This is a genomic window from Archangium lipolyticum (assembly GCF_024623785.1).
Taxonomy (GTDB): domain Bacteria; phylum Myxococcota; class Myxococcia; order Myxococcales; family Myxococcaceae; genus Archangium; species Archangium lipolyticum.
Window position 1 is genome coordinate 1 of sequence record NZ_JANKBZ010000010.1, and the last position, 57,671, is coordinate 57,671.

A 57,671-nucleotide genomic window follows, 5' to 3' on the forward strand; every position below is an offset into this window, starting at 1 on the left:
TCGGCCGCCGCGCTGCTTCCAACCACTCAGGCTCCGTCTTCGTCGTCGCTGTGTTCGTCGTCATCGCGCCGCGCACTCTGCGGCTCCTCGAGTTCCTCCACTACCTGGGCTGGAGCGGAGGCTTACGAAGCGCGGCCCATGCCTGAAACGTTCAAGAGAATCGATTCGTACTACGCCGGTGCGTATTGGGGCCCCAGAAAGGAGACGCCGGAGGAGTGCGCCCGGCGCGCGGAAGCGTTCCTGGCCGCCATCGCGAAGATCGATCCGGCCTTCTCTCGGTGGTTCGAGCTGGGACGGTCGCGCAAGGACGCACTGAAGCGCCCTATCGAGCCCTCCGGCGAGGCCCTCGAGAAGCGGGTCCAGCGAGGCAGGGATCGGCAGTTCGAGGACATTGGCTACTCTGTCTGGGCGCGGAATGGCGAGCCCGACGCCTACGATTCGTGCGGCTTCAATTTCAACTGTGGTGGCTATAGCGAAGGGCTGTTCAATCGCTGTGTGGTCAATTTGCCAGCCCGGGGGCCGAATGCGGAGCGGGTGCTGAGCGTGCCCGTTCTCACCGGGCTGGTACGGAGCATGGCGCTGGCCTGGGAGCCCGACTCTGCCCTCGCCACCTCAACCATGCACCGTGATGCGGTGACACCTGATGGCAACGCGGGGACATTCGTAGGCTGGATTATGTACTTCCCGCATAGCCAGGGCAGGGTTCCGCCGTTACCCGCGCCTGTGCGTGTCGAGCCGGTGGAGGACAAGGGAACGCTCATCGTCCTCACGCCCGAGCGACTCACCGCCGAGAATCCTGAGCACGTCGAGCTCGGCCGGCGTGTACACGAGTTGCTGAACAGGGCCGGCCTCCTGTGACCCGAGGTTTCCTGAAGGGCCCCATCGACTGCATGGTGCGGTGCGGTTCAACTCGGCGAATGCAATGCGGTCGCCCCGCATCTCAGAGCTTGCCGCGCACGAGCACGGAGCGGTGTCCCAGCACCTTGGTCACCTCGCGCACGAAACTCGCGGACAGGGGTGGCCAGTTCCAAAAGGTAAGGCCCAGGTTGCCGAAGCCCCATGGGAACTCGCCGCCCCAATCGACGAGTCGCTCCGGCTGTCCACACTTGGGACAAGGAAAGGTGACGGTATCGTCACCCTCGTACCAGGCATCCACAGCATCACTCCACCCTTCTCCGGGCTCGAAGCGGTGCCCGCAGGCTCGACACGTCAGGTCCTCGAAGTTGGTCCAGAAGACGGTCCGCCCCACCTGGAACTGGACGCCGTTGGTCTCCGCGTCCCCTGCATTCGACGAGGGATTCTCCAGGACGGTGGTATGCGCGGGTCCCGGTCTATGTCCTGGCTCACTCAAGGCCGAATCGGAGAGCTCGGGCTCGATGATGAGGCGCGACACAAGCCACTCCCGAACCCGCTCCGCGAGCTGCGGAGCCTGGTCCTCGGAAACATCCGCGTCCACGATGGTTTGGAAGTAGTCGCCCATGGGACCACCGTACCGAATGCTCGCGCGAGTGGACAACGGCGCCGAGCGGTCAGTGCGGCTCAGGGGTGAGCCCCCTTGCACCCCCACGACGACGCGAGACGCAGCGCGGTCTTGCGGGGCCGTCCGGTTCAAGGCCGCTGACGCGCCGCTACCGCGGTGCCCTCCGGGCAGCCGTTGAGCCGTCAGCCTCCGGTCCAGCCCAGGCAGCGATAGGCTTGTCGACGCGCCGTCCATCACGCGCTCAGTAATCCCCCATGTACTCGGCCGCGATTTCGTGACGGCCGAACTGCGCGATGACGAGCCGGCGCCGGCGCCCGGACGTGTTGAGTGAGCCGGCGTGCCAGATGTGGGAGCTGAAGACGATGACGTCTCCCGCACTGGCCTCCAGCACGCGCTCTTCGGGGTGGACACTCTGGGGCTGTGCGTACGCTCCGCGCGGGACGCGTGCCCACCGGTGACTCCCGGGCACGATGCGTGTGGCTCCATTGTCCAGCGCCATGTCGTCGAGCACCCAGAATGCATTGACGAGGATCTGTCGCTCGGGAGGAGTCGGACCCTTCCAGTCGACATGGAGCCCCTGACGCCCGTGGCCTCGCGGAGGTGCGCGGCCTACGACCCGGAGCACGTGGACGTCGTCATCGAGGAACACGCTCACCGCGGCGAGGACGCGAGGATGCGCCTGGCAGATCGCGAAGGCCGGCTCCGCGCCGAGGTCCGGTCCCCAGTTGTTGCCCGCGCTGTCGTTCGGCGATGCAGCGGCGAGCCGATCCCAGGCCGCGTGCATCTCCGCGAGCTCCTTCCCGGACAGCACGCGCGGGAATCGCAGCCATCCCTCGGACTCGAGCTGCCGCAGCTCGGTGGGTGAGAGCGGGATGGAAATGTTCAGGGCCTGATTGTCCATGCCACGCAGGATGCACCCTCACGCGGCGTGAGGGTCAATCGGGTGCTTCCTGGATGAGAATTTCCGCCCGAGTGGCAACTCGTCCGGCGGTCGCCTGGCTGGATTACGATGGGCGCACCATGCTCTTCGGAAAGAAAGCACCGCCCACGCGCTCGGAGCTCATCACCGAAGCCGATCGTGCCCGGTCCAAGGGCAAGCTCAAGAAGGCCGTGGCCGGGTATCGCAAGGCGTTGGAGTTGGAGCCGAAGGATCCCGCCGTGCACGTGAAGCTCGCGCCGTTGCTGGCGCGGACGAACGAGCACGATGCGGCGCTTCAGAGCTTCCGGACCGCGGCCCAGAGCCACCTGGACAAGGGTTTCGCGGACAAGGCACTGGCCGTCTACACGCAGGCGGCGGAGACGTTCCCGGCCCAGGTGGCCCTCTGGCAGCAGGTGGCGCAGATGAACCTCTCCCGGGGGCGCCGTGCAGACGCGGTGAGGGTGTTCCTGCGCGGCCGGCTGTACCTGCGCCGGAAGGTCGAGCGGCCGGTCGCCATCATCCTCTTGAAGGAGGCGCTCGCGCTGGACTCCACGCTCTTCACTCCCAGGTTGGACCTGGCACGGCTGCTCGCCAGCCAGGGTCAGAAGGCCGAGGCGATGGCCCTGCTCGACCCGATGGAGAAGACATTGGAGGGCGTGCAACTCCGGCAGGTGCGCTGGGCGATGCTGTGTGTCACCCCGAGTCTGGGTGCCGGGTGGCGGTGGCTGCGCGCCGCGCTGACGGGGCGTTGAGGGCCGGGCGCGTTCCCGGTAGTAGCATGGGGTGTTCCCCATGCCGTCCGACGCCTTCTCCACGCTCTTCGCCGCACAGCCCGTCATGCTCGCTCCCATGGAGGACGTGAGCGATGCCGTCTTCCGGCGCATCTGCCGCCGGCTGGGCGCGGACGTGTGCTTCACCGAGTTCGTCAACGTGGACTCCCTGCTGCTGGGGTGTTCCCGCAACGAGCGCAAGCTGCGGCTGACGGAGGACGACCAGCCCACCGCCATCCAGATCTACGGAGCGGATCCGGCGAAGCTGGTGGAGGCGGCGCGCATCGCCGAGGCGGCGCGGCCCGCTTTCATCGACATCAACTGTGGTTGCTGGGTGCCTCGCATCGCCCGGCGGGGCGCGGGCGCGGGCTGGCTGAGGGATCCGGAGGCCATGGTGGCCATGGCGGAGCGGGTGGTGCGCGCGGTGTCATTGCCCGTGACGGTGAAGACACGCATCGGCCTGGGGCCGGAGGACCAGATGCCCATCGTGGAGCTGGCCAGCCGACTGGAGGCGGTGGGCGTGCGTGCCCTGACGGTGCACTGCCGTACCGCGAAGATGGGTTACACGGGCACCGCGGACTGGCGCTGGGCGGGCCTGGCCCAGGCGCAGGTGCGCATGCCCGTCGTCGTCAACGGGGACATCCGCACCGCGGCGGACGTGCGGCGCGCACTCGCGGAGACGGGCTGCGCGGGCGCGATGCTGGGGCGGGGCGCCATCGAGCACCCGTGGGTGTTCCGCGAGGTGAAGGCCCTGCGCGCGGGTCTCACTCCCGTTCCCCCGACACCCGCCGAGCGCCTGGGCCTGCTGCGCGAACACCTGCTCGCCAACGTGGCCGTGCGCGGCAAGGGCTGGGGCGTGCCGTACACGCGCCGCTACCTCGCGGGCTACCTGCGTGACGTGGAGGGCGGCGCGGAGTTGCGCGCGTACCTCAACACTTCCACGGATCTCGACGACTGGCTGGATCGCATCTCCTCACTGGAAGCTCGCGCGGTCGTCTCGCACGCCGTGCAGTGAGCGGCCCGGGTGGCTTCTCATCCGCACGGCGGTGGGACATGCTTCACGGACTTCCATGCCCCTGCCTCGTTCCGTCCCCGTCCTGTCCCTGCTCGTCCTCCTCTCGCTCGTCGCCTGCAGCAAGAGTGACACCCCGAGCCCCGCCCAACCGGGTCAGAAGAAGGCCGAGACCTTCGTGGAGCTGCGCAAGGGTTTCAAGACGCAGCTCAAGGACACGCCCTCGGAGCATGAGCCAGCCCCCCAGCCGCCGAAGGGAGTCTTCGAGAAGGTGACGTACCCCGCGCCACTCGGAAGCAACGTGGCCTACGTCACCCCGGTCCGCGAGGGCGCGCGGCGGCCCGCCGTGCTGTGGATCCAGGGTGGTTTCAACTGGGGCATCGACGAGAGCGCCTGGGAGGTGAGTCCGCGCGACAACGACCAGAGTGCTCGCGCGTTTCGTGAGGCGGGGCTGGTGCTGATGATGCCCGCGCTGCGCGGGTGCAACGAGAACCCCGGCTCCCGCGAGTACTTCCTCGGCGAGGTGGACGACGTGCTCGCGGCGCTCGACTTCCTGGCGCGCCGCCCCGATGTGGACCCCGAGCGCATCTATCTCGGCGGCCATAGCACCGGCGGGACGATGGCCCTGCTCGTCGCGGCCAGCGAGCCCCGCGTGCGCGGCGTCTTCGCCTTCGGCCCCGTCGCCGTCCCCAATTATGGGGAGACCGGTACCGCGCTGGACCGCGCCAAGGGAAAGGAGCTGGCGATTCGCAGCCCGGTCGTCTTCATGTCGCTCATCCGCGTGCCGACGCTGGTCATCGAGGGGGCGGACGAGGGCAACACCTTCGCCTTCGACTCGTTGCGCAAGGCCGCGAAGGACGCGCCCGTGCGGTTCGTCTCAGTGCCCGGTGGCACGCACTTCAACATCCTGGCGCCGCTCACCGAGCTGCTGGCCCAACGGATTCTCCGAGGCACTCCCGGGGAGCTTCCCACGGACCTGTCCGAGCAGGACGCGGTCCTGGCGATGCGGGCGGAGGCCTCCGCGCACTGATGTGGAATGTCAACGGGGGTGCGCCGTCAGCGTGACCTCCGGGTAGTCCCCCGAGCCGCCCTGGAGGAGGGGAGACTCGCCGCTGCCCTTCACCCGCTCCTCCGCGAAGGCGAGCACCCAGGCGCGGGTGATGGCCGCGGCTCGCTCCGCCGGCTCCAGCGTCCCCGTGTCGAGGCTCTCGGCCGTCACCTTCGAATCATGGGTCTTCACCAGCTCCAGGAGGAGCGGCAGGTCCGAGAAGGTGAGGTGCCCGGACTGGGAGACCGCGACCTCGTAGACCGTGGCGCGCCTGTCCTTGATGAAGGAGCGATGGGTGCCATCGTCGGATGCCTGGGTGTGCATCACGAGGAAGGGCTGGGAGACCCCCTTCTTCCAGGAGCCCTGGAAGGTGCCGTCGATGTTGGCGCAGGCTCGCACGCCGGGCTCCGTCTGGCAGACGATGGCCGACGCGGCGCCACCGATGGAGTGGCCGAAGACGCCCACGCGCTCCAGGTCGAGCCTCCCGGTGAAGCGCCCCTGGGTGTCCCCCGTGTCGAGCGCCCGCACCCGCGAAAGGACGAAGCGCAGATCCGCCACCGTCACGTCGAAGAAGGGCGTGCCGAAGAGTCCGCCGGGCTCCTCGGTGGTGGGGGCGTAGCGGCCGTCGGGGAAGATGACGGCCCCGGTGGTGTACGTGTGGGAGGTAGCGGCCACCACGTAGCCGTGGCTGGCGAGCTCCTCCAGCAGCGACGTGTAGAAGGTGGGTGGGACGCCAGCCCCGGGCGAGAAGAGGATGACGGGGAAGCGGGTGTCATCCGCCGGGAGCGGCGCCTCGGCCACCGCGTGCGCATGGACGAAATCCAGCAGGCGGGCGGGTGTGTCGAGTCCATCTTCCTTCAGCTGTGCGATGCCCTCGCGGCGCACGAGGAAGTAGGGCGCGGGCTGGGCCCGGGGAACTGGCGAGGCGGGGTACCACACGCGCACCCTCAGCTCGCGCTTGTCCTTCTTGGCGTCGGTGAACGTCTCGTCGCGCGAGGTGTCCACCCAGTCGAAGGTGGTGGTGCCCACGGCGTACGGACCGGTGGGGGCGGGCAGTCTGCGGAGGAGGTGGTCCGATGCATGTGCCCGGTCACAGCCGCTCACCTCCGTGCCGGAACGGGTCCTCGCGTCCAGCTTCAGGCGGCTCACCTCCGCATGGAGGACGCCCTGGCCCACCAGCGAGGGGAGCGGGAAGCGCAGCACGGCGTCCGGTTGGCCATCTTCGTTCACGTCCTCCTCGCGGAGCAGGGCTTCGGCGGAGACGCTCGGGGCGGAGCCGTCCGGGTCGGACAGCGAGGCGGTGGCGGGGTCCAGCGTGCGCGCGTCGAGCGTGGCGTCTCCGAGGACGGCCACCTCGAGAGCGCCGGTGCCCGACAGGTCCACGGCATTCGGGTACGTCCCCGGGAGCACGTCGAGCACGGTGGTGCCGGTGCAGACCTCGGTAGGTGGCGCTGGGGGCGACTTGTCGCCGCCGCATCCGGTGGCGAGCACCGTGACGGCGGCGAGCGATGTGAACAGCTGGGACGGCTTCGGGAGCACGGGGCATCTCCTGGCGTGGCGTCGGGAACGCGACGCCAGGAGAACACCGTTTGCCCGTACGGGTGTTACTTCTTCTCGCTCCAGATCTGCTTCATCCAGGCCTCGACGTCCTTCGTCTCGCGCGGGATGTCCTCGGACAGCACGCGGCAGCCCGTCTTCGTCACCAGGACGTCGTCCTCGATGCGCACGCCGATGCCCCGGTACTTCGCCGGTACCGTCAGGTCATCCTTCTGGAAGTACAGGCCCGGCTCCACCGTCAGCACCATGCCCGGCTTCAGCTTGCCGTACTTGTATGCCTCCTGCCGCGCCTGAGCGCAGTCGTGCACGTCCAGGCCCAGCATGTGGCTGACGTTGTGCAGCGAGTAGCGCTTGTAGAACTGGTTCTCGTCCTTCAGCGCCTCCTCCGGCTTCGTCTTCAGGATGCCCAGCGCGTACAGGCCCTCGGCCAGCACCCGCATCGCCACCCGGTTCGGCTCCATGAAGTCGTTGCCCGGCTTCACCGCGTCGATGGCCTGTTCCTGCGCCTTCAGCACCAGCTCGTAGATTTCGCGCTGCTCCTTGGAGAACTTGCCGGAGATGGGCAGCGTGCGCGTGATGTCCGCCGTGTAGAGGCTGTTACCCTCCACGCCCGCGTCCAGCAGCAGCAGCTCGCCCTTCTTGATGTCTCCGTCGTTGCGCATCCAGTGCAGCACGCACGCGTGGTGGCCCGCCGCGGCGATGGTGCCGTAGCCCACGTCATTGCCCTCCACCCGCGCGCGCAGGTTGAAGACGCCCTCCACCTCGCGCTCGCTCCGGGCCGCCTTCAGCCGGCGGATGACGTCCTCGAAGCCCCGGTGCGTGGAGTCGATGGCCGCCTCCAGCTCGCGCACCTCCTGCTTGTCCTTGATGAGGCGCATCTCGGACAGCGCCGTGGCCAGCTGCTTGTCGCGCTCGGCATGCTCGGGCACCACGCCATCCACCTTCGCCGAGTGGCCGCGCAGCACGCGCGAGGGCAGCGCCACCGCGCCCTTCAGGCCCTCCAGGAAGCCCGGGAGCTCCGGCAGGCCGCGCGCCTCGTGCACGCCGTAGCGCACCTGGCTCTCCTTCACGCCCAGCCGCGGGCCCACCCACAGCTCGCCCTTCACGCGGTCCGTGAAGAAGGTGGAGTCGGAGCGGCCCGGGTTCGGCTCCACGAAGAGGATGTCCGTGTGGCCGCCGCCCTCCTTGGGCTGGAGCACCAGCACGCAGTCGGGCTCCATGTTGCCCGTCAGGTAGTAGAAGTCCGTGCCCGGCCGGAAGCGGTAGTAGGTGTCGTTGGCGCGCACCTTCTCGTGGCCGGTGGGAATGACGAGCGTCTCGCCCGGGAAGAGCTTCGAGAGGGCCCGGCGGCGGGCCTCGAAGGCGTCCGCGTTCTTCAGCTTCGGAGGCGGCTTGCCGCTCTGGGGCTTCCACCCCTGCATCATGAAGTCGAGCAGCGCGGGCGGCGGCGCCGTGTCGTGGCTGGCGGGCTTCGCCTTCGCCTCCGATTCGGGCGTCACCAGGGGCTGCTGCTCTGGCGCCTCATCTTGCTGCGGCGCGTTCACTGCGACGGCTTGGGCTCGGGTTCGGGTCGTCTTCGCCATGGGACGACTCTTGAACATCCCAACGCGCTCCTTCAAGCCCGATGCACTACGTCGTGCGCGAGGTGTCCTCCCTCAGAAGTGCCAGTTGGCCGAGCAGGACGGGGACGGCCGTCTCCACCCGGAGGATGCGCGGCCCCAGGGAGAAGGGGTGGAAGCCGTGTGCTTCCAGCAATTCCGTCTCGAAGGGCACCCAACCTCCGTCCGGCCCCACGGCCAGCACCATCCGGGGGGCCGTCTGCACGCCTACCCGGGTGAGTGGCTGTTTCGCGGGGGGGTGGGGGAGGAGCCGGAGGGCCTCCGTGCCGAAGACGGCATCCAGCTCGTCCTCGACGAAGGGGCGGAAGCGCTCGCGGACGAGCACCTCGGGGAGCCGGGTATCCCGGGCCTGCTCCAGTCCCTGGAGGAGGAGCTCCTCGATGAACTCGGGGGCCAGCACCTTGGAGTCGAAGTAGCTCTTCTCCACCCGGGCGGCGTTGACGAGCACCACCCGGTCCACGCCGAGCTGGGCCACCGCGGGCAGCACCCGCTTGAGGGCCTTGGGGCGGGGAATGGCGAGCAGCAGGTCCACCCCGGCCCTTGGGGGAGGCGGGTCGGTGAGGGTGACGCGCAGGCGCAGCAGGCCGGGGGTGTTCTCCAGCACCTCGCCGGTGCCCACGAGCCCGCCGAGCTGCCCGACGCGCAGCGTCTCCCCGGGCTCGGCGCGCAGCACCTCGCGGGCGTGCTGGGCGCGGCGGCCGGTCATCTGGACGGTGCCGTCCGGGAGGAAATCGGAGTCCTGGAGGAGCAGGAGGTTCAAGGCTGGCGGCGGCGCGGAGGCGGAACCTCCGCGGGGACGGCTCTTCAGGTGCCCGCGGGCTCCCGCTGGGCGAGCGCCTCGACCTCCTCGGCGCCCAGCTCCAGCTTCGCCTCGGAACCGCTCCACACGAACGGGATGCCCGGCTGACGGTAGAGGTTGGCCGGGATGTTCCGCGCCAGCTTCGCGTGCAGCTCCGGCAGCTTCGACCAGTGCAGCCCTTGCTTGGAGTGGTGCGCGGTGTGGTAGCCCAGGTTCCCCGTCATCAGGTTATAGCCCCGGTGCAGGATGTTGTACGACGCCTCGTTGTGGTCCTTCGTCTCGAGGCCCACGTGGTGGAAGTAGGTGGCCCACGCCGTCAGGTAGAGCGACAGGCACATGGGCAGCAGGAAGACGAAGAGCGCGTTGTACCAGTTGTGCCAGAACAGCACGCCGAGCAGCGCCAGCTGCAGCAGGCCCATGCTCACGAAGATGCGCCGCGCCTGGGGGTACTTCTTCCCCACCTGGAAGGCCCTGGGATAGGCCGTGAGCGCCGTCTTGAGCGCGTACTCCATCTCACCCATGGTGCTGCCGTCGGGGCGCTTCCACCGCGACTCGTCCAGGTCCTGGTCCAGGTAGTTGAGGTGGTGGCCGACCACGTGGTGCAGGAACCACGCGTGCGAGGTCACCCCGGTCTGGAACCCGAAGATGATCTCCAGCAGGCGGTTGGGCAGGGGGTGGCGGAACATCGTCAGGTGCTGGTGGTGGTGGTTCCACGAGCTGATCCACCCCTTGGGAATCGCCCCCAGCCCCAGATACAGCACTGGCAGCCACCAGCTCTGCGCCGTGAAGTAGACGGTCAGGTCGAGCGCGAACACGCACACGAACATGAGGACGGGGATGCGATCTTCGGGGTGCCTGAACAAGGTCTCACTCTCTCCGCGACAGGGGCGGTGCAAGAGTACAGGACCAGGCCGGGTTCTGGTGAGTTCTGAACGAAGTTCCATCCTTCCGCGTGCTGGCGGGGGTGGGATTCTGGCGCCAGCTCCCCTGGGGCCGGGCAGGCGGCCGAGCCAGCGGGGCGACGCGGTGCGGCGGGGGCGACTACAGGCCCCGCGCGTCCCCCCCGGGCGCGCGGAGACCGGTGCTTCGACTTCCTACGTCGGGTCCGGCTTCGGGGTCTTCGGGCCGCTGGCCGGCAGCTTCGGCTTGGCGATGTAGCTCTTGGGCAGCTCACCGGTGAGCGAGTCCAGGAAGGTGACGATCGCCTTCGCGTCCTCGTCGGTGATCTGCTTGCCGAACTGGTGCTGGGCCATCAGCTTCACGGCCGTCTGGATCTCCGTGATGGAGCCGTCGTGGAACCACGGACCCGTCTTCGTCACGTTGCGCAGGGTGGGGACGCGGAAGATCATCCGGTCCGACTCCTGCTTGGTCAGGTCGAAGCGGCCCTGGTCCTTGGACTGGAAGGGCACCACGAGACCCAGCTTCTGCAGCGAGCCACCGATGGCCGGGCCGTTGTGGCAGGTCTGGCAGCCCTGCTCGAGGAACTTCTTCAGGCCGTGCTTCTCCGCCTCGGTGAGCGCCTTCTCGTCACCGGCCAGGTACTTGTCGAAGCGCGAGGGGGTGACGAGCTGGCGCTCGAAGGCGCCAATGGCCTTGGCCATGTTGTCGTAGGTGACGGCGTCGGCCTGGCCCGGGAAGGCCTTCTGGAAGGCGGTCACGTAGCCCGGGATGGACTTGAGCGTCTCGACGACGCGCGCCTCGCTGGGCATCGCCATCTCGACGGGGTTGAGGATGGGGCCCTTGGCCTGCTCCTCGAGGTTGGGGGCGCGGCCATCCCAGAACTGCAGGATGTGGCCACCGGCGTTGTACACGGTGGGCGAGTTGCGGCCGCCCAGCTGCTTCTTGTGGCCCGGCGAGGTGGGCTTGCCATCCACGCCGTACTTGTTCAGATCGTGGCAGCTGTTGCAGGACACGTCCTGGTTCTTCGACAGGCGGGTGTCGAAGTACAGCATGCGTCCCAGCTCCACCTTCTCCGGAGTGATGGGGTTCTTGGTGTCCTCGAAGCGGGCCGGCAGGGCCTTGAACACGCCAAGCAGGGCGCGGTCGATGACGACCTTCTGCTGGGCGGCGGTGGGGGCTGCCGGTGCGGCCGGTTTGGCCGCCTGAGCAAAGGCCGCGGTGCCAACGGTGGCGGCGGCCAGGATGAGGGGACGAACGAGGCTCTTGAGTTTCATGAGGTCTGCTCTTTCACTGAGCTCCACGGCCAGAAGACCCGTGAGGGTCGCTGAGTGGGGGGAGGCCGGAAGCCGTCAGGAAATTAGCAGTCTCTGGGGGCCAGGGGGAAACGACACGGGGCATCCTGCCCCTGCTTCCACCCCGGCATGTGCGTGAAACGCGGTGGCTAGTCGCCGTACACCACGACGCAGTACGTGGCGTACACGCCGATGATGTTGGTGAGCTTCTGGTCGATGTGGGTGACGCGGTTGATGCCCGCCTTCTTGGCCGTCTCGTTCACGCCGGCATCGCCCGTGGTGACGAGGCCGAGGATGGACGTGATGCAGCTCTCACCCGACTTCGAGCCCAGCTTGGTCTGCTCGTTGATGAAGCCCTTGCTGGTGGTCTGCGAGTAGAGCCCGGAGGAGCCGGGGGCGCCGGTGCCGATGAAGGCGAGACCCGCGCAACCCGACAGACCCATGGACAGGACTGCGATAACGGCCAGCTTGCGAAGCAGGTTCATGGTTCCTCGCTTGGACTGCCTGTGTGGAAGGAAGCGCCGCGCATCTAGCCTGCGCGGAGCGAGGATGTAAATGCTCTCGAATGTGGACTGCCTGTTACGTGCGCTGGCCGGAGCGCAGCGCCGCGCCGTCGACCGGCACGGGGCGGGCCCGCCACGTCGTGCCGTCCGAGGCGCCGCGGTTTCCGCGCACCATCCGTCCCAGGCGGGCAATGGCGAAGCACACCGCGAGCAGTCCGAGGCCCACGCCCAGGGCGGGCACCAGTCCCAGGGTGGGACCCACGCGCCCGGCCAGACCCGCGGTGCCGGCCCAGCCGTACACCACCGGCAGGTGCAGCACGTAGATCCACAAGGAGGAGCGTCCCAGTGGCGCGAGGGGCCGCGAGAACAGCTGGGGCAACAGGTTGATGGCGCCCAGCACGAGGAGTCCCTGGCCGACGCGGAAGGCCACGAGCCAGGCGCTGGTGGGGCTCCAGTCGGCGGGCAGCCGCTGGGTGAGGGCCAGCAGCCCCGCGCCGAGCGCCACCAGGGCGAGCCCCTGGGGCCAGCCGGGCCGCAGCAGCCGCAGCAGGTGGGCGGCGAGCGCTCCGGCGAAGAAGTAGCCCGCCCACGGGAAGAGCGGGAAGCGCGCGCCCGGCATGCCCACCGCCTGCTGCAGCTCCACGGGCCAGGCCGTGGCGGCGTTCCACAGGAAGGGACTGGCCAGGGGGATGCCCACGGCGAGCACGGCGAGCGCCACGGCGCGCGTCCAGGTGCCGCGCGCCAGCACCAGCACCGCGGCGCCCACCAGCAGGCTCACGCCGATGCTCTGTAGCGCATCGAAGGTGAAGACGAGGGTGCGCAGCTCCACGCCCCAGCCGAGCGCGTGGGCGGTGGCCCAGCCCGGCCAGTGCAGGAAGTAGCCGAGGAAGAGGAGCAGCAGGGCCCGCCGCGCCCGGCGGAAGAAGGACTCGCCCGCGCTCGCCGGGGAAGTCCCCAGCGCGGCCACCACCGCGAAGCCGGCCACCAGCAGGAAGAGGGGCGCGGTGATGCCGCGGAACTCCCAGTAGCGCTGCACCCACGGGTGGGCGCGCACCGCGGGCGCGAGCAGCGCGTCCAGCGTGTGCCCCAACACCATCGCCACCACGGCCAATCCTCGTGCCCCGTCGAGTCCGGGGTGACGGGTGGAGGGCTTGCCGAGGTCGAAGAGAGAGGTGCCGGGGCGTGTCACGGATTCCAAGCATACGTCCATGCGGGCCGCGAGTCTCGAAATCCGACGCGACAGGTTCCCAGGGTCACCCATGGAGTCCTCCATCGGGAGCTGACGTGAGGGCCGGAGGATGGTGTCATGTCGCATCATGACTGTCCGTGAAAGCCTCCTGGTCCTGTTGTGTCTGTCGTTGCTGTTGCCACTGTCCGCCCGGGGCGCGGAGCCCGGGACAACGCCCCGGGATGACTGGTTCGGCCGGGACAAGGCGCTGCACTACGGCGTCAGCGTGGGCCTGGCGGGCGCGGGGTATGCCGGCGGGGCGCTCCTCTTCGAGGAGCCGGGGGCGCGGTGGCTCACCGGCGCGGGGCTGGCGCTCGGCGCGGGCCTCGGCAAGGAGGTCTACGACGCGTGGCGTGGGAGCGTCTTCTCCTTCAAGGACCTGGTGTGGGACGTGTTGGGCACGGCCACCGGCCTCGCCCTGTCCTGGGCCATCGACCGGCTCTTCTTCCACCACCCACCGGCGGGGCCCGCCCGGGTGGCCGCTTTCCAGGAAGGCGGGTCAGGGCTCCCAGGAGGGATGACCCTCACCCTGGCCCCGTTCGGGACAGTGGGGGGGCATCCACAAAGGGCGCCGGGGGATGGTAGGAACTCCATCCCAGTACTGCTGCTGTTCTCGGGAGGTTGGTAGATGTCGCGGAATCGGCTCTTGCTTGGCGTCGGATTGGTGTCCCTGGGCGCCCTCTCTTCTTCTTGTAGCAAGGAGTCCCCTCCGCCCGCGCAGCCCGCTCCCACAGCGGCGGCCGCCGCTCCCACCCCCGCCGCGCCGCCGGAGCCGCCGAAGCCGAAGATGAGCCACGAGAAGCTCGTCTCCTTCTTCCGGCTGCCCGCCAAGACGGTCAAGGCGCCGGTGGACACCCCGGAGCAGGTGGCGCTCGGGCGCATGCTCTTCTTCGAGAAGCGCCTGTCGAAGAACCACGACATCTCGTGCAACAGCTGCCACGACCTGGCCACCTTCGGCGTGGATGGCAAGCCCACCTCCGAGGGGCACAGGGGCCAGAAGGGCAGCCGCAACGCGCCCACCGTCTTCCACGCCGCGGGCCATGTCGCCCAGTTCTGGGACGGCCGCGCCGCCACGCTGGAGGAGCAGGCCTCGGGCCCGATGATGAACCCGTTGGAGATGGCCATGCCGGGCGAGAAGCACGTGCTGGCGACGCTCAACTCCATACCGGAGTACGTGAAGCGCTTCCAGGCGTCCTTCCCTGGCAAGAAGCCGGTGAGCGTGGGCAACGCCGCGCGGGCCATCGCCGCCTTCGAGCGCAAGCTCCTCACCAGCTCGCGCTTCGACAAGTTCCTGGCCGGTGACGAGAACGCCCTCACCGAGCAGGAGCGGCGCGGGTTGGAGCTCTTCGCCAGCGCGGGCTGCACCACGTGTCACAACGGCCCGTCGGTGGGCGGTACCTCCTTCCAGAAGCTGGGCCTCATCGAGGACTTCCCCACCGAGGACAAGGGCCGCTTCGAGGTGACGCAGAACGAGGAGGACCTGCACAAGTTCCGCGTGCCCACGCTGCGCAACGTGGAGAAGACGGGCCCCTGGTTCCACGACGGCTCCGTCAAGGAGCTGCCCACGGCGGTGCGCCTCATGGCGAAGCACCAGCTGGGGATGAGCTTCACCGACGCCGAGGTGGATGACATCGTGGCCTTCCTCAAGAGCCTCACCGGCGAGCTGCCCGGTGACGACATCCTCTCGGCTCCCGAGCTGCCTCCGAGCACGCGCACCACGCCGAAACCGGATCCGACGTAAAGGCTCGCCTACCGGCCCGGGGGGCGTTAAAGGGCGCTGACATGAGAATGCTCTTCTACGCGCACTCCGGGTTGCGTTACCTCGTCCTCCTGATGGGGCTGGTCGCCGTCGCCTACTTCGCCTTCGGGCTCGCCACGAAGCGGCCCGTGGACAAGTCGGTCCGCATCATCGGCTCCAGCTTCGCGGGTCTGCTCGACACGCAGATCCTCCTCGGCATCCTCCTGCTGGGCGCGGGCTGGCCCTTCTACCCGGCCCTCTGGGGCCACCTGGTGATGATGCTGGCGGCGGCGGGCCTGGCCCACGCGCTGCTGGTGATCAACCGCAAGCGCCCCAACCCCGGCTACCTGCTGCCGCTCATCGGCGTGGGCGGGGCGCTCGTGCTCGTGCTCGGTGGCATCCTGGCCATCGGCCGGAGCGTGATGGGCACCACCTCCATCGGGGGTTGAGTCCTCCGGTCCCGAGGGGTGAAGCCTATCGGGCCCGCAGGATGGCGCCCTTCGGGACCAGGCCTGAGCATCTGCACCATGCCGCCGCGTGGGTTGTTCGGGTCGGCGCCGGTGGCCGCGGGAATGGGGGAGATGCCGAGCCGCTTCATGTTGTTGAGCGTCGTCAGCACGCAGTAGCCTCTGTTCCCTTTCTCCAGCAGGGAGGTGGCCAGCTTCTTGAGTGTCGGGTGGTTGGTGTCGATCCGGTAGCCATTGCCGAGATCCACCCCGCCGGAGGACGCCGGATTCCCGTTGAGCACCACCTTCCCGAGTTGAAGTTCGACCGTCACGGACCGCTGTGGACTTCGGGAGTGGAAGCATCTCCTCGAAACCAGACCTGATCGGCCTCGACAGATAGGGCGGGACGAGCACGGAGCGCGCGGATGGAACCCGCTTCACGGGCTAACGAAGGGGCGAGAGCCGCGCGGAATCGTCCCGGAGCCTGCCCGTTCCGTTCCCCTCCAGCACGGCCCGGGTCACCGGACGCCGCTCGACGAACACCCACAGGCCCGTCCGCCCGGCGGGCTCGGGCGAATAAGCGTGGAAGCCCTGGGGCATGGGGGGCGGCGCCCAGTCGAACAGCCACGCCGCGTCCTTCACCGACAGGTTGACGCAGCCATGGGTGACCGCGTTGCCGAAGGTGTCGTGCCAGAAGGCGCCGTGCAGGGCCTGGCCCCGGTGGAAGAAGAGCGAGTGGGGCACCTCCTCGACGACATAGGGGGCGCTCTCGGGGCCGTGCATGGTGTCGTGCACCACCTTGTGCCAGACGCGGAACAGCCCTTCGCGCGTCGGGGTGGCGGCCTTGCCCGTGGACACGAGCGTCGCCATCACCGGCGTGCCGCCCTCGTACGCGGTGAGGACCTGCTCCGACACCTCGACGTGCACCCAGCGCTCCCCCGGCTTCACCTGTGATGGGCGCTGGCGGGGGAGGACCAGCCGCACATCCTGGTGGGGCAGGGCGCCTCCCTCGACGAGCACCCGTCCACCCTTGTCCATTCCCTGCACGGCGAAGCGCTCGTGCTTGTGGGGGGCGAACGGTACTCCTCCATCCGGGATGCCCGCGTCACCGGCCATCACGGCCTTCGCGCTCCGGACCACGAAGGCCAGCGGCAGGGTGGGCGAGTGCTCTCCCTCCAAGGCACTGGGCGTGGCGAGCCGCACGTCGGACACGGAGACGTAGCCACCGGCCAGCCGCTCGAGCCAGCCGCCATCCTGGAGCTCCGGCTCCTCGTGGAAGGCCAACACGTGCGGCGCCTGCTCACGCTCCACCACCCTGGCGTCGGTCCGGGGCTCCTCGCGCACCACCGCCCCGTTCTTCTTCACCGTCCCATAGACGTAGGGCAGCGCCACACCCGGAGGCGGCGTGGCCCTCGAGGAGGGATTGAGCTTCAGGTTCGCCAACCGGATGGCGCCGTCCCCGCCCAGCAGGGCCCAGCCGTCTGGTGCGTCACAGGCGGGCACACAGCCCGTGACCCATAGCTCGTCCTCGCGCACCACCAGCCCCACCACGGGCGACTCGGGGGAGGGCTCCAGGCGGACATAGGCGGACTGCGCCAGCACCCAGGCACGGAAGGGCGCCGTGGGAATCGTCTCGCCATCGTCACAAGCCCCCAGTGCTCCCGCGAGCAGCGCGGCGAGCACGCGGAGCGTCCTCGTTCCACCGGCCATCCTCGCACCCTCCTTCCGGCACACGCTCGAAGGAGAAGCATGCCGTGTACCAGTCCGGATGGTGGTGGGGGGCACCCGCGTCACCGTGGGAGGAGCCGCAGGAGCACGCGCCCGTGGATGGCGCCGACGATGACGCCCGTGACGCCGCACACCAGGTACACCGCGAGCGTCACGAGCACGAAGGGGCCGCCCCAGGGCACCACATCCATCCCCATGAAGATGACGGGCATTCCGACGGCCCAGGCCAGTGCGTTGGCCCACAGCCAGCGGCCGGCGCCCGGCACGACACCGCGCAGCACCGTCCATTGAGCGAGGCCGAGGATGGGACCGGCGACCAACCCCAGCCCCATGGCCAGTCCATACTGGACCAGCGCACCCGGCTCCTCCGGGGCCGGGCCTGGCGACGCGGTGGAAACGAGCGCCATGACCGTGCTCGGCACCATCCCGAGGAGCCACGCCAGTCCGGCACCGGCGGCGGTGGCGAGGATCCACGCCCCACGGCGCAGGCCCTGGAGCCGCTGTCGAAGGACGCGCTCCTGTAGCACCCCCACGAGCACTCCCTCGAGCAGCGTGCCCAGGAGGATCGCGGCGAGTGCTCCCCCGAGGATGGCCGCCACTCCCGTCACCTGGTCGAGGTGCGGTGCGATCAGCCGTCCGGCGACGAAGGTCGTTCCCAACCCGGCCGCCTCGGCCTGTCCGTTCGCGACGATCCACCGTCGATAGAATCCGGTGTCATTGGAGTGCATGGTGGCTCTCCCTGGACGGATGAACCTGCACGCTGGGATCCAACGCCTCGCGGGCTCCCACGAGCCACGGAGGGAGGCGCGCGGCAAATGCTGCGCTCCGGGTGTGCGCGAGGCGCAAATGCTGCGCATCTGACACTTCGCGCGAAAGAGCCTTTCCACTCGGAGCGGGGCCCGCCCGGCCGCTGGCCTTCCAGTTGCAGACCGGCGCGTCGAGCCGGGCGAGGTGCCCGGACTTCACGAAGAGGGGCACGCCGTGATGGGTACATACGTCCCGAGCCGACGCCAGAGGCGAGCGCTGGCCGTCACTCCCGCCCTGCCGATGCTGGCGTTGCTCGCCGCCCTGCCCGCGGCGGCGCAGGGGATTCCCGAGGGGGCGAAGCTCTTCTCGGAGCGGTGCGCGAGCTGCCACACGGTGGGCCAGGGAGACCGGGTGGGCCCGGACCTGATGGGCGTGCTGACACGCCGCGAGGAGTCCTGGGTCACCACCTTCCTGAAGAGCCCGGGCGCGATGATCGACGGTGGCGATCCGGTGGCCGGCGAGCTCCTGAAGAAGTTCAACGGCATCCGGATGCCGGACCAGCAGCTGTCCGACGACGAGCGGAAGGGCCTGTTCGCGTTCTTTCGTGACTGCACCGAGAAGGGCAGCTGTCAGCCGGGAGCCACCGGGCCGAAGCTGGCGTCGGACGCCACGCCCGAGGAGATGGAGCACGGCCGTCAGCTCTTCGAGGGGGAGGTGGCGCTGGCCAATGGCGGCCCGGCCTGCATCGGCTGCCATGACGTGCGCGGCATCGGCGTGGTGGGTGGCGGGACGCTGGCGCGCGACCTGACCTTCTCCTTCGCGCGGCTGGGCGAGCGGAAGATGACGCCCGCCCTGAAGGAGATGTCCTTCCCCTTGATGAAGGAGCTCTACGGGAAGGCGCCGCTGACGGACGCGGAGCAATTCGAGCTCAAGGCATACCTGGCGAACGTCTCGCGAGACGGCACGCCGCCGCGCAAGGACCGGGACTTCTTCTACCTGGGCTTCGTGGGGCTGGGCGTCGCACTGGGTTTCATCGGCATCGTCCTGGGCGGCCGTGGCCGCGCGAAGGACTGAGAGAGCGAGGCGGTACGTGAGCGACACGTTCCTCTACGATTTTCTTCCATATGTGGTGCTGGCCCTCGCCCTCGGCGTGCCGGCGTGGCTGCGCAACCGCGCGCGTCTGTCCTCCTGGGTGATGGGGTGGGTGGAGCGCGAGGGCACGGGCTCGGCGGCCGTGTCCCTGGTGGTGGGCGCCATCATCATGCTGTTGTGGCACGCGGCCTGTTTCCTCCTGCCACACCCGGTGCAGCTCTTCATCCGCTCGCCCGCGCGCCTCTTCTTCCTGGAGGTGGTGGGCCTCATCGGCGGGATGATGCTGGCCTGGGGCCTGGTGGCGAGCATCGTCCGCAAGCTGTCGAGCCGCGAGCCCGGTGCGCGGGTGTGGCTGGCCTTCCAGGTGCTGCTGCTGGCCGAGGTGCTCAACGGCCTCTACATCGCGGTGGCGTACCGCTGGGCCTCCGCCTGGTACGTGAGCGTGGTGGTGCCGTACCTGCGCTCGCTGGTGACGCTCCAGCCGGACGCGACGCTCATCGCCCAGCTGCCGCTGACCGTGCGCATGCACCTCTTCGGCGTGCTCGCGCTGCTGCTCGCCTGGCCCCTCGCGCGCTGGCTGGCCTCGACGGGGGCCGCGCCCACTCTGGTGTCCACCCGGGAGGAGCCCGCCAGCCAGCGCGGGATTGTCACCCCATGATCGACCCGACCCGAGCCTCGCTGCTCTCCGGTGTGCTGGCCGCCCTCGCGTTGGGGGGCTGTGACACCACGCCGATCAACAACAACCAGAACTACATGCCCGCGCAGCCCATCGCGTTCTCCCACGCGGTGCATGCCGGTCACTACGAGATCGACTGTCAGTACTGCCACGTGGGCGCGGAGAAGAGCCGGCACGCCGGCATTCCCCACTCGGGCGTGTGCATGAACTGCCACACCCAGGTGAAGACGGACTCGCCGGAGATCCAGAAGCTCACCCAGGCGGTGAAGCTGAACAAGCCCATCGAGTGGGTGCGCGTGCACCGGCTGCCGGACCACGCGTACTTCAACCACGCGAGCCACGTCACCTCCGGGCTGGAGTGCCAGCAGTGCCACGGCCCGGTGCAGGAGATGGTGCGGCTGGAGCAGGTGGAGCCGATGACCATGGGGTGGTGTCTGGACTGCCACCGCAAGACGGAGGAGTCGAAGCTCCAGGCGCCGGTGCCGCCGTTGGCATCCGGTGTGCTGAGGACCTCCGCATCGGGAGTGCCCGTGGCCTCCGCGCCCGTCACCCCCGCGCCGCGCACCCTGAATCCCCCCACCGACTGCTCCGGCTGCCACCGCTGAGGAACGCGCACCATGTCCGAGACGACACCCAAGTACTGGCAGAGCCTGGCCGCGCGAGCCGGAGACCCGGCGCTGCTCGAGAAGGCCCGCGACGAGTTCGCCGAGGAGCTCCCCGTGGGCGTGGCGGCCCAGGCGCCGGATCAGAGCTCGCGCCGTGACTTCTTCAAGGTGATGGGCCTGAGCGCCGCGGCGGCCATGGTGGCCTGCCAGCGCGCCCCGGTGCAGAAGGCGGTGCCCTTCATCGCCAGGCCGGACGAGGTGACCCCGGGCCTCGCCCTCTGGTACGCGTCCACCTGCGGTGCGTGCAGCGCCAACTGCGGCGTCCTGCTGAAGACGCGCGATGGCCGCCCCATCAAGGTGGAGGGCAACGAGGATCATCCGGTGTCGCGCGGCGGTGTGTGCGCCACGGGCCAGGCCTCCGTGCTGTCCCTCTATGACGCCAACCGCTCGCGCTGGCCGTCGGTGGGCGGGACGAAGGCCTCCTGGGGCGACCTGGACAAGGCGGTGACGGAGGGGCTGCGAAAGCTGGTGGGGGAGGGGAAGCCCATCCGGCTCGTCCTCCCGTGGGTGCTGGGGCCCACCGCCGAGGCCGCCGTGGTGCGCTTCCTGGCCGCCTTCCCCACCGCGCGCACGGTGCGCTTCGACGCCACGGGGGAACTGGAGACCATCGCCGAGGCCCACCGCCTCACGCATGGCGTGCGCGCGGTGCCGGACTACCGCTTCGACCAGGCGAAGGTCATCGCCAGCTTCGGCGCGGACTTCCTGGGCACCTGGGTGTCCCCGGTGGCCTTCACCCGCCAGTACACCGAGGCCCGTGACGCGGCCGGCAAGAAGGAGATGTCGCGGCACTGGCAGCTCGAGCCGTTGATGACGCTGACGGGCGCGAGCGCCGACAAGCGCGTGCCGGTGGCGCCCTCGGACGTGGTGCCCGCGCTGGCGGGGCTGGTGAGGCGGCTGGCGGAGAAGGCCGGCCGGACCGTGGAGGGACTCGAGAGATTCCTCACGAAGCAGGTGGCCGCCGACGTGCTGGAGGTGCTGGCCGGCGAGCTGTGGGCCGCGAGGGCGAAGGCCCTGGTGGTGTGCGGGAGCGACGAGCTCGCGGCCCAGGTACTGGCCAACGTGGCCAACGAGCTGCTCGGCAACGAGGGCACCACCGTCTCCCTGACGGGGGGCCTCGCGCTGGACGCGGGGGCGATGACCTTCGGCGAGCTGTTCTCCGAGCTGGAGGCGAAGCAGGTGGGCGCCGTCCTCTTCCACGGCGTCAACCCCGCCTACGCCCACCCGAGGGGCGAGGCGCTGGCGGGCCTGCTGAAGGACGTGGCGCTGACGGTGGCCACGAGCGACCGGCTCGACGAGACGGCCTCGCTGGTGCGCTTCCACGCGCCGGACCACACCTCGCTGGAGTCCTGGGGGGATGCCGAGCCGCGGCGCGGCGTGCTGAGCCTGCGCCAGCCGGTGGTGGCTCCACTGCACGACACGCGCGGCGCGGTGGAGTCGCTGCTGAAGTGGGTGGGGGTGGAGCAGTCGCACTACGACTTCCTGCGGGCCCGCTGGGAGGCGGAGGTCTTCCCGCGCGCGAACGTGGCCACGGGCTTCCAGCCCTTCTGGGACGAGGCGGTGCGCCAGGGCGTGGTGGTGGTGCTGCCGCCCTCGGCCTCCGAGGCGCCCGCGTTCCGCGCCGAGAGCGTGGCGGCGGCGCTGGCCGGTGCCTCCTCGGCGGAGGGGGAGTACGAGCTGGTTCTGTATCAAAAGGTGGCCTTGAGGGACGGCGCGCTGGCCAACAATGGCTGGCTGCAGGAGATGCCGGATCCGATCTCCAAGGCGACCTGGGGCAACTACCTCTGTGTGGCGCCTTCCACCGCGACGAAGCTGGGTATCAGCGACGGGCAGGTGGTGAAGGTGAGCGCCGGGGGGAAGACGCTCGCGGTGCCGGCGCTGGTGCAGCCGGGCACGCATCCGCGGGCGCTGGGCCTCGCCATGGGTTACGGCCGGACGAAGGTGGGACGTATCGGGAACGAAGTGGGGGAGAACGCCTTCGGCCTGGCCTCTTTTACGAACGGGAAGGTGCGCCGCACGGCGCCCGGGGTGGGAGTGCAGGTGACGCCCGAGCACCAGCCGCTCGCCCAATCCCAGACACACGCCTCCATGGAGGGCCGCGCGCTGGTGCGCGAGGCCGAGCTGGCGGCGTTCCTCGCCAACCCGCGCGCGGGCAACGAGGAGGCGGGCGGGCACGGCGGTGGCCACCCGCTCTCCATCTGGTCCGGCCACGAGTACAAGGGCCACCGCTGGGCCATGGCGGTGGACCTGAGCGCCTGCACGGGCTGCTCGGCGTGCGTGGTGTCCTGCCAGGCGGAGAACAACATCCCCATCGTGGGCGAGGACGAGGCACGCCGGCAGCGCGAGATGCACTGGATGCGCATCGACCGGTACTACGAGGGCGAGCCGGACGCGCCGCGCGTGGTGCACCAGCCGATGATGTGCCAGCACTGCGAGAACGCCCCGTGCGAGACGGTGTGCCCGGTGCTCGCCACGGTGCACTCGACCGAGGGCCTCAACCAGCAGGTCTACAACCGCTGCGTGGGCACGCGCTACTGCGCCAACAACTGCCCCACGAAGGTCCGCCGGTTCAACTGGTTCGACTACAAGCACGACGAGCCCCTCGAGCGCATGGTGCTCAACCCGGACGTGGTGGTGCGCACCCGCGGCGTGATGGAGAAGTGCTCGCTGTGCGTGCAGCGCATCCAGGAGGGCAAGGCCTCGGCGAAGCGCGAGGGGCGCGAGGTGCGTGACGGGGAAATCCGCACCGCGTGCCAGCAGAGCTGCCCGGCGCGGGCCATCCACTTCGGCGACCTGAATGATCCGAACAGCGACGTGGCGAAGCTGGCGAAGAGCGGGCGCGCCTACCGGCTGCTGGAGGAACTCAACATCGGTCCGGCCGTGACGTACCTCACCAAGGTTCGCAACACCGGAGACGGGAGCGCGGAATGAGCAACCAGCACACATCCTCCCTGCGGGTGCCGCTCGTCGGCGAGGAGCGCACCCTCGGCCAGCTCACGGGGGAGATTTGCGCCCCCATGGAGCGCAAGCCCACCGGCAAGTGGTGGGTGGCCTTCGCGCTGGCGGTCGCCACGCTCGCGGTGGGCGTGGGCATGGTCTCCTACGAGGTGGCCACCGGTATCGGCGTGTGGGGCCTCAACAAGACGATCGGCTGGGCCTTCGACATCACCAACTTCGTGTTCTGGGTGGGGATCGGCCACGCCGGCACGCTCATCTCCGCCATCCTCTTCCTCTTCCGGCAGAAGTGGCGCACGAGCATCAACCGCGCGGCCGAGGCGATGACGCTCTTCGCGGTCATGTGCGCGGCCATCTTCCCGGTCATCCACATGGGCCGGCCGTGGAACGCCTTCTGGGTGCTGCCGTATCCGAACGACCGCGGCTCGCTCTGGGTGAACTTCCGCTCGCCGCTGCTGTGGGACGTGTTCGCGATCAGCACGTACTTCACCATCTCGGCGGTGTTCTGGTACTTCGGCCTCATCCCGGACCTGGCCACGGTGCGTGACAGGGCGAAGGGGCTGAAGAAGGCCATCTTCAAGGCGCTGTCGTTCGGGTGGAACGGCTCGTCGCGTACCTGGCACCGCTACGAGACGGTGTACCTGCTGCTGGCGGGCCTGGCGACGCCGCTGGTGCTCAGCGTGCACACCATCGTGTCGTTCGACTTCGCGACCTCGGTCATCCCCGGCTGGCACACCACCATCTTCCCGCCGTACTTCGTCGCGGGCGCGGTGTTCAGCGGCTTCGCCATGGTGCTGACGCTGATGATCATCACCCGCACGGTGCTGGGCTTCGAGCACCTCATCACCATCCGCCACCTGGAGAACATGACGAAGGTCATCATCGTCACGGGTGGCATCGTGTCGCTGGCGTACGGGACGGAGTTCTTCATTGCCTGGTACTCGGGCAACCCGTACGAGAAGTTCACGTTCATGAACCGGGCGTTCGGCCCGTACGCGTGGGCGTACTGGACGATGGTGACGTGCAACGTGGTGTCGCCGCACCTGTTCTGGTTCAAGAAGGTGCGCACGTCTCCGGCGGCCATCTTCGTGCTGTCGCTGGTCATCAACGTGGGCATGTGGTTCGAGCGCTTCGTCATCATCGTGACGTCGCTGCACCGGGACTTCCTGCCCTCGAGCTGGTCCATGTACACGCCCACGGTGGTGGAGGTGGGCACGTTCGTGGGCACCTTCGGCCTCTTCTTCACGCTGTTCCTGCTGTTCACCCGGGTGCTGCCCATCATCTCCATCGGCGAGGTGAAGAGTGTGGCGGCGTTCGCGCGTGGCACACATGCCCCGGCGCATGCCAGCCACCCGGCCCACGGCCCCGAGACGCCGCACGAGCATCCGGCCGAGGCGCCGGAGCCCCTGCCCACCCCGGCCCTGGCGGCGGTGGCGGTGAGAAAGGACATGCCGGTATGAGCCCGTCCCAATCCGTCCTGCTCAGCTACTTCGACAGCGAGGAGCACGTCCTCGACGCCACCCGGGCCGTCCGCGAGGCGGGCTACGCGGTGCATGACGTCTACACGCCCTACGCCATCCACGGAATGGACGAGGCGATGGGGCTGAAGTCCTCGCGCCTGACCTGGGTGTGCTTCGGGGCGGGGCTGTTGGGCACCACGTCGGCCCTGGCGCTCCAGTACTACACGTCGGTGGTGAGCTGGCCGCTCAACGTGGGAGGCAAGCCCTTCAACTCCTTCCCGGCCTTCATCCCGGTGGCCTTCGAGCTCACCGTGTTGTTCGCGGGCCTCATCACCGTGGCGGCCTTCCTGTTGCGCACGAAGACCTTCCCCGGGAGCAAGCGCGAGGCGCTGCCCCGGGTGACGGATGACCGCTTCGTGCTGGCGCTGCGCGCGGACGAGTCGGACGCGAAGCTGCGGCAGATGCTCGAGCGTCACGGTGCGCTCGAGGTGGAGCAGATGGAGGTGGCGTCGTGAAGCGGCTCCTCGCCGGAATCGGTGTGCTCGCCGCGGCCCTTCAGGTGGGCTGTGAGCGGGACGTATCCCAGCCCAACCTCGAGTACGCGCCGGACATGTATGGCTCCGTGCCGTATGACAGCTACGCGCCCAACCCCAACACGCGCGATGGCAAGACGCTGATGGCGCCCGCGCCAGGCAGCATTCCCCGGGGCTACTCGCCGCTGCACTACGGCCCGAGCCCCGAGGAGGCCACGCGCGCCTCCACGGAGCTGAAGAATCCCTTCGAGGCCTCGGAGCCGGTGCTGACGCGCGGCAAGGTGGCCTTCAACCGCTATTGCTCGCACTGCCACGGCACGGGCGGGCTCGGGGATGGCCTGGTGGCCGCGCGCTTCCCCCGGCCTCCGTCGCTGCTGGCCGAGCACGCCCTCGGCCTGGCCGACGGGCAGCTCTTCCACATCATCACCCACGGACAGGGATTGATGCCGGCCCACGGCTCGCAGGTGGCCCAGGAGGATCGCTGGAAGATCGTCCACTACATCCGGTCGCTGCAGACGCCGACGCGGACCGCGCGGAAGGACACGCCATGAGCTCCTCGGGAATCGTCGTCAGCCCCAACCTCCGGCGGGCCAGCATGGCGCTGGCGGTGCTCGGACTGCTCGGTCTGGCCGCGGGCCTGGCCCTGGAGCCGACCCGTGGCTTCTCCAGCCTGCTGCTCAACGGCTTCTTCTTCCTGACGCTCGCGCTGGGGGGGGCGGTGTTCCTGGCGCTCAACTCGGTGGCGAACGCGGGCTGGTACACCGTCTTCAAGCGCATCCCCGAGGCCTTCGCCTCCTACGTGCCGGTGGGCGCGGCGAGCCTGCTGGTGGTGCTCGCGGGCCTGCCCTCGCTGTACCTGTGGGCGCGTCCCGGGGTGATGGAGACGGACCACCTGCTGCACAAGAAGGTGGCCTTCCTCAACGCGCCGGGCTTCGCCATCCGCATGGCGGTGATGCTGGCGCTCTGGGCCTTCCTCACGTGGAGGCTGCGGAAGAACTCACTGGAGCAGGACGCGGAGCCCTCGGCCGAGCCGACGAAGCGCAACGTGGCCACCTCGGCCATCTTCCTGGTGCTGTTCGCGCTGTCGTTCTGCCTGGCGAGCTTCGACTGGCTGATGAGCCTGGAGCCGCACTGGTTCAGCACCATCTACGGGCTGTACAACGTGGCGGGGCTGCTGGAGTCGAGCCTGGCGGCGATCACCGTGGCGGTGGTGCTGATGAAGCGCTCGGGGCTGATGAAGGAGATCAACACCAGCCACCTGCACGACCTGGGGAAGCTGATGTTCGGCTTCGCCACGCTGTGGGCCTACCTGTGGTTCTCGCAATTCCTGCTCATCTGGTACGCGAACATCCCGGAGGAGACGGTCTACTTCATCAACAGGATGCACGGGGGCTGGGGGGGGCCGTTCTACCTGAACGTGGTGCTCAACTGGGCGCTGCCGTTCGTGCTGCTGCTGCCGAAGCCGGCCAAGCGCAACGCGACGCACCTGTGCCTGGTGGCGGGCATCATGCTGGCGGGGCGGTGGTTGGATCTGCACCTGATGATCGCGCCGTCGAACATGCCCGAGTACGGGGGCATCAACGTCTGGGATGTGGCGGGGCTGGTGGGGCTGGGTGCGCTGTTCGTGCTGGCGGTGACGCGGACGGTGGTGTCGGTGCCGCTGATTTCCCGAAACGATCCGTACCTGGTGGAGAGCCTGCATCACCATACGTGACCGTGAATGCGCCCCCTCTCCCTCCGGGAGAGGGCTGGGGTGAGGGCATTCAGTTCACCAGTCAACAATAGAAGTGCCCGAAAGAAGTGCCCCGCGCGCATCCTGGGCGCGAGGCCCATGGGCCAAGGCCACCGTCCTCCTCCGGTGGCCTTGGCCTGTTGTCTTTTGGAGGGAGTTCTTCGACTACCGGGGGAATGTGACGTGCCTCATAGCTGTAAGTAGCCCGCCTGCTTTAGCTTGAGCCCCAGGCATTCTGATGGGGGGGTTACCGAGTCATGGAACGCGAGTTGCTCGAGGGGACACAGAGCACGACCACCCTGACACGTGGTGGTGCCGAGTCCGAGCGGGTTCCCGCGTATCCGAGAGCTTCCAATGAGCGTGCGTTCTTCGCGGGGGATGTGGTCGCCAGGCGCTACCGGGTGGCGTGCTTCATCGCCAGTGGCGGTATGGGCGAGGTGTACGCGGCGGAGGACCTGACGTTGCACGAGCCCGTGGCGCTCAAGACCCTCAGGCCGGAGCTGGCCGCCAGTCCGGAGGCTCTCCCGCGTTTCAAGCGTGAGCTTCGCCTGGCTCGCCGTGTGACGCATCCCAATGTGTGCCGGGTCTTCGACCTCGGGGAGCACGAGGTCGAGCAGGCCGCGGCGGGGGACTCGCCGGAGAGGATCGTCTTCCTCTCCATGGAGCTGCTCGCGGGGTGGACGCTCCACGTCCACCTCCAGCGCAACGGGCGGATGCCACCGCGTCAGGTGTTGCTCCTGGCCGAACAGATGGCGGCGGCGCTCGACGCGGCGCACGCCGCGCGGATCATCCATCGGGACTTCAAGAGCAGCAATGTGATGTTGGTGCCCGTGCCCTCCGTGCCGGGTGGCCAGAGAGCGGTGGTGACCGACTTCGGCCTGGCCGGCGGTGGGATCCTCGAAGGAGAGGCGTCCTTCGGGGAGGGTCCCATCATGGGCAGTCCCGCGTACATGTCCCCGGAGCAGGTGGAGGGCAGACCGCTGTCTCCCGCCTCCGACATCTATTCCTTCGGGGTGGTGCTCTTCGAGATGGTGACGGGACGGCGGCCCTTCGTGGGGGACACGGCGACGTCCACCGCCCTGATGCGCCTGAGTACGCCACCCCCCTCGCCGCGCGAGCTGGTGCCGGAGCTGGAGCCCGTCTGGGAGGAGGTGCTCCTGCGCTGCCTGGCGCCACGTCCGTGTGCCCGTTTCGCCACCGCGACCGAGGTGGTGGCCACGCTGCGGGGGAGGGCGCCGGCTCCGAAGCGGAGGAGCCGTTCGGGGTTGCCCTCGATCTCCGCCGTGAGGCGGGTGGCGAGCGCCGCGCGCGTGGCGAGGGAGCGGTTGGAATCGGGGCCGAGGGTCCCCGAACAGCCCCAGGGGGGGCGTGGCGCGATGCCCGCCGAGGCGGAGGCGGCGCGGCTCTACGCCGAGGGGCTCGTCGCCCTGCGGCACCATGACGCGGCGACCGCCGCCGATCGTTTCGAGCGCGTGGTGGAGCGCGTCCCGGACTTCGCGCCCGCGCACTCGGCACTGGCCGCCGCTCGTCAGTCCCTCCAGCAAGAGGAGCCCGCCATGGAGGCCTCGCGCCGGGCGCTCGAGCTGGCCGGGCACCTGTCCCGGGAGGAGCGCCTCCTGGTGGCCGCCCGCAACCATGAGCTCCAGGCCGAGTGGGCACAGGCCATCGAGGCCTACCGGACCCTCTTCGAGTTCTTCCCCCACAACGTGGAGTACGGCACCTCGCTGGTGCACGTGCTGGTGAACGCGGGGCAGTCGCGAGAGGCCCGGGCCACCCTGGACACGTTGCGGCAGCTCCCTTCTTGCCTGGCAGAGGATGCACGCATCGACCTGGCCGCGGCGGTGACCGCGAGCGCCACCGCCGATTTCCTCGAGTCCCGGCGGCATGCCGCGGCCGCCGTGTCCCGGGCGATGAGGGAGGGCCAGGGGCAGCTCGCCGCCTCCGCGCTCATCATCGAGGCCTATGCCGCGCGCAACCTCGCCGAGCCCCGGCGGGCCATCGGGTTGCTGGAGGAGTCGGAGCAGCTGTTCCTGGAGGGAGGGGATTGGGGTGGCGTGGCGCGTGCGATGCACGTGCGTGCCATGACGCTCATCGACATGGCACGGCTGCGCGAGGCCGAGTACGTCCTCGTCTCCGCCATCCGCGTGGCCCAGCGGCTCCAGGGCGCCTCGCTCGAGGCGGAGCTGCTCCTGAGCGCCGGTGTGTTGAACCGCCATCTGGGCAATCTCACCGAGGCCCTGTTGCGGGGCCAGGGGGCCCTGGAGCTGTTCCAGGTGCGCGGCCGGCTGCACGACGCGAGCTCCTGCGTCGTCCTGTTGGGCTCGGTGCGGCGGTTGCTGGGAGAGCTGGACGAGTCCCGGCGCCTGCTGGAGGAGGGGATTCACGCGGCCCAGGTCACCTATGGGGACGACTACCTGGAGGCCTGGGCCCGCCACGAGCTGGGCTTGCTCCTGATGGACATGGGGGAGCTGGCGCGGGCGCGGCGGGAGTTGGAGCGTGCGCTGGCGCTGCGGCGCGCGCGGGGCCTGTGGGTCTTCGTGGCCGAGACGGAGCTCGCGCTGGCGTGCCTCGCCCTGGAGGAGGGGCACCCGGAGGAAGCGCTCGTGGTGGCGGAGTGGGCGCTGGCGAGCCACGCGGCGTTGCGGAGCCCGGACCGGGAAGGGCTCTCGTACATGGTGAAGGTGCGAGCACTGCTTGCCCTGGGGCATTCCCTGGGAGCACGTGAGGCGATGGCGCGGGCCCGGACACTCGCGGGTCACAGCGAGGACTTCTTCATCGAGGCGGAGCTCCTGTTCACGGAGGCTCTGCTGGTCCGGAGGTTGGGCGGGGGAGGCTCGGAGCGGGAGGGGGTCGCACGGCAACTCCAATCGCTCGCGGCGCGTGCGGCTCGCGCTGGCGCGCGCCGGGTGGCGCTCGAGGCGCGGCTCGTCATGGCGGAGTCGCGGGGGAGCGGGTGCGAGGGGGAGGTGGCCGGGGAGTTGTGGTCGATACGGCAGGAAGCGAGCCGGCTCGGCTATCGCGGGCTGCTCCAGAGGGCCCGTGCCTTGGAATCCGGGACGGATGCAATGGCTCCCTCATGAAGGGAAATGTCCGGGGGATGGCTCATCGGCTGCGTGGATGTGGTTTCTCCGGATTCTGATTCCTTGGAGATTCCGCCGGAAGAGAATGGATGACGCACGAAGCCATTCATTTCCGGGAGGATGTCTTTTTTCAATTAGATTACTCTATCGTCCTCTTTACACCCTTGGCGGGCCTTCCTGGCCCGCGTGGGCAAAGCAGGGCCGAGAGAGGGAGGGACACGCATGAAGACGAGAACCAGAGGCTGGAAGTGGGGGCGCACGGGCGTTCCAGGTGCCTTGAAGGGCTCGGCGGTGGTTGCGCTGACCGCGCTGTCTGCTTGCAGTGAGGTGCGGAACGAGGAGCAGTCGAGGCAGACGCCGCAGTCCGTGGCGGCCATCAACGGAGTTGCCGCGGAGCAGGGCCCGACGCCCATCGCCGCCAGCGAGCCCACCGTGGACGGCACGTCCCCCGTCGCCAGCGCGCCCGCGGCCCCCAGCGCGCCGCCCGCCGCCGCCAGCCTTCAGGTGGCGCAGCAGTGGGCGTGGACGGGCAGCGAGACGCTGTCCGCGTACAAGCAGGTGATGATGCAGCCGGTGGTGGTGGACGTGAACCGGGACGGCACGCCGGACATCGTCTTCTCCGCCTTCGATGGCGAGTTCTACAACGCGAAGGCCCGGGCGGGTGAGAACGCCAACGTCAATGGTGTGCTCCGCGCCATCAGCGGCAAGACCGGGACCGAGCTGTGGGCCGTGGCGAACGCGGAGTACCGGGTGAAGCCGGCCGCCAGCATCGCCGCCGGTGACATCGACGGCGACGGCGCGGTGGAGATCTGCGGCATTCCGGAGAACGGCCGCGGCATCATCTGCTTCGAGAACGATGGTGCCTTCAAGTTCCGCTCGGCCCCGGATGCGTACGACTACAACGAGTGGGGCGGCCCCTCGCTGGCGGATCTGGACGGCGATGGCAAGGTGGAGATCCTCGACGGCAACCGCGTCTATACGAACACGGGCGCGCTGAAGTGGGTGGGCTCGCAGGGCATGGACGGCGCCCTGTACACCGGCCCCGTCTCCTTCGCGGCGGACATCGACCAGGACGGCAAGCAGGAGGTCATCAACGGCCGCTCCGTCTACCGTCACGATGGCTCGCTCAAGTGCACCAACACGCAGATCCCGGGCGGCTTCTCCGGCGTGGCCAACTTCGATGCCGACGCGGCCGGTGAGATCGTCGTGGCGGGTCATGGCCAGGTGAGCCTGCTCGACGACGACTGCTCGCTGCTGTGGACCCGGGACGTGCACTACACGGATCCCGGCCAGTCGTTCCCCACCGGCCGTGGCCACGGTGGCGCGCCCAACATCGCGGACTTCGATGGCGACGGGCAGCTGGAGATCGGCCTGGCGGGTGACTGGAACTACACCGTCTACGGCACCGATGGCGCCGTGAAGTGGACCTTCCCCATCCAGGAGTACAGCTCGGGCAAGACGACCTCCACCACCTTCGACTTCGAGGGTGATGGCAGGACCGAGGTCATCTACGCCGACGAGCTGCGCGTGCGCATCTTCGACGGTGTGACGGGCGGGCTGCGTTGGGAGACCACGCACAGCTCCGGCACCACGCACGAGTACCCCATCGTCGCGGACGTGGATGGCGACGGTGCCGCGGAGATCGTCGTGACGGAGAACAACCACGCGGCGCCGGGCTTCAACGGCATCCGTGTGTTCGGCGATGACAGCTGGGTGGGCACGCGCCGCATCTGGAACCAGCACGCGTACGCGGTGACCAACGTCAACGACGACGGCACCATCCCCGCCCGCCCGGCGACCAACTGGCTCACCCCGGGCCTCAACAACTTCCGCTCCAATGCCCCGGGCACGCGCGCGGACGTCTGCCAGGTGAAGGGCACGTGGAAGGCCACGGGCAGCCTCGCGCTGCAGCGGATCCACCACACGACCACGCTGCTCAAGGACGGCCGCCAAGTGCTGACGGCGGGTGGCTTCAACACCACCTCCGAGCTGTATGACGTGGCCTCCGGTACCTGGAAGCAAACCGGTGACACGCTGGCCACGCACCGCTACCACACGATGACGCTGCTGCCGGATGGGCGGGTGCTGATCGCCGGCGGCGGGGCGTGCGACATCAGCGGCGCCTCCTCCGAGCTGTACTACCCGGAGCTCGGCCGCTGGAAGACCACGGGCAGCCTGGTGGTGTTCCGCTCGCACCACACGGCGACGCTGCTGCCCAATGGCAAGGTGCTGGTGACGGGTGGCGAGAACGCCTCGGGCAGCGCGCTGTCCTCGGTGGAGCTGTACGACCCGGCCACGGGCACCTGGTCGCTCGCCGGCAACATGGGCGCGGCCCGCCGTGACCACACGGCGACGCTGCTGCCCAATGGCAAGGTGCTGGTCGCGGGCGGCAGTGACAACGTGAGCGAGCTGCTGACCTCCGCGGAGCTGTACGATCCCGAGAGCGGCACCTGGACGCCGGTGGGCGCCATGGGCACGCCGCGCAGCTTCCACTCGGCCACGCTGCTGCCCAACGGCAAGGTGCTGGCGGCCGGTGGTGGCAGCTGGGACATCGCCAGCGGCTCCTCGGCCGAGCTGTTCGATCCGGCCACGGGCCGCTGGACGGCCACGGGCAGCATGGTCACGCCGCGCCGCTTCCACACGGCCACGCTGCTGCCCAATGGCAAGCTGCTGGCGGTGGGTGGCTACCACCAGGCCACCGGCATCCTGACCGCGGCGGAGTTCTACGATCCGTCGACCGGCACCTGGTGCTCGGCGGGCAGCTTGAACGTGGACCGCTACGGCCACACCGCCACGCTGCTGCCGGACGGCCGCGTGCTGGCGACCGCGGGTGTCAGCAGCAAGGATCAGCCCATCACCCAGGCCTCCGCCGAGCTGTTCGGCCTTGGCGGCATCAGCGGCAAGTAGTCGCGGTTCCAAGCAGTAGCGGCTCCGGGCCGGCGCATCGTGCGCCGCGCCCGGGGCGCAGTGCCCCCTTCGCATGACACGCGTTTCGAGCCCCGGCTGCTGGTGGCCCCGTGTCCCTGCGAGCGAAGTCGAAGGCCTGGAGACCCGGCGAGGGTCCGGCCCGAAGCGAAAAGCTTGAACCGCAAGCGGTTGGTTTGAGTTGATAGCGAAAAGCTTGAGCTTCAATCAAAGACAACCAGGCTCGATTCTTGAGAAATGCTTGATGCGCGCTTGAGAGGCGTGTGTTGGCATTGATTACCGGGCCGTGGTAAATCCTCAGGCTCAGCGGCGAGTGGTGGGTGGGCGGCTCCGATTTCCCGGAGGCGCACCGCACGCGTCGCTCACGAGGGCAAATACATGAAGGAATCGGCGTACCGGCTGGCCGGTATGCGCGCTCGCGGTCTGTCCGCGAGGGCGCTCGGTCTGGCAGGGCTCGTTGCGACGTTGGCGTGCGGGGGCTCGGGGAATGAGCCAGGGTCTTCGCGGTCCGAGGGCTCCCACTCGAAGCCTTCCCTGCACAAGGTCCAGCTCGGTGTGGAGAAGGCCGCCGAGCTCGAGAAGCAGGGCGCCAGGGTCCTGGGGGACTACGGTTCCTTCAAGCTGTTGCAGGTGGATGACGCCACGCTCGAGTCGCTGTCGGAGGCGCCGGGCGTGGAGGTGCGTGATGACTACAACCGCATCTTGTTGAACGCGGGGGAGATCGACACCGCCTCCACGAAGGTGATGTCCCTGCGCGGGATGAAGAAGACGGTGACCAGCAAGGGCCTGCACATCGTGCACTTCGCTGGCCCGGTGCGGCCCGAGTGGTACGAGGCGCTGAAGGCCACGGGCGTCAGGGTGGTGACGTACCTCCCCAACAACGCCTACCTCGTGTACGGCGGCCCCACCGCCATGGGGACCTTGCAGCGGCACATCACCGCGTCCCCGGTCATCCAATGGGATGGCGAGTACCTGGACGCGTACAAGCTGGCCCCGTCCATCCAGACGGTCGTGACGCCCACCTACGCCATCCAGCTCATCAAGGACGAGGAGACGAACGGCGCGACGCTGGAGCTCATCCGTTCGCTGCAGTCCCAGGAGGCCACCATCCGGGAGGCCCTGGGCTACGTGAACGTGGTGGCCTGGCTGGACCGGAAGGCGCTCGACGAGGTGGCGCGGCGCCCGGACGTCGTGTCCATCCAGCCGCGCCCCGAGCCGAGGAAGTTCGACGAGAGGCAGGACATGATCCTCGCCGGGCAGATCACCGGGACGGGTCCGACGGGGCCGGGTTACCTGACGTGGTTGGCCTCCAAGGGCTTCACCCAGGCGCAGTTCACCGCGTCCGGCTTCGGCGTGGACGTGAGCGACAGCGGCCTCGACAACGGCTCGGCGGCGCCCAACCACTTCGGCCTGTACGTCAACGGGGACGTCACCGGCACCAGCCGCGTCGTCTACAGCCGCCTGGAGGGAAAGGCGAACACCGGGAGCACCATCCAGGGCTGTGATGGCCACGGCACCCTGAACACGCACATCGTCGCGGGCTACGTCAACCAGACCGGGGCGCCCTATCGGGACGCGAGCGGCTTCTCCTATGGACTGGGTGTGGCGCCCTTCGTGAAGGTGGGCGCGTCGGTGGTGTTCGATCCGTCGAAATTCACCAACCCCAACTACGCGGACCTGCAGGCGCGTGCGTACCGCGACGGCATGCGCATCAGCTCCAACAGCTGGGGCGCCGACTTCAACGAGTACGACGAGGACGCGCAGATCTACGACGCGCTGGTGCGTGACGCGCAGCCCACGGGGTCCGCGGTGGCCAACGCGGGCAACCAGGAGATGGTCATCGTCTTCGCGGCGGGTAACGCGGGCCCGGACGTGAACACCGTGGGCTCTCCGGGTACGGCGAAGAACGTCATCACCGTGGGCGCCTCGGAGAACGTCCAGGCCTTCGGGGGTGAGGACAACTGCGAGACTCCCGACTCCGAGGCGAACAGCCTGTACGACGTGGCTTCCTTCTCCAGTCGGGGTCCCACCGCGGACGGCCGCAAGAAGCCGGACATCATGGCGCCCGGCACGCACGTGTCGGGTGGCGTGGCCCAGGTGGACGGCCAGCGCGCCGCCACGCCGGCCAACCCCGTGGGCCAGGCGCTCTCCTGCTTCGATGGCACTGGCGTCTGCGGCGGGGTCGCGCCCAGCAACTACTTCCCGGCGGGCCAGCAGTGGTACTCGGCCTCCTCGGGGACCAGCCATGCCACTCCCGCGGTGGCGGGGGCGGCGGCGCTGGTGCGCCAGTACTTCATCAACCAGGGCAGCACCCCGCCCAGCCCGGCGATGACGAAGGCCTTCCTGATGAGCTCGACCCGCTACATGACGGGCACGGGGGCCGGTGACTCGCTCTACTCCAACAACCAGGGCACGGGCCTGATGGACCTCGGCATGGCGTTCGACGGTGCCCCGCGCCTGCTGGAGGACCAGAACCCGGCCCACCTCTTCGTCTCCACGGGCGACACCCGGACCTTCCTGGGCAAGGTGGTGGATCCGGGCAAGCCCTTCCGCGTGACGCTCGCGTGGACGGACGCGCCGGGCTCCACCGTCGCCAGCGCCTGGAAGAACGATCTGGACCTCACCGTGACGGTGGGGGGCAACACGTACAAGGGCAACGTCTTCACGGGCGCCCACTCCGTGACCGGAGGCACCGCGGACAGCCGGAACAACGTGGAGAACGTCTTCCTGCCGGCCGGCACCAACGGCTTCGTCTCCGTGACGGTGAAGGCGAGCAACATCAACTCGGACGGCGTGCCGGACAACGCCACGTCGCTGGATCAGGACTTCGCGCTCGTCGCCTACAACATCTGCACGGACGCTCCCTCGGGTGCGCCCACCGGCGTGACGGCCACCGGAAGTGGTGACGGCCGCATCGACATCGGCTGGGTTCCCAACGGCGCGACCTCGTACAACATCTACCGGGCCACCCGCGCCGGAGGGCCGTACACCCTGGCGGGCACCGCGGCGGCGCCGCCGTTCGTGGACACCGGCGTGTCGGGCGGCACGACCTACTTCTACGTGGTGCGCGCGGCGGTGTGCGCGGAGTCCCCCGACTCCAACGAGGTCTCCGCGGTGACCACGGGCGTGTGCACACTGCCTCCCTCCTTCGCGGGTCTCGCCTCCGTCAACAACGGTGCCGCCAGCACCTGCTCCAACACCCTGACCTGGTCCGCGGCCACGCCCCTGTGCGGCGGCACCCTGGGCTACTCGGTGTACCGGAGCACCACGCCGGGTTTCACCCCCTCGGCGGCCAACCGGATCGCCACCGGGCTGACCGGCACCACGTTCTCGGATGACCTGAACCTGTCGTCCGGCGGCACGTACTACTACGTGGTTCGCGCCACCGAGACGAGCACGGCGATCCTCGAGGAGACGAACCTGGTCCAGAAGGCGGCCACGCCCACCGGCCCGGTTGCGCCGGGGGTCCGCTACTTCGATGACTTCGACGCCAACAGGCCGGCCAATGCCTCCGCGTATTGGATTCCAACGGCGCAGTCTGGCAACGCGAGCGCCATCAACATCGTCACCGGCTGCCGCTACCAGTCGGCCACGAATGCGTACCGGATTGGCGCGGCCAACAAGAGCTGTGGTGGCACCTACCCCGCGAGCCAGCAGCTCACGCTGGTGCTGGGAGGCGACGGCTCGGTGTCCGGCATCAATGGTTTCGCCCTCCCGGCCAATGCGACCAACCCCCAGATGACGTTCAACGTCTGGTACAACCTCGAGAGCAAGTTCGACGGCGTCTACCTCGTCTACAGCACCACGGGTGCGAGCGGGACGTGGACCCCGGTGTCCGATGCGGTGTCCTCGTCGCAGCCGTACATCTCGGCGGGTGGCTACGACAATGCGCTCAACAGCAACGCGAGCATCCGCATCTGGACCAACCAGGCCACCAACGCGAATGGTTCGCTCAAGCCGGTCACCGTCAACCTGGGGGCGCTGGCGGGCCAGACGGTGTGGTTCGGGTTCCGCTTCTACAGCGACTCGAGCAGTCACTACGAAGGCTTCTACGTGGACGATGTCCGCATCACGGCGGAGCAGGTGGTCGCCTGCTCCACCCGTACGCCGCCGCCAGGGCCCGTGACGGGCTTCAAGATGACCGGGCTTCCGGCCTCCGTGGCGGTGGGTACGCAGTCGTCCATCACCCTCACCGCGGTGGATGCGGCGGGCGTGGTGAATCCCAGCTACAACAGGAGCGTGTCCCTCACCAGCACGGACACCGCGGCGGTGCTGCCGTCCACCGTGGCCTTCTCCGGAGGCGCGGCGAACCTGCCCGTCACCTTCTTCACCCTGGGCACGCAGTCCGTCACCGCGACGGATCCGGCGAATCCGGGCATGAGCGTCGGTGCCAGCACCACCGTCACTCCCGCTCCCGCGACCCGGCTGGTCTTCTCCGTCCAGCCTTCCAACGCGGTGGCGGGTGCCTCCATCTCTCCGGCGGTGAAGGTGGGCCTGTTGGACGCCTACGGCAACGCGGTGACGACGGGCTCGAACAGCGTCACCCTCGCCATCGGCAACAACGCGGGCAGTGGCACGCTGTCCGGCACCGCGACGGTGAACATGACCAACGGTGTCGCCACCTTCAGCGGCCTGTCCATCAACAAGATAGGGATTGGCTACACGCTGACGGCCTCCTCCAACGGCCTCACCAGCGCCACCAGCCCGGCCTTCAACATCACCCCGGCCGCGGCATCGAAGCTGGCCTTCGTGACCCAGCCCTCCAACACCCCGGCGGGCTCGGCCATCACACCGGCGGTGCGGGTGGCCATCGTGGACACGTACGGGAACATGACCACCTCCTCGGCCAACGTCACCCTCGTGCTGGCCACCAACCCGGCGAGCGCCACGCTCAGCGGCACCACCACGGTAGCGGCCGTCAGTGGCGTGGCCACCTTCGGCAACCTGTCCCTCAGCAAGCTGGGGACGGGTTTCACGCTGAGGGCGACCTCGACGGGCCTCACCAGCATCGTCAGCAGTGCGTTCGATGTGACGCCGGGCGTGCCGTACCGGGCGATCATCACCCGGCAGCCCACCAACGTGGCGGCTGGCGCGCCCATCACCCCGGCCGTCCAGGTCTCCCTCCATGACCAGTTCGGCAACCTGTCGACGCAGGCCACCACTCCGGTGGTGCTGTCGCTGGGCAACAACCCGGCTGGCGCCACCCTCGGCGGCACCACCACCGTCAACGCGGTGAATGGCGTGGCCACCTTCGATTCCCTCTCGGTGGGACGCGTGGGTTCCAACTACACCCTGGTGGCCGGTGCGAGCGGTCTCCACTCGGACACCAGCGTCGGCTTCGACGTGCGCGCGGGTGCTCCGGCCCGGCTCGTCTTCGTCACCCCTCCCGCGTCCAGCGCGGCCGTGGGCGAGGCCTTCACGGTGAAGGTGGCGGTGTTGGATGCCCAGGGCAACACGATGACGTCCTCCAATGCGAGCATCACGCTGGCTCTGAAAGACAACCCCAGGGGCGGCGTGCTGAGTGGCACCGTGACGGTGGCGGCGGTCAATGGCGTGGCCACCTTCGCGGATCTGTCGCTCGACCGTGCCGCCCGGGGCTACACGCTCCAGGCGAGCGCGGACGCGCTGACGCCGGTGACGAGCGCGGCGTTCGACATCACCACCGGTTCCCCGGCGCGCCTGGTCTTCCGCGGTGCTCCGGGCCGTCTCGTGGCGGGCACGTCGTTCGCTCCGATCGAGGTGGAGGTGCAGGACGCGCAGGGCAACGTGCTTTCCGACAGCGCGGCCCTGGTGACGCTGAGCCTGGGCGCGAACCCGGAGGCCGGTACGCTGCTCGGCGCGGCTCCGGTGTCCGCGGTGAAGGGCGTGGCCCGGTTCGAGGGGCTCTCCCTTCGCGAGGCCGGCAAGGGTTACACGCTGGTGGCGAGCGCCCAGGGCTTCGCGAGCGCGACGAGCGCGGCGTTCGAAGTGACGCCGGGCCCGGCGGCCAGCTACGCGCTGGCGCTCCCCGCGAGCCTCACCGCGGGCCAGGAGGTCACCCTGTCCGCCACGGCGTATGACGCCTACGGCAACGTGGCCACCACCTACTCCGGCCCGGTCCAGGTGACGAGCTCGGATGCGGCGGCGGTCCTCCCGGCCAACGCGGCCTTCACGGAGGGCGTGCTCGCGAGCCTGAAGGTGACGTTCATGTCGACGGGCCTGATGACGCTCACCCTGACGGATGCCGCGCAGGCGCACCTGACCGGCGCGGCGCGGACCAACGTCACGCCGTTCGCACAGCCCACGGTGTCGGTGACGGAGCCGGCGGGCGGCACGCTGGTGTCCGGCGAGGTGCGGATCTCCGCCACGGGCGCGGTGGCCGCTGGTACCACGCTGAGCCAGCTCTCCATCCTGGTCGATGGTGTGGTGATCGCCACCGGCACGGACGCGACGCTGACCGCGACGTGGGACAGCTCCGAGGCGGTGGAAGGCTCGTCGCACACCATCACGGCCGTCATCTCCGACAGCGCGGGCAACGTGGCGAGCTCCGCCCCGGTCGGCTTCAGCGTGAAGAGCGGGAGCTGCGGTTGTGGTGCCACCTCGGGGACGGATGCGAGCATCTACCTGGGTCTGTTCGTGCTGGCCCGGCAGGTGCTCGCCCGGCGGCGCCAGGTGAAGGTGGCCTGACGCGGAGGCGAGCGGATGGATGAGAACGCGCTGGCGAGGGGCTCACCTCCCGCCAGCGCGTTTTCTTTTCGGACGGACAAGGAGGCACGGCATGAGGTTTCGGATGGGCTGGAGGAGTGCATGGGCGGTGGCTTTGCTGATGGCGGCGGGCGGAGCCTGGGCCGCGAGCGGCTCGAAGCTGAAACAGCGGGCCGACAAGCTCGCGAGCGAGGCGCGAGCCCTGGCGAACCCGCGGGGCTGCGAGCAGGTGGCGGAGTGCGCGGTGGCGGGGTTCGGCCACAAGGCCTGCGGCGGCCCGCGCGAGTACATCGGCTACTGCACGCGGACGACGGATGTGAAGGCGCTTCGGTCCAAGCTCGACGCGCTCGAGAAGGCCGAGCGGGCGTGGCAACGGGAGGCGGGTATCAAGTCCAACTGCGGTCTGACGCGCAAGCCAGTGCCCCGGTTGGAGGAGGGTGTGTGCCTCGCTCGGTGAATGAACGATTGTTCCGCACTGTGGGATGTTGCATCTACAACCTTTCCGGGCACGACTGAAGACTCCCGCGAGGGGAGTCACCGTCCCGAAAGGCACAGGTCACACCAGAATCATGAGCAACTCCGGTACTCCGGTCTCCACCCGCGTAGGCACGCGGCGGGACAGGACCTCTCTCCATCCCATCAAGACACGCACTCTCGTCCTGATGGTGGCACTCGCTTTCACCGGTCTCACCGCTTGTGGCTCCCCGGAGCCGGATGATCCGGACTCCGGAACACCTGCCACCCAGGTGGATGCCGGTCAGCCCGGTGGTGGCGATGGTGGCTCCGACGCGGGAGCCCCGGACGGAGGCCGCTGCGAGCCCGCTGCCGCCGAGCTGTGCAACCACATCGACGATGACTGCGATGGTGAAGTGGATGAGGGCTTCGTACTCGGGACGCCCTGCGATGGACCGGACAGCGACCGGTGCACGGAGGGGCAGGTGGTGTGCGGCGCCAATGGTGGCACGGTCTGTAGCGATACCACCGCGGACTCGGTGGAGCGCTGCAACCTGAGTGACGACGACTGTGACGGAGAGGTGGACGAGGGCTTCCATGTCGGAGAGTCCTGCGATGGCCAGGACTCGGACATGTGCGCCGAGGGCGAGTTCGTCTGCAACGCCTCGGGCGGAGCGGTGTGCAGCGATACCACGAGCAGCACCGTGGAGCGTTGCAACGGTCAGGATGACGACTGCGACGGCACGGTGGACGAGGACTTCGACCTGCGGACGGATCCGGCCCACTGCGGCAGATGTGACAGGTCCTGCGGCGCGTCGGAGACGTGCGTCAATGGTTCCTGCCAGCTGCCCGCGGAGCAGGCTTGTGACAATGGCATCGATGACGATGGTGATGGACGCCTGGACTGTGCGGACTCGGATTGCGCGAGCCGAGCGTGCGGCACGGGCTGCATCTGCCAGGGCGGCGCCAGGACCGAAGCCGCGTGCACCGACCATGTGGACAACGATAGCGATGGGACGGTCGATTGCCTCGATCCGGATTGCGAGGGCTCGTCGTGCGCGGCCCTGCGCTCGCTCACGCTCTCGCCTGACAACGTCCAGCTCGCCATCCAGGGGAGCACGAGGGCCGTGCAGACGTTCACCGTCACGGGGACCTATTCGGATGGGCACACCGAGGACGTGACGGGCCAGGCGGCCTTCAGCATCGACGACACGCGGCTGGGCTTCTTCTCGGGGGCTACCTTCAACTCGAGCACCTCGGTGGCTGGCTCCAGCACCGTGCGCGCCCGGGTGGGCACCGTGTCCGCCTCTGCTGCCATCACGGTGAAGCTCGAACAGAGGATCCCAGATTCCAGCTCCGTCTCCCTGCCTTCGCGGCCGGAGACGAGGTTCGACGGAACGGTGGATGCCACGCGCAGTCCACGGATCGTCCATCCCAGCAGCGGGGTCATGGTCCCACCCAACCTGGGGCAGATGGAGATCCACTTCCTGCCGGGGGACAGCTCCAACACCTTGTTCGAGCTGTCCTTCCGAAACGGCATCACGGACGTGCGCGTCTACCTGCGCTGCTACCTGCCGAGCGGCTTCTCTCTGCCCTCGGGAGTGACCCGCGGCTGCATCTATACGCCTTCCGAGGAGGTCTGGCGGTTCGTGGCCGAGAGCAACCGTGGGGGCCAGCCCGTGCAACTCGCCGTTCGCGGTACGGATGACTCGGGCGCCGGCACGGTGGGCGTCTCCGAGCCCATCACCCTCCAGATCTCCGGTTCCACGGTGGCGGGCTCGCTCTACTACTTCACGACCTGGAACGGCATGGCGATCCTGCGCCAGGACTTCTCCGCGAGCGGCACGTCGAACCCCTCCGTCGTGATGAAGGCAAGCAACATCAATGGTTCCAGCGTGCAATGCGTGGGCTGTCACGCGGTGAGCCGCAATGGCAAGAAGATGGTGGCGGGGGTCAACGGGCAGCACGATGGGCGGATCGCCCTGGTGGATCTGTCCAGCTTCTACCCCACGACCCGGGTCCCCCTCGTGCAGAACGGCGCGAGGCTGAGCACCTTCGAATCGTGGAACCCTGAAGGCAGCAGGTTCGTCGGCGTCTACGGAGACCAGAACGCCACGCGTTTCAACCTGATGCTCTTCGACGGGAGCACCGGTGACTTGCTGGGAGAGATCTCCAACACCGGCACTCCAACCAATCCCGCCAGCCATCCGGACTGGAGCGCGGACGGGAAGACGATCGCCTTCGCTTCCGTTGGCATCAAGAATACGCTCCAGCGCTTCTACAAGGGTTCCATCCAGGTGGTGTCGGAGCAGCCGGGTGGGAGCTGGAGCGACCCGGTGGTCGTGGCTCCGTCTCAGAGCGGGAAGAACCGTTATGCCCCGGCCATCGCGCCCGACTCGTCCTTCCTCGTCTACAACGAGTCCTCCTGCCCCAGCGGCGCGGGGGACTCGAACATGAACTGCGATTCGGAGAGTGATCCCTCCGCGAGGATATGGGCCGCGAGGCTGCACGCCAGTGCGGCCCCCGTGGAGCTGGCTCGCGCCAACGCACCTGGTGTCATGGACGGCAGCTCGGTGGACCTGTCCAACGGCTACCCCAAGTGGCATCCCAGCGTGTCGCGAGGCGCGGCGGGCAGTCCTCGGTTGATGTGGGTGGCGTTCGCCTCCTCCCGCATGTATGGCCTGCGCAAACCCCCCGACAGTATTGGAGGGCAGAATGTAACGGGGTCCTTGTTGTGGATGGCGGCGGTGGACCCGGACAAGCTGGCGGCAGGGGAGGATCCTTCCTTCGCGGCCTTCCCGCTGCCCATGCAGAACCTCTCCGGCTCCAATCACCTCCCGCAGTGGGTGGCGTACCCCGTGAGCAACGGCTGCTCCACGGTGGGAGAGGCGTGTGGTTCGTCCGGTGGCACCTGCTGCGATGGAACGCAATGCGTGCGGAGCGACAAGGACCCACCGCAGCCCTGTGATGTGTCAGGCGCCTGCGTGTGCCAGGCCATCCCCCAATGAGTGCCAGGGAACCCGGCATGTGAATGAAACGGGGGCCGCGGCAGCGCGGCCCCCGTGTGTTGAGATGGGGCCTTGATCAGAGGGACTTCAGGAACCGGATCAAGGCATCCCTGTCGGAGGCGGGCATCTTGACGAAGGCCTGTTTGGAGGATTCCGCCTCACCTCCATGCCAGAGGATGGCCTCGGACAGGGTGCGCGCGCGGCCGTCATGCAGGTAGGCCTCGCCGCCGCTGACGCCGGCCGTCAGGCCAATGCCCCACAGCGGCGGGGTGCGCCACTCCGAACCCGAGGCGTTACCCTCCGGGAGGTTGTCGGCCAGGCCCGTCCCCATGTCATGCAGCAGCAGGTCGGTGTAGGGGTGGATCGTCTGGCCGCGCAGCTCCGCGTTCGGGTGATGGGGGCTCGTGGTCAGGGTGGCCTTGTGGCAGCTGCCGCACCCCGCGCTCTGGAAGAGCGACTCACCGCGCAGGGCCTGGGCGTCGTTCAGATCGCGGCGGGCCGGGACACCCAGCAGGGCGACATACCGGACGAGCTTGTCGAGGTCCTGATCGCTCAGCTCCGTGCTGGAGCCCGCGCAGCCCGCCTGCGCGGAGCCACAGTCCAGGGTCTTGAAGACGGAGGTCGTGACGCCCATGTCGCCGTTGAAGGCGTCGGCGACCTGGTGCCGCAGACGCGCCATGCTCGCCTTCCAGCCGAAGCGGCCCAGGCGGGTCTCGCCGGTCTGGGGATCCGTCACGGTCCGCGCGCGCCCGGAGATGCCGTCCCCGTTGCTGTCATTCGGATCGGCCAGGGCGATGACAGCGCTTTCAGAAATGGCCTCCAAAAGGCCCATACCCACCAGCTGAGGGGTGCTCCGCGCCGAGTAGTGGGTGGGAATGACGTTGAGGAAGCTGTAGGCCGGCTTGCGCAGCTGATAGGCGGTGCCGTCGCTGAACTGGCCGCTGGTCGTGGTCCACCCGGAGATGCGGACATCCGCCTCGGGAGTCCCGCTGGTGCTGAACGGCTGCAGCTTGGCGCCGAGCTGCGGATCCGCGGTGACCGTGGTGCCGTTGACCCGTCCCACCTTGACGATGATGTTGCTCAACGTGGTGTTGGTGGTGGCGGGGGGCAGGCCCCGGCCGTTGTTCTTGTGGCAGGCGACGCAGGAGCGCGCGATGTAGTTCGGTCCCAGCTTGTTCTGCTGCTCCGTGAAGATGGGGTTGCCCGATTCGGAGTGGCTGCCATTGCCGAAGTCGGTGTGATGGATGCGCCGGCCCTCGACGAACGTCTGAGTGTTCACGGGCGCCATGTTCAACGCCATCTGCATGAAGCGCTCGGCGGGCTCGTTCGAGAACGGCTGGTTCAGCGTGGTCCGGCCACCGCTCCATCCGGCCTCGGGCATGGGGTAGGAGTCCCGGGTGGCGCCGACGCCCTCGAACGGCACGATGCCGCCGCTGCCCACCATGTACAGCCAGGCGCGGGAGTAATAGTTGAAGCGGCCTTCCACCGGCTGCTTCAGGAAGACGCCCACCTCCATCTCCATGCGATCGCCGATCCGGATCGCCCGGCCTTCCTTGGCGTTGTAGCCGACGCTGGCGGTGTAGAGGTAGTCATTCACCCGGCTGAAGGTGCCGTTGTGCCAGTACTCGGCCTCCGTGTTGATGCCTCTGAAGAACGCGCGGAAGTTCGTGCCGTCGTGGGGATAGACGGTGTGGAGATTGACGACGATCTGGTTTCCACCCTTGGCGACCTGGTCGATGATTTCGACGTAGAAGGTCCGGTTCACGAAATACAGCGAGAGGAAGTGATCGTACGCCTGGAATTGGTTCTCACGTGCGTGGCGGTCACGCACACGTTCACCGACGCGGGTGATGATGGCCTGGGACGTCTCTTCCACCAGGGCCGGCTCCAGAGGCGTGCCGCTGTTGAACAGGGGAACGATGTTGGCGGTGCCCGCGTCCGTGGAGGTGCCCGAATCAGGGATGCCGCCGTCGGTGCCCGCGTCCGTGGAGGTGCCCGAATCCGGGATGCCGCCGTCGGTGCCCGCGTCCGTGGAGGTGCCGCCGTGCGTGTAGCGGGCCGCGGGCGTATCGCGAGCACAGTTACAGGACGTGTCCCAGTAGGTGAAGTTGTAATCGATGGTGTTCCCGCTCACCAGATTGCTCACCGTGTACTGGTTCCTTCCATTGGTGACAGTCATCCGGACGTTGAGCTGCCCCCCGTTGTTGAGGCGGTAGTGGATGTCCGCCCACGATGTGGTGTCGACGTAGAAGATGGCGGAGGAGCCGGAGCCCTGCACGCCGTAGGTGGCCGCGAGCCCCTCGCCAGCCCACAAACAGGCAACGAGTAATGCGACGGCCATTCCGGTTGTCTTGTTGAACATGGTGTCTCTTCACTTTCCTTTCGAGCAGCACCCGCACCGGCCCTTTCGGGCCAGGGCGGATAGTGAAGAGAAAATGGACTAATGAGTAAGTCAAGCTGATAGGATGTCGGGTGCGCGACTGTTCAGGTCGGGCACCCGGTCAGCCTGAAGAGGCCTCGCGGCCCCCGAGCGGAGCAGGCGCTCAGCGGTTGCAGCAGACGCGGTTGCTCGCGATGTAGGGAGGGGCCTCCGCGTTCAGCAGACACGCGGGGGCCTGGCTTTTGACACCGCCATAGGATGAGCAGTACGCGATCCCCTGGGCGATGGCCGAGTCACACGCATCGTCGTAGGACACATCCGAGGTGCTGGTGAACAACCGGCAGTTGCTCGTCGGAGTCGTGGAGCAGTACTTGTAGGTGCCATCGCATTGCACGTAGGAACCATTGCTGGCGGAGCACGACTCTCCGCTACATGAGATGGTGGTGCCGTTCGAGCACGTCGACGAACAGGTGACCAGGGCGCTCGACGTGCTGCCGGGAGCCTCGGTGTCCACCTCTGCCTCTGTACCTCCACATCCCACGAGTGCCGCGCCCGCGAGGGCAACGGCTGCGAGCCAACCACGCATCATGATGGCGTCCTTTCGGAATCGGGTTCGCGCGGAGCCTAGCGCGACGAATGGCCGCCATTCATGGGGTTCTCAGTGGCAGCCAGGCTGGCCCGAGGAGACTCCCACGGCCCGGTAGATGAGCACCGCCGCGGCCACCAGGGGCACGGCGCGCTTCAACACGAACGCCGCCACGCGCGGCTGCCGCTGCCACAGGCCCGTTTGTAGCTGTGCGCCCAACAGCGCCGGCAGCCCCCCCAGCGCGAACGCCCCCAGCAGCAACGCTCCTCCTCCAGCGGAGCCGCTCGTCAGCGCCGCCGCGTACACCCCGTAGAGCAGGCCGCACGGCAGGAGCGGGGTCACCGCACCCATTGCGCCCGATCTGCTCAAAAGCGAAAACTTTGCGCCCGCCCGGGTGATGGCGCCCGCCAGGTGGGACAGCCCCGGTAGCGGGCGCAACCGCTTCCCCAGCTCCAGCGCCGAGGCCACCAGCGCCGCCGCCATCACCCAGGGCAGCCAGGGCCGCGTCGACACCGCGAGCGCGCGTGTCACCCCTCCGCCCAGCGCCCCCAGCAGCCCTCCCATCAGCGCGTACGCCCCCACGCGCGCACTCTGATAGGCGAGCACCGCGCGCCACCTCTCCGGGCCCTTCACCTGCGGCAATCCCGCGCAGGCCAGCGGCCCGCACATGAGGAGGCAGTGCATGCTGCCGGTGACGCCCACCATCCATGCGCCCGCGGCGCCCGCCGCCACCACGGGGGCCGGAAGGAGCTGTCCGAAGAGGCTCTGGAGAACGGGAAGGACCGAGGTCATGCCCCGGTCCATCGCAATGGGCATGCCGTTCGCAAGGGGGCCGAGCCGATGCCGGCTTCCCCGCCAGTCGAGCGCCTCTCGGCCTCTTGTCGTCACTGTGGCAGCCCCGTTCCCGAGGGCTCGCCGCTGAAGGACTTCTGCTGCGCGGGCTGCGAGGCCGTGCACCGGCTCCTCGTGGACCAGGGTCTCACCCGGTACTACTCGCTGGCCGATGGCAAGACGGCTCCGGCGCCCGAGCCCCGGCAGGACCGGGGCTTCGCCTGGCTGGAGCCGCTCGTGGCCCGCGCCGAGGCCACCACCGGCCCCGTGTGCGCGCTCGAGCTGGACGTGCAGGGAATCCACTGCGCCGCATGCGTCTGGCTGATGAACGAGCTCTTCCGCCGCCAGCCCGGTGGGGCCTCGCTCACCGTCAATCCGGCGCTCGGCAAGGCGCGGCTCGCCTGGCGCAGGGGGGCCTTCGACGTGGCCGGCTTCCTCCGCGCCGTCGAGGGCTTCGGCTACCTCTTCGGACCCGGCCGCAAGAGCTCCGAGTCCGCTTCGCACGACCTGCCCATCCGGCTCGGCATCTGCGCCGCCATCACGATGAACGTGATGCTCTTCTCGGTGAGCTTCTACGTGGGGCTCACCCCGGCCGACGGCGAGGTCTTCTCCCTCTTCAGCCAGCTCAGCCTGTGGCTCTCCACCGCCGTGGTGCTGGTGGGCGGCTGGCCCTTCTTCCGCTCCGCCTGGAAGGGGCTGCGCAGCGGCGTCCTCCACCTGGACCTTCCCATCGCCCTGGGCATCCTGCTCGTCTTCTCCACCTCCCTGGTGAAGGCGCGCGACGGCCGGGGGGACCTCGCCTACTTCGACACGCTCAACACCTTCGTCACCCTGATGCTGGTGGGGCGCTGGTTGCAGCAGCGCGTCCTCGAGCGCAACCGCCGCTTCCTCCTGGAGGATGATGGCGCGGAGGGACTCTTCGCCCGCCGGCAGGAAGGGGACAGGCTCGTCACCGTGCGCGCCGCCGAGCTGCGCGCGGGCGACGTGCTCGTCATCGCCCCGGGCGAGCTGGTGCCCGTGGACGCCGAGCTGCTGGACGCGCGCGCCAGCTTCTCCACCGACTGGGTGACGGGCGAGCCGGACGTGCGCGCGGTGGAGCAGGGTGGGGAAGTGCCCGCCGGTGCCTTCAACGCGGCCCGGGGGGCCGCCCACGTGCGGGCCCGGACGGACTTCCAGGACTCGCCGCTGGTGGCCCTGCTACGCCAGACGCCCTCGGTGCCCGGCCGCGTGCCCGCTCATACGCGCTTCTGGAACGCGGTGTCCCGCCGCTGGGTGCTCTCCGTGCTGCTCGTCTCCTCGCTGGGGCTCGCCCTCTGGCTCCCCCAGGGCCAGGACAAGGCGCTCGAGGTGGCCGTGGCCCTCCTCGTGGTGACGTGCCCGTGCGCCATCGGCATCGCCGTGCCCCTCGCGTACGAGCTCACCCAGACGCGGCTGCGCAGGCTCGGCCTCTTCGTGCGCAGCCAGGATCTGCTGGACCGGCTCCCCCGCGTGCACAAGGTGCTCTTCGACAAGACGGGCACGCTGACACTCGGCCGGATGGAGCTGGTGGACCGCGAGGCCGTGGACGCGCTCGCGCCCGCGCTCCGCGACGTGGCCTTCGACCTGGCCGCGCGCAGCAACCACCCGGTGAGCCGGTGTCTCGCCGCGGCCCTTTCTCGCGCCGGTGCGCGTTTCTCCACCGGCGCTCAGGTGACGGAGCACCCCGGGCAGGGCCTGGAGCTGCTTCGGGCGGACGGTACGTGGCGGCTGGGTGCCCCGGCATGGGCGGCTCCTGGCGCCACGGGGCTGGAGGGAACCGTCCTCTCGCGTGATGGCCAGCCCCTGGCCTCCTTCGCCCTCCGGGAGTCCGTGCGCGCCGACGCGCGCCGGGAGATCCAGACGCTGCGCGAGGCCGGTCACGAGGTGTGGCTCATCTCCGGCGACGCGCCCGCGCGGGTGCGCGCCATGGCCGAGGCGCTGGACGTGCCGGTGGAGCACGCGCTCGGCGGCCAGCGGCCCGAGGACAAGGCGGAGGCGGTGGCGCGCATCGACCAGTCGGACACGCTCTACCTGGGGGACGGCGTCAACGACAGCCTCGCCTTCGAGCGCGCCTTCTGCGCGGGCACGCCCGCCATCGACCGGCCGGTGCTGCCGGGCAAGTCCGATTTCTTCCTCATGGGCGAGGGCCTCTCGGCCATCCGCGAGGCGCTGGTGCTCTCCCTCCGTCTGCGTCAGGTGGTGCGGCGGGTCATCGGCATCTCGCTCGCGTACAACGTGGTGACGGTGGCGGTGTGCCTCGCCGGGCTGATGACGCCCCTGCGCGCGGCCGTGGTCATGCCGCTCAGCTCCCTGTCCCTCATCCTCTTCACCCTCGCGAGCCTGTCGGCCCGCCGCTCGCGTGCGGCCGGTGAGGCGCCGAGGGCCTTGAAGGAGGTGCCCGCGTGAACGTCATCGTCCTCCAGGTCTTCGTCAGCCTCATGCTCGTGGCGGGCTCGGTGCTGCTCTACGCCTTCAGCGTGCGGCACCGCGACTCCGAGCACGCCGACCGCCTGTCCCTGATTCCGCTCGAGGACGACACCGCCCGCCCCAAGCCGGCCGTGTCCTCCGAGCCCAACCCGCGGCAGTGAATTTCCCCGAGGTGCTTTCGTGCAACAGCAACGCATCGTCTATGACGACACCACCACCCGGCGGTTCATCGCCGCCTCGCTGCTCTTCGGCGTGGTGGGCATGCTGGTGGGCTGCATCGCCGCCGCCCAGCTCGCCTGGTGGCAGCTCAACTTCGGCGTCCCGTACCTGACCTTCTCCCGCCTGCGCCCGCTGCACACCAACGCGGTCATCTTCGCGTTCGTGGGCAACATGATGTTCGCCGGCGTCTACTACTCCACCCAGCGCCTGTTGAAGACGCGGATGGCGTCGGACCTGCTCTCGAAGATCCACTTCTGGGGCTGGCAGGCCATCATCGTCGCGGCGGCCATCACGCTGCCGCTCGGCATCTCCACCTCCAAGGAGTACGCCGAGCTCGAGTGGCCCATCGACATCGCCATCACGCTGGTCTGGGTGGTGTTCGCCATCAACTTCTTCTGGACACTGGCGAAGCGCAACGAGAAGAACCTCTATGTCGCCATCTGGTTCTACATCGCCACCATCATCACCGTGGCGGTGCTGCACATCGTCAACAGCCTGGCGCTGCCGCTCAGCCCGCTGAAGAGCTACTCCGTCTTCGCCGGTGTGCAGGATGCCCTGGTGCAGTGGTGGTACGGCCACAACGCGGTCGCCTTCTTCCTGACCACGCCCATCCTGGGCATCATGTATTACTTCCTGCCCAAGGCGGCCGAGCGCCCGGTCTACTCGTACCGGCTGTCCATCATCCACTTCTGGGCCCTGGTGTTCATGTACATCTGGGCCGGCCCGCACCACCTGCTCTACACCGCGCTGCCGGACTGGGCGCAGTCGCTGGGCATGGTGTTCAGCGTGGCGCTGTGGGCCCCGTCCTGGGGCGGCATGCTCAACGGCCTGCTCACCGTGCGCGGCGCCTGGCACAAGCTGCGTGAGGACCCCGTCATCAAGTTCCTCATCGCGGGCCTCACCTTCTACGGCATGGCCACCTTCGAGGGGCCGCTGCTCTCCATCAAGTCGGTGAGCGCGCTCGGCCACTACACGGATTGGATCATCGGTCACGTGCACGGCGGTGCCCTGGGCTGGAACGGCCTCATGGCGGCCGGCATGTTCTACTGGCTGGTGCCCCGGCTGTACGGCACGAAGCTGCACTCGGTGAAGGCGGCCGACCTGCACTTCTGGACGAGCACGGTGGGCATCCTGCTCTACATGGTCGCGATGTGGGCCTCGGGCATCAACCAGGGCCTCATGTGGCGCGCCACCAACCCGGACGGGACGCTGCTCTACCCGAGCTTCGTGGAGACGCTCATCGCCATCCGGCCCATGTACATCGTCCGCTTCCTGGGCGGCTCGCTCTACCTGGCCGGCTTCATCCTGATGGTGTGGAACCTCTGGAAGACGGCCCGCTCCGGCAAGGCCGTGGATGGCGAGACCACCGTGGTGATGGAGGAGCTGGCCCCCGTGCCCGTGGTGCCCGGCAAGCCGGCCTGGGTGGCCGTGGTCACCGGTTGGCCGCTCCTGTTCGCGCTGGCCATCATCGGCCTGAGCATCTTCCTGGGCTGGTCGGGTCCCGTGCGCGCCATCGCCATCATGGGCGCCATGGTGGCCCTGGGCGAGTTCGCTTGGATCGTCGCCCGGCGCAACCGCGAGGCGGGCGGGCCCACCTGGTTCGCCCTCATCGAGGGCCGTCCGCTGGCCTTCACCGTGTTCACGCTGCTGGCCATCCTCATCGGTGGTGTGGCGGAGCTGTTGCCCACCATCCTCATCAAGCAGGCGGTGCCGGCGCACGGCGAAGCCCAGCAGCCGTACTCCCCGCTGGAGCTCCAGGGGCGTGACCTGTACGTGCGCGAGGGCTGCTACGTCTGCCACTCGCAGATGATCCGCCCGTTCCTCGCCGAGGCGCAGCGCTACGGCGACGTGTCCCGCGCCGAGGAGTTCATCTACGACCACCCGTTCCAGTGGGGCAGCAAGCGCACGGGGCCGGATCTGCACCGCGAGGGCGGCAAGTACCCCAACCTCTGGCACTACACGCACCTGATGGATCCGCGCGCCACCAGCCCCGGCTCCAACATGCCTCCGTACCAGTGGCTCGCGGAGAACAAGCTGAACGTGAAGCTGGCACCCAAGAAGCTGGCGCTGATGCAGAAGCTCGGCGTGCCCTACACCAACGCCGACGTCGACGCGGCCGAGGCCCGCCAGAAGGCCCAGGCCGAGGCCATCACCGCGGACCTGGCCAGCCAGGGCGTCCAGGTGGCGTGGGACTCGGAGATGGTGGCCATCATCTCCTACCTGCAGCGGCTCGGCCGCGGGCCCCAGGACATCGCGCCCGCTCCGGGTGGACTCGAGACGGCCTCGGCCGGAGGGACTCCCTGATGTGGAAACAATTCTACGAGGGGATGGACCTCGTCCATCTCCCGCTCTTCACCCTGCTTCTCTTCTTCGCTGTGTTCCTCGGCGTGGCCGCCTGGGTGTTCCTCGGGCGGAGGGGCCGGGACTACGACGCGCTGGCCCGGCTGCCGCTGGCCGAGTCGGGCGCGGTGACTTCCGACCCCCGCGGCGCGAGGACCCACCATGAGCTCGAATGACAAATCGGGCGTTCTCCACGTCTACGACGGCATCGAGGAGATGGACAACCACCTGCCCCGGTGGTGGTTGTTCATCCTCTGGGCCACCCTCATCTTCGGCTTCGGCTATTGGTACTACTACCACGTGACGGGCATGGGCCCGGGCTCGCTGGAGGTGTACAAGGCCGAGGCCGCCGAGGCCGCGCGCCTCGCGGCCTCCAACAAGCCCGTGTCCGACGACACGCTGCTCGCGCTGATGCAGGACTCCCAGTCGGTGGACCTGGGCAAGGCGCAGTTCCAGCAGCAGTGCGCCTCCTGCCACGGTCAGAAGGGCGAGGGCCTCATCGGTCCCAACCTCACGGACACCTTCTGGCTGCATGGCGGCAAGCCGGTGGCCATCCACAAGACGGTGTCCGAGGGCGTGGTGACCAAGGGTATGCCCGCCTGGGAACGCACCCTGGGCGCCGAACGCGTGCGCGCCATCGTCGCGTACGTGCTGACGCTCAAGAACACGAACGTGGCTGGCAAGGCTCCCCAGGGCGAGCCAGAGCAGTAGGGGAGGACCTATGCAGCCACGAGCTCCAGGGCAGGACACCGGGCATCTCTCCTCCATCCGGCCGGATGGCTCGCGCGTGGCCATCCATCCCTCGGATGTGCGTGGCCGCTTCGTCACCCGGCGCCGCATCGTCTACGCGGGGCTGATCGCCTTCTATGCCGTGCTGCCCTTCCTCCGGATGGGAGGCCACCCCGCCGTCCACCTGGACGTGGCCGCGCGCCGCTTCTACCTCTTCGGGAGCACCTTCAACGCGCAGGACTTCTGGCTCGTCCTCTTCCTGCTCACCACCGCGGGCTTCTCCCTGCTCTTCGCCACCGCGTGGCTGGGGCGCGTGTGGTGCGGCTGGGCCTGCCCCCAGACGGTGTTCCTCGAGGGCGTGTACCGGCGGCTCGAACGGTGGATCGACGGCCCTCGCGAGCGCCGGTTGAAGATGGCCGCCGGGCCGTGGACGCCGGACCGAGTGCTGCGCGCGGTGACGAAGCATGGCGCCTTCCTGGGTGTGTCGTGGCTGCTGGCTCACGTGGCGCTGGCGCTCTTCGTCTCCGTCGAGGATCTGGAGACCATGGTGAGGGAGGGCCCGGGCGGGCACGGCGTGCCCTTCACCTGGGCCATGGCCGTCACGGGCGCGCTGTACTTCAACTTCGCCTGGTTCCGCGAGCAGATGTGCGTGGTGGTCTGCCCCTACGGGCGCCTGCAGTCGGCCATGCAGGACAGGGACTCGCTCATCGTCGGCTACGACGCCACCCGCGGCGAGCCCCGGGGCCGGCTGATGAAGGCGAGGCTGGCGGCTCCCGATGCCCCCCGTCAGGGCGACTGCGTGGACTGCCGCAAGTGCGTCACCGCCTGCCCCACCGGCATCGACATCCGCAACGGGTTGCAGATGGACTGCATCGCCTGCACGCAGTGCGTGGACGCCTGTGACGAGGTGATGGAGAAGCTGCGGCGGCCCAAGGGCCTCATCCGCTACGACTCGCTCAACGGCCTGGCGGGCCAGCCGCGCCGCGTCATCCGGCCGCGCCTGTTCATGTATGGCGGGCTCCTGGCGATCTCCGCCATCGCGCTCACGGTGAGCCTGGTGGGCCGTACGCCCTTCGAGGCCAACGTGCTGCGCTTCCCGGGCCTGCCCTACATCCTGGAGGGCTCCACGGTGCGCAACCAGCTGGAGCTGCACCTGGTGAACAAGAATCCCACCGAGTCCACCTTCACCGTGCGGGTCGACAGCCCGGTGCCCGCCTCGGTGGTGCTGCCCCAGCCCCAGGTGAGGCTCGGCTCCCTGGAGGGCCAGCGCGTGCCCGTCTTCCTCACCGTGGAGCGCAACCAGCGCCTCCCCTTCACCTTCCACATCGAGGTCTCCGACCAGGCGTCCGGGCAGGTGAAGCGGCTGGAGGCCCGCTTCCTGGGGCCTCCCTCCCCGGGGCGGTAGTGGGGCCGATGGGTCCCTGAAGCGCAACCATTGCGTCCGGACGCAGCCCTTGCGCCCGGAAACGCTGTCGGGACAGGGGTTTCCGAGGGCTCGGCGCTGGCACGGTGCTTGGAATGGCATGGAGCACCGATGCGCTCGTCCCTGGAAATCCCCACGCCTTCCGAAGAGCTGATGCGGCGTTACGACGTCGCCGGCCCCCGCTACACCAGCTATCCCACCGCCCCGGAGTGGAAGCAGGACTTCGGTACCGAGCACTACGCGGAGCGGCTCGATGTGGCCGGAACTGCTGGCGCCGATGAGCCTCTCTCCCTGTACGTGCACCTGCCCTTCTGCCGCAGCCTCTGCTGGTACTGCGGGTGCAACGTGGTCATCTCCCAGGACCGGAGCGCGGCGGACACCTACATCGACCATGTCCTCCAGGAGCTGGCCCGGGTGGTGGAGCGGCTGGGCCACCGGCGCAAGCTGTCGCAGGTGCACTGGGGCGGTGGCACGCCCACCTTCCTCTCCGAGCGGCAGCTCGAGCGCCTGTGGAGTGGCATCACCCAGCACCTCTCTCCGCTGCCGGACGCGGAGGTGGCCATCGAGGTGCACCCGGCCGTCACCACGCCGGAGCAGCTCTCCCTGCTGAGGGAGCTCGGCTTCAACCGCGTCTCCATGGGGTTGCAGGACTTCGATCCGAAGGTGCAGGAGGTGACCAACCGCCACCAGCCCTTCGAGCAGACGCGGGCCCTGCTGGAGCACGCGCGGAACCTGGGCTTCTCCGGGGTGAACTTCGATCTCATCTACGGGCTGCCGTACCAGAACCCGGAGGGCTGGGAGCGCACGCTGCGGCAGGTGCTGGAGCTGCGGCCGGACCGGCTCGCCGTCTACTCCTTCGCCTTCATCCCGGACGTGCTCAAGCACCAGCGGCGCATGCCGGCCGAGGCCCTGCCGGACGCGCGCACCAAGCTGGGGCTGTTCCGCTCGGCGTGGGCCGCCTTCGTGGAGGCGGGCTACCGGCCCATCGGCATGGACCACTTCGCCGTCCCCGAGGACGAGCTGGCCCGCGCCCAGGAGCGGCGCGCGCTGGGGCGCAACTTCCAGGGCTACACGGTGAAGGCGGCCTCGGACGTGGTGGCGCTCGGCTCCACCGGCATCAGCGACGTGGGCGGGGCCTATGCGCAGAACGTCCGCGCCCTGCCGTACTACTACGAGCGCGTCCGCGAGGGCCGCTTCGCCACCGAGCGTGGCATCCAGCTCACCGAGGACGACCGGCGCCGCCGCGCGCTCATCACCCAGCTCATGTGCAACTTCTGGGTGGACCTGGGCGAGGACGGCACGCGCGACTTCGCGCTGGAATTGGAGCGGCTCCGGCCGCTGGAAGACGATGGGCTGGTGCGCCGGGACGGGAGCCAGCTCGAGGTGACCCCCCTGGGCCGGCTGTTCGTGCGCAACGTGGCGATGGTGTTCGACGCCTACCTGCGCCGGGCCGAGCGGCCCCGCTTCTCCCGGACGGTATGAACATGGACGCCATCGACATCCTGATGAACGAGCATCGCCACATCGAACGCGTCCTGGACGTGCTCGAGCGGGCCGTGGTGCACGGGCGTGGCGGAGGCGATGTCTCCCCGGTGCTCTTCGAGCGGGCCGCGCAATTCCTCCTCACCTTCGTGGATGGCAGCCATGACGCGAAGGAGGGCGAGGTCTTCCAGGCCATCACCTCGCGCGGGTTGCCGCTGGGCGAGGGCGTGATGGCGGCGCTCTCCGCGCAGCACGCCGTGGGGCGCGAGCTGGCCGAGGAGCTGCGCGAGACGGCGCGGGCCGTGACTCGGGGCGAGAAGGAGCCCGAGGACATCTACGTGCTCGCGGATCGCTACGTGCGCCTGGAGCGGGGCCACACGGAGGCGGAGGAGGGGCGGTTCTTTCCGATCGTCCGGCGGCTGCTGCCGGTGGACATGATGGAGCGGGTGCGGGCGAAGTTCGCGCGCATCGAGGCCGCGCACGGGCCGCTGGCCGACGCGGCGGATGCCCTGGAGCTGGCCTTTCCCCTGCCGGCCACCCCCATGCGCCGGATGGGGGGTGGACGCCCACAACCGTGGGGCGGGCGGTGAGTGCCATGAAGCGCATCCTGGTGGTGGATGGGGAGCCGGTGGCCGCCGGAGCGCTGTGCGACCTCTTGTTGATGGATGGCTACTCCGCGGTGGGCCTGTGCGAGAGCAAGGAGGCCCTCGAGCGCCTTCGGAACGAGGTCTTCGACGCGATCATCACCGACGTGGAGCTGCCCGGAGGCAATGGGCTGGACGTGGTGCGCACCGCCCGCGAGTCCCGGCCGGACGTGCCGGTGCTGGTGGTGACGGGGCTCGTGAGCTCGCTGGCCTCCACGGCCGCCCTTTCATTGGGCGTGTACCGGGTGCTGGGCAAGCCCCTGCGCTACGAGACGCTCATCTCCGAGCTGCGGACCTGCATCCAGGGCCGTTGAGGGCTCGTCCATTCGAGATCTTGGTCTCTAGGAGTGTGAGAGCATCGCGAGGCCGAGCGTCTCCCGCTCCAAAGACAGCCGGTAAGTCAGAGGTCGCATGTAATGTTCCGCGATGGAGGGGGGGACGGACCCCCGAGTTCGTGGACATATGACTTCTTCTCTTCGTTTTCTGGCGGCTTCCCTTTTGGGGAGCGCTCTCTGTACTGCGGGATGTGGAGTGGCTTTGCCACCGGACGACGGTGGTGCTCAACCCGAGAGTGTGTCCCTGCTGGGACCCGATTCGGGAATCCCAAGTGACTTCGACCTGGACTGCGATGGCTTGTCGGACGAGGAGGAGTATCTCCTGGTCCTCGCGGGCGGGCTGAAGACGCACCCGGGCATGCAGGACACGGATCAGGACGGCATCACGGACGGCGTCGAGATGGGACGCACCTCGAGCGTCGACCCGCGCTGCATCTTCGTGACATTGGCGGATGCGGACCCTTCCACCCAGACCCACCCGGCGGTGGCGGACACGGATGGTGATGGGCGGAAGGAGGGGCAGGAGGACATCAATCGCAACGGTCGTGTGGACCCGGGCGAGACGGACCCGAACGACGCCAACGATTACGGCCAGGTGCCAGATGCCGGCACCCAGCAGGATGGTGGGAGCCAGGTGCCGCCCGACGCGGGCACGGTGCCGGACGCGGGCACGGTGCCGGACGCGGGCACGGTGCCGGACGCGGGCACGGTGCCGGACGCGGGCAATCCAGATGATCCGAGAGCCCCGGGGCGGGACCTGGACTGCGATGGTCTGTCCAATGGGCAGGAGTACTCCAATCTCTACCTGGGTGGGCTGAAGACGCACCCGGTCTCGCGCGACACGGATCAGGACGGTATTCCGGACGGTGTCGAGGTGGGCATCACGGCGAGTGTCGACCCGCGTTGTGCCTCGGTGCCGGCGGACCTGGACCCCGCGAGCCACACGCACCCGGTGGTGGCGGACACGGATGGTGATGGACTGAAGGACGGGCAGGAGGACACCAACCACAACGGCCGGCAGGACCCGGGCGAGACCGATCCCCAGGCGATGGACACGGATGGTGATGGCCTCTCCGACAGGCTCGAGCTCGAGGTCACCCATACCAACCCGCTCACTCGGGACTCCGACGGTGACACCTGCGCGGACGGCGCGGAAGACGCCGACCGCGACGGCAGGGTGGATCCGGGCGAGACGAACCCGAACGATGCCA

General features: G+C 68.9%; 44 protein-coding genes (1 of these 44 running past the window's edge). 30 read left to right on the plus strand and 14 right to left on the minus strand.

The features are described from left to right. Positions 1 to 138: 138 nt before the first annotated feature. The gene (locus tag NR810_RS21955) at positions 139 to 858 is read left to right on the plus strand and encodes an immunity 52 family protein (RefSeq protein ID WP_257455188.1); all 720 of its coding nucleotides are present in this window, start codon (positions 139 to 141) and stop codon (positions 856 to 858) included. 82 nt (positions 859 to 940) lie between these two features. Here the strand turns inward: NR810_RS21955 and NR810_RS21960 are convergent, their stop codons facing one another. Together NR810_RS21960 and NR810_RS21965 are read right to left on the minus strand one after the other, a co-directional pair. After that, positions 941 to 1,480, minus strand: a complete 540-nt coding sequence (locus NR810_RS21960; protein ID WP_257455189.1) for an FmdB family zinc ribbon protein — start codon at positions 1,478 to 1,480, stop codon at positions 941 to 943. A gap of 241 nt (positions 1,481 to 1,721) precedes the next feature. Then, positions 1,722 to 2,381 carry a phytanoyl-CoA dioxygenase family protein gene (locus NR810_RS21965; RefSeq protein ID WP_257455190.1) on the minus strand — a complete coding sequence of 220 codons (660 nt, stop codon included), beginning with the start codon at positions 2,379 to 2,381 and terminating at the stop codon, positions 1,722 to 1,724. A 71-nt stretch (positions 2,382 to 2,452) separates the two neighbouring features. Here NR810_RS21965 and NR810_RS21970 point away from each other — a divergent pair, with 71 nt between their 5' ends. The 3 genes from NR810_RS21970 to NR810_RS21980 are packed head-to-tail and all read left to right on the plus strand — an operon-like array spanning position 2,453 to position 5,211. Then, entirely contained in the window at positions 2,453 to 3,151 is a 699-nt protein-coding gene (locus tag NR810_RS21970; RefSeq protein ID WP_257455191.1) for a tetratricopeptide repeat protein, read from the plus strand. A 40-nt stretch (positions 3,152 to 3,191) separates the two neighbouring features. Then, a complete protein-coding gene (locus NR810_RS21975) occupies positions 3,192 to 4,184 on the plus strand; it encodes a tRNA dihydrouridine synthase (RefSeq protein ID WP_257455193.1) in 993 nt (330 codons plus the stop codon). A 55-nt stretch (positions 4,185 to 4,239) separates the two neighbouring features. Beyond that, positions 4,240 to 5,211: an alpha/beta hydrolase family protein gene (locus NR810_RS21980; protein WP_257455195.1), complete on the plus strand. Its 972-nt coding sequence runs from the start codon at positions 4,240 to 4,242 to the stop codon at positions 5,209 to 5,211. A 9-nt stretch (positions 5,212 to 5,220) separates the two neighbouring features. Here the strand turns inward: NR810_RS21980 and NR810_RS21985 are convergent, their stop codons facing one another. The 7 genes from NR810_RS21985 to NR810_RS22015 all read right to left on the minus strand — a co-directional run bounded on the left by NR810_RS21985 (position 5,221) and on the right by NR810_RS22015 (position 13,088). Further along, positions 5,221 to 6,768 (minus strand): alpha/beta hydrolase family protein, encoded by a 1,548-nt coding sequence (locus NR810_RS21985; protein ID WP_257455196.1) that lies wholly within the window; start codon positions 6,766 to 6,768, stop codon positions 5,221 to 5,223. A 65-nt stretch (positions 6,769 to 6,833) separates the two neighbouring features. Next, positions 6,834 to 8,369, minus strand: a complete 1,536-nt coding sequence (locus NR810_RS21990; protein WP_257455197.1) for an aminopeptidase P family protein — start codon at positions 8,367 to 8,369, stop codon at positions 6,834 to 6,836. 46 nt (positions 8,370 to 8,415) lie between these two features. Beyond that, a complete protein-coding gene (locus NR810_RS21995) occupies positions 8,416 to 9,165 on the minus strand; it encodes a 16S rRNA (uracil(1498)-N(3))-methyltransferase (protein WP_257455198.1) in 750 nt (249 codons plus the stop codon). Positions 9,166 to 9,209: 44 nt separating this feature from the next. Then, complete coding sequence (locus NR810_RS22000; RefSeq protein WP_257455199.1) at positions 9,210 to 10,067, minus strand: fatty acid desaturase; 858 nt, start codon at positions 10,065 to 10,067, stop codon at positions 9,210 to 9,212. Positions 10,068 to 10,298: 231 nt separating this feature from the next. Continuing rightward, the gene (locus tag NR810_RS22005) at positions 10,299 to 11,378 is read right to left on the minus strand and encodes a cytochrome-c peroxidase (protein WP_257455200.1); all 1,080 of its coding nucleotides are present in this window, start codon (positions 11,376 to 11,378) and stop codon (positions 10,299 to 10,301) included. A 167-nt stretch (positions 11,379 to 11,545) separates the two neighbouring features. After that, a complete protein-coding gene (locus NR810_RS22010) occupies positions 11,546 to 11,881 on the minus strand; it encodes a TRL-like family protein (protein WP_257455201.1) in 336 nt (111 codons plus the stop codon). Between the two features lie 94 nt (positions 11,882 to 11,975). After that, positions 11,976 to 13,088, minus strand: coding sequence for a DUF1624 domain-containing protein (locus NR810_RS22015; RefSeq protein ID WP_257455508.1), 1,113 nt, complete (start codon positions 13,086 to 13,088; stop codon positions 11,976 to 11,978). A gap of 127 nt (positions 13,089 to 13,215) precedes the next feature. On the opposite strand from NR810_RS22015, the gene NR810_RS22020 reads away from it, so the two are divergent. From NR810_RS22020 to NR810_RS22030, 3 genes are read left to right on the plus strand one after another with little or no spacing between them, the layout of a single operon-like run. After that, entirely contained in the window at positions 13,216 to 13,755 is a 540-nt protein-coding gene (locus NR810_RS22020; RefSeq protein ID WP_257455202.1) for a hypothetical protein, read from the plus strand. Continuing rightward, positions 13,756 to 14,868, plus strand: a complete 1,113-nt coding sequence (locus tag NR810_RS22025; RefSeq protein ID WP_257455203.1) for a cytochrome-c peroxidase — start codon at positions 13,756 to 13,758, stop codon at positions 14,866 to 14,868. Positions 14,869 to 14,909: 41 nt separating this feature from the next. Beyond that, positions 14,910 to 15,314 carry a hypothetical protein gene (locus NR810_RS22030; RefSeq protein WP_257455204.1) on the plus strand — a complete coding sequence of 135 codons (405 nt, stop codon included), beginning with the start codon at positions 14,910 to 14,912 and terminating at the stop codon, positions 15,312 to 15,314. 441 nt (positions 15,315 to 15,755) lie between these two features. On the opposite strand, the gene NR810_RS22035 is transcribed toward NR810_RS22030, so the two are convergent. Then, entirely contained in the window at positions 15,756 to 17,021 is a 1,266-nt protein-coding gene (locus NR810_RS22035) for a L,D-transpeptidase (protein WP_257455205.1), read from the minus strand. 80 nt (positions 17,022 to 17,101) lie between these two features. After that, positions 17,102 to 17,767 carry a hypothetical protein gene (locus NR810_RS22040; RefSeq protein ID WP_257455206.1) on the minus strand — a complete coding sequence of 222 codons (666 nt, stop codon included), beginning with the start codon at positions 17,765 to 17,767 and terminating at the stop codon, positions 17,102 to 17,104. A gap of 256 nt (positions 17,768 to 18,023) precedes the next feature. On the opposite strand from NR810_RS22040, the gene NR810_RS22045 reads away from it, so the two are divergent. The 13 genes from NR810_RS22045 (at position 18,024) to NR810_RS22105 (ending at position 43,046) form a co-directional block, all read left to right on the plus strand. After that, positions 18,024 to 18,860 carry a c-type cytochrome gene (locus NR810_RS22045; protein ID WP_257455207.1) on the plus strand — a complete coding sequence of 279 codons (837 nt, stop codon included), beginning with the start codon at positions 18,024 to 18,026 and terminating at the stop codon, positions 18,858 to 18,860. Positions 18,861 to 18,876: 16 nt separating this feature from the next. Continuing rightward, the gene (locus tag NR810_RS22050; RefSeq protein WP_257455208.1) at positions 18,877 to 19,536 is read left to right on the plus strand and encodes a respiratory nitrate reductase subunit gamma; all 660 of its coding nucleotides are present in this window, start codon (positions 18,877 to 18,879) and stop codon (positions 19,534 to 19,536) included. After that, the gene (locus NR810_RS22055) at positions 19,533 to 20,159 is read left to right on the plus strand and encodes a cytochrome c3 family protein (protein ID WP_257455209.1); all 627 of its coding nucleotides are present in this window, start codon (positions 19,533 to 19,535) and stop codon (positions 20,157 to 20,159) included. The genes NR810_RS22050 and NR810_RS22055 overlap by 4 nt, the downstream gene beginning before the upstream one ends. A gap of 12 nt (positions 20,160 to 20,171) precedes the next feature. Beyond that, a complete protein-coding gene (locus tag NR810_RS22060; protein ID WP_257455210.1) occupies positions 20,172 to 23,147 on the plus strand; it encodes a TAT-variant-translocated molybdopterin oxidoreductase in 2,976 nt (991 codons plus the stop codon). Then, complete coding sequence (gene nrfD, locus NR810_RS22065) at positions 23,144 to 24,631, plus strand: NrfD/PsrC family molybdoenzyme membrane anchor subunit (protein ID WP_257455211.1); 1,488 nt, start codon at positions 23,144 to 23,146, stop codon at positions 24,629 to 24,631. The genes NR810_RS22060 and nrfD overlap by 4 nt, the downstream gene beginning before the upstream one ends. Continuing rightward, positions 24,628 to 25,146: a DUF3341 domain-containing protein gene (locus NR810_RS22070; protein ID WP_257455212.1), complete on the plus strand. Its 519-nt coding sequence runs from the start codon at positions 24,628 to 24,630 to the stop codon at positions 25,144 to 25,146. The genes nrfD and NR810_RS22070 overlap by 4 nt, the downstream gene beginning before the upstream one ends. Continuing rightward, entirely contained in the window at positions 25,143 to 25,715 is a 573-nt protein-coding gene (locus tag NR810_RS22075) for a c-type cytochrome (RefSeq protein ID WP_257455213.1), read from the plus strand. The genes NR810_RS22070 and NR810_RS22075 overlap by 4 nt, the downstream gene beginning before the upstream one ends. Next, positions 25,712 to 26,878 carry a hypothetical protein gene (locus NR810_RS22080; RefSeq protein WP_257455214.1) on the plus strand — a complete coding sequence of 389 codons (1,167 nt, stop codon included), beginning with the start codon at positions 25,712 to 25,714 and terminating at the stop codon, positions 26,876 to 26,878. The genes NR810_RS22075 and NR810_RS22080 overlap by 4 nt, the downstream gene beginning before the upstream one ends. A gap of 275 nt (positions 26,879 to 27,153) precedes the next feature. Further along, complete coding sequence (locus NR810_RS22085) at positions 27,154 to 29,976, plus strand: serine/threonine-protein kinase (protein WP_257455215.1); 2,823 nt, start codon at positions 27,154 to 27,156, stop codon at positions 29,974 to 29,976. A 222-nt stretch (positions 29,977 to 30,198) separates the two neighbouring features. Beyond that, positions 30,199 to 32,883 carry a kelch repeat-containing protein gene (locus NR810_RS22090; RefSeq protein ID WP_257455216.1) on the plus strand — a complete coding sequence of 895 codons (2,685 nt, stop codon included), beginning with the start codon at positions 30,199 to 30,201 and terminating at the stop codon, positions 32,881 to 32,883. A 396-nt stretch (positions 32,884 to 33,279) separates the two neighbouring features. Continuing rightward, positions 33,280 to 39,567, plus strand: coding sequence for a S8 family serine peptidase (locus NR810_RS22095; RefSeq protein WP_257455217.1), 6,288 nt, complete (start codon positions 33,280 to 33,282; stop codon positions 39,565 to 39,567). A 91-nt stretch (positions 39,568 to 39,658) separates the two neighbouring features. After that, positions 39,659 to 40,042, plus strand: coding sequence for a hypothetical protein (locus NR810_RS22100; protein ID WP_257455218.1), 384 nt, complete (start codon positions 39,659 to 39,661; stop codon positions 40,040 to 40,042). Positions 40,043 to 40,154: 112 nt separating this feature from the next. Then, the gene (locus tag NR810_RS22105) at positions 40,155 to 43,046 is read left to right on the plus strand and encodes a MopE-related protein (RefSeq protein WP_257455219.1); all 2,892 of its coding nucleotides are present in this window, start codon (positions 40,155 to 40,157) and stop codon (positions 43,044 to 43,046) included. Positions 43,047 to 43,122: 76 nt separating this feature from the next. Here NR810_RS22105 and NR810_RS22110 read toward each other — a convergent pair whose 3' ends face one another. From NR810_RS22110 to NR810_RS22120, 3 genes are all read right to left on the minus strand, one after another. Continuing rightward, entirely contained in the window at positions 43,123 to 45,408 is a 2,286-nt protein-coding gene (locus NR810_RS22110) for a di-heme oxidoreductase family protein (protein WP_257455220.1), read from the minus strand. 181 nt (positions 45,409 to 45,589) lie between these two features. After that, positions 45,590 to 46,015, minus strand: coding sequence for a hypothetical protein (locus NR810_RS22115; RefSeq protein WP_257455221.1), 426 nt, complete (start codon positions 46,013 to 46,015; stop codon positions 45,590 to 45,592). A gap of 69 nt (positions 46,016 to 46,084) precedes the next feature. After that, entirely contained in the window at positions 46,085 to 46,804 is a 720-nt protein-coding gene (locus NR810_RS22120; RefSeq protein WP_257455222.1) for a sulfite exporter TauE/SafE family protein, read from the minus strand. Positions 46,805 to 46,852: 48 nt separating this feature from the next. Between NR810_RS22120 and NR810_RS22125 the strand changes: the two genes are divergently transcribed. The 10 genes from NR810_RS22125 to cglD form a co-directional block, all read left to right on the plus strand. After that, the gene (locus tag NR810_RS22125) at positions 46,853 to 49,267 is read left to right on the plus strand and encodes a heavy metal translocating P-type ATPase (RefSeq protein WP_257455223.1); all 2,415 of its coding nucleotides are present in this window, start codon (positions 46,853 to 46,855) and stop codon (positions 49,265 to 49,267) included. Further along, on the plus strand, positions 49,264 to 49,449 hold the full coding sequence (locus NR810_RS22130; protein ID WP_257455224.1) for a cytochrome oxidase: 186 nt from the start codon (positions 49,264 to 49,266) through the stop codon (positions 49,447 to 49,449). Before NR810_RS22125 ends, NR810_RS22130 begins: the two co-directional genes overlap by 4 nt. A 19-nt stretch (positions 49,450 to 49,468) precedes the next feature. Further along, entirely contained in the window at positions 49,469 to 51,811 is a 2,343-nt protein-coding gene (gene ccoN / locus NR810_RS22135) for a cytochrome-c oxidase, cbb3-type subunit I (RefSeq protein WP_257455225.1), read from the plus strand. Beyond that, positions 51,811 to 52,023 (plus strand): CcoQ/FixQ family Cbb3-type cytochrome c oxidase assembly chaperone, encoded by a 213-nt coding sequence (locus NR810_RS22140; protein ID WP_257455226.1) that lies wholly within the window; start codon positions 51,811 to 51,813, stop codon positions 52,021 to 52,023. Before ccoN ends, NR810_RS22140 begins: the two co-directional genes overlap by 1 nt. Continuing rightward, a complete protein-coding gene (locus tag NR810_RS22145; protein ID WP_257455227.1) occupies positions 52,010 to 52,558 on the plus strand; it encodes a cbb3-type cytochrome c oxidase N-terminal domain-containing protein in 549 nt (182 codons plus the stop codon). The genes NR810_RS22140 and NR810_RS22145 overlap by 14 nt, the downstream gene beginning before the upstream one ends. Positions 52,559 to 52,568: 10 nt before the next feature. Further along, a complete protein-coding gene (gene ccoG / locus NR810_RS22150) occupies positions 52,569 to 53,981 on the plus strand; it encodes a cytochrome c oxidase accessory protein CcoG (RefSeq protein ID WP_257455229.1) in 1,413 nt (470 codons plus the stop codon). 129 nt (positions 53,982 to 54,110) lie between these two features. Beyond that, positions 54,111 to 55,481 carry an oxygen-independent coproporphyrinogen III oxidase gene (gene hemN, locus NR810_RS22155; RefSeq protein WP_257455230.1) on the plus strand — a complete coding sequence of 457 codons (1,371 nt, stop codon included), beginning with the start codon at positions 54,111 to 54,113 and terminating at the stop codon, positions 55,479 to 55,481. Between the two features lie 2 nt (positions 55,482 to 55,483). Next, the gene (locus NR810_RS22160; protein WP_257455231.1) at positions 55,484 to 56,071 is read left to right on the plus strand and encodes a hemerythrin domain-containing protein; all 588 of its coding nucleotides are present in this window, start codon (positions 55,484 to 55,486) and stop codon (positions 56,069 to 56,071) included. A gap of 5 nt (positions 56,072 to 56,076) precedes the next feature. Beyond that, positions 56,077 to 56,439 (plus strand): response regulator, encoded by a 363-nt coding sequence (locus tag NR810_RS22165; RefSeq protein WP_257455232.1) that lies wholly within the window; start codon positions 56,077 to 56,079, stop codon positions 56,437 to 56,439. A 217-nt stretch (positions 56,440 to 56,656) separates the two neighbouring features. Then, positions 56,657 to 57,671, plus strand: partial view of an adventurous gliding motility lipoprotein CglD gene (cglD, locus tag NR810_RS22170; protein ID WP_257455233.1) — the start only. It continues 2,585 nt past the right edge of the window; the window shows 1,015 of its 3,600 coding nt (coding positions 1–1,015); it begins with the start codon at positions 56,657 to 56,659; its stop codon lies beyond the right edge, outside the window.

What these genes read in the sequence shown, in the direction of transcription:
- NR810_RS21955 (WP_257455188.1), top strand. Translation starts at nt 139, where the DNA reads ATGCCTGAAACGTTCAAGAGAATCGATTCGTACTACGCCGGTGCGTAT.
- NR810_RS21960 (WP_257455189.1), bottom strand. Translation starts at nt 1,480, where the DNA reads ATGGGCGACTACTTCCAAACCATCGTGGACGCGGATGTTTCCGAGGAC.
- NR810_RS21965 (WP_257455190.1), bottom strand. Translation starts at nt 2,381, where the DNA reads ATGGACAATCAGGCCCTGAACATTTCCATCCCGCTCTCACCCACCGAG.
- NR810_RS21975 (WP_257455193.1), top strand. Translation starts at nt 3,192, where the DNA reads ATGCCGTCCGACGCCTTCTCCACGCTCTTCGCCGCACAGCCCGTCATG.
- NR810_RS21980 (WP_257455195.1), top strand. Translation starts at nt 4,240, where the DNA reads ATGCCCCTGCCTCGTTCCGTCCCCGTCCTGTCCCTGCTCGTCCTCCTC.
- NR810_RS21990 (WP_257455197.1), bottom strand. Translation starts at nt 8,369, where the DNA reads ATGGCGAAGACGACCCGAACCCGAGCCCAAGCCGTCGCAGTGAACGCG.
- NR810_RS22005 (WP_257455200.1), bottom strand. Translation starts at nt 11,378, where the DNA reads ATGAAACTCAAGAGCCTCGTTCGTCCCCTCATCCTGGCCGCCGCCACC.
- NR810_RS22010 (WP_257455201.1), bottom strand. Translation starts at nt 11,881, where the DNA reads ATGAACCTGCTTCGCAAGCTGGCCGTTATCGCAGTCCTGTCCATGGGT.
- NR810_RS22020 (WP_257455202.1), top strand. Translation starts at nt 13,216, where the DNA reads ATGACTGTCCGTGAAAGCCTCCTGGTCCTGTTGTGTCTGTCGTTGCTG.
- NR810_RS22025 (WP_257455203.1), top strand. Translation starts at nt 13,756, where the DNA reads ATGTCGCGGAATCGGCTCTTGCTTGGCGTCGGATTGGTGTCCCTGGGC.
- NR810_RS22030 (WP_257455204.1), top strand. Translation starts at nt 14,910, where the DNA reads ATGAGAATGCTCTTCTACGCGCACTCCGGGTTGCGTTACCTCGTCCTC.
- NR810_RS22035 (WP_257455205.1), bottom strand. Translation starts at nt 17,021, where the DNA reads ATGGCCGGTGGAACGAGGACGCTCCGCGTGCTCGCCGCGCTGCTCGCG.
- NR810_RS22040 (WP_257455206.1), bottom strand. Translation starts at nt 17,767, where the DNA reads ATGCACTCCAATGACACCGGATTCTATCGACGGTGGATCGTCGCGAAC.
- NR810_RS22045 (WP_257455207.1), top strand. Translation starts at nt 18,024, where the DNA reads ATGGGTACATACGTCCCGAGCCGACGCCAGAGGCGAGCGCTGGCCGTC.
- NR810_RS22055 (WP_257455209.1), top strand. Translation starts at nt 19,533, where the DNA reads ATGATCGACCCGACCCGAGCCTCGCTGCTCTCCGGTGTGCTGGCCGCC.
- NR810_RS22060 (WP_257455210.1), top strand. Translation starts at nt 20,172, where the DNA reads ATGTCCGAGACGACACCCAAGTACTGGCAGAGCCTGGCCGCGCGAGCC.
- nrfD (WP_257455211.1), top strand. Translation starts at nt 23,144, where the DNA reads ATGAGCAACCAGCACACATCCTCCCTGCGGGTGCCGCTCGTCGGCGAG.
- NR810_RS22070 (WP_257455212.1), top strand. Translation starts at nt 24,628, where the DNA reads ATGAGCCCGTCCCAATCCGTCCTGCTCAGCTACTTCGACAGCGAGGAG.
- NR810_RS22080 (WP_257455214.1), top strand. Translation starts at nt 25,712, where the DNA reads ATGAGCTCCTCGGGAATCGTCGTCAGCCCCAACCTCCGGCGGGCCAGC.
- NR810_RS22085 (WP_257455215.1), top strand. Translation starts at nt 27,154, where the DNA reads ATGGAACGCGAGTTGCTCGAGGGGACACAGAGCACGACCACCCTGACA.
- NR810_RS22090 (WP_257455216.1), top strand. Translation starts at nt 30,199, where the DNA reads ATGAAGACGAGAACCAGAGGCTGGAAGTGGGGGCGCACGGGCGTTCCA.
- NR810_RS22095 (WP_257455217.1), top strand. Translation starts at nt 33,280, where the DNA reads ATGAAGGAATCGGCGTACCGGCTGGCCGGTATGCGCGCTCGCGGTCTG.
- NR810_RS22100 (WP_257455218.1), top strand. Translation starts at nt 39,659, where the DNA reads ATGAGGTTTCGGATGGGCTGGAGGAGTGCATGGGCGGTGGCTTTGCTG.
- NR810_RS22105 (WP_257455219.1), top strand. Translation starts at nt 40,155, where the DNA reads ATGAGCAACTCCGGTACTCCGGTCTCCACCCGCGTAGGCACGCGGCGG.
- NR810_RS22110 (WP_257455220.1), bottom strand. Translation starts at nt 45,408, where the DNA reads ATGTTCAACAAGACAACCGGAATGGCCGTCGCATTACTCGTTGCCTGT.
- NR810_RS22115 (WP_257455221.1), bottom strand. Translation starts at nt 46,015, where the DNA reads ATGATGCGTGGTTGGCTCGCAGCCGTTGCCCTCGCGGGCGCGGCACTC.
- NR810_RS22120 (WP_257455222.1), bottom strand. Translation starts at nt 46,804, where the DNA reads ATGACCTCGGTCCTTCCCGTTCTCCAGAGCCTCTTCGGACAGCTCCTT.
- NR810_RS22125 (WP_257455223.1), top strand. Translation starts at nt 46,853, where the DNA reads ATGCCGGCTTCCCCGCCAGTCGAGCGCCTCTCGGCCTCTTGTCGTCAC.
- NR810_RS22140 (WP_257455226.1), top strand. Translation starts at nt 51,811, where the DNA reads ATGTGGAAACAATTCTACGAGGGGATGGACCTCGTCCATCTCCCGCTC.
- NR810_RS22145 (WP_257455227.1), top strand. Translation starts at nt 52,010, where the DNA reads ATGAGCTCGAATGACAAATCGGGCGTTCTCCACGTCTACGACGGCATC.
- ccoG (WP_257455229.1), top strand. Translation starts at nt 52,569, where the DNA reads ATGCAGCCACGAGCTCCAGGGCAGGACACCGGGCATCTCTCCTCCATC.
- hemN (WP_257455230.1), top strand. Translation starts at nt 54,111, where the DNA reads ATGCGCTCGTCCCTGGAAATCCCCACGCCTTCCGAAGAGCTGATGCGG.
- NR810_RS22160 (WP_257455231.1), top strand. Translation starts at nt 55,484, where the DNA reads ATGGACGCCATCGACATCCTGATGAACGAGCATCGCCACATCGAACGC.
- NR810_RS22165 (WP_257455232.1), top strand. Translation starts at nt 56,077, where the DNA reads ATGAAGCGCATCCTGGTGGTGGATGGGGAGCCGGTGGCCGCCGGAGCG.